The following is a 57,671-nucleotide window of genomic DNA, read 5'->3' as shown; positions in this document are numbered from 1 at the left end:
CCGTAATTGACATAAACACCTCATATAGCCCCCAGACACTTAAACCAAACACCTGACGGCAAGATAGAACATTTACAAAATTTTTATTTAAGAGATAGAAACTAAAACTTTAACTTAAAGACGGTTCTTTTGTTAACAAACAACTTGAACTAATAAAATCTAAAATTACATATTTCAGCCTATAACTTAATTAACAAATATAATTAATGTTTATTTAAAACATATTACAATTTATAAATAAGTTAAAGGTTATGTCAACTATTTGTCTAGATAAATAGAAATATTTATAGAAGCTTCTGCAAAATGGTGTAAAAGTCCCTTCTCCCAAAGGGAGAAGGGACTAAGAGTTGAACTTTACAACCTTTTGCAGAAGATTCTATACAACAACGTCATTCCGTACCTGATACGGAATCCAAGAAACAAAAAATTATGCAAAAAGTGTGTGTAGTAAATTGCTTGGATACTATGGTCAAGCCATAGTATGACGTTTATATTTATATAGCAAATACCGAAATTTGGGATTACTTTTGTGAAATAAGTATTTTTTTCACTCTTCTATCATCGGCTTCAATTACCTTAAAAAGATAACCGTCAGGGTGTTCTATTTCCTCACCTTTTTCAGGCACATGTCCGAGCATAAAGAAAACTAAGCCGCCAACGGTATCGTAATCCTCACTCTCATCAGGTTTTTTGAATGTTGAATTTATCGCACTATCGAGATCCTGAACCGAAACTCTGGCATTTACCTCATAAACGCCGGCAGATATTTTTTTTATCGCGTTTACCTCATCAATTTCGTCATGCTCGTCTTCTATCTCACCTACAATTTCTTCCATAAGGTCTTCCATTGTAACCAAGCCGTCAGTTCCGCCATACTCATCTAACACTAAAGCCATATGCACACGCTCCGAACGCATTTTCACCAGAAGGTCGACAACCTTCATAGATGGCGGGACATATAATATTTTTCTTATAACGCTTTTTATATCAAATTTTTTATCAGAACCGAAATGCGGTATCAAGTCTTTGATATGCATAAAGCCGGTCACATTATCAAGTGATTCGCTATATACCGGCATTCTTGTATGTTCTTTTTCTATAAGCACCTTTTTTATCTCATCAAGGCTTGCACTATCCTGAACCGCTACAATATCGGTTCTCGGTATCATCACATGATTGACTTTCTGCTCACTTATATTCAGTACATTCGTCAGGATACTTCTTTCTTCCTCACTAATCTGCACTCCCTCAGGGTCATGCTCTTCAATTAGTTCTACAACTTCTTTTTCAATTGTATTTGAGTTTTTTAGACTGAATACCTTGTTAAGACGGCTTCTGAACTTTTTTATAAGACCTGCACCGGACTCCTTTTTTTCGATTTTAGCACCCTCATCAGGGCGCTTTGTCGACTCTCCGGGTTCTTCGTCTTCTTTTAACAAGCCCGCTGACGGAGGCTTATCTTCTTGATTTATAGCTTGTTTCATAGTTATAATAATAGCAAAAAATTTTACAGGTTGCAAATATAAATATTATTTCAAATATATATTTAATAAAAAACTTACAAATGCTTTTGCGTATATAATCATAAATTTATAAAATTCAATAGCCCGACTAAAATATTTCGGAATTGTAAGTTTAATAGTTGAGTCGTTAGAATTATTTGTTTTTGTCATGCTGAATTTATTTCAGCATCTCTTTTGCTTTGAAAAGACCCTGAAACAAGTTCACCGGTGACACATCAACCGTTAAACGTACAATTCCGAAGTATTTACTTATATGGGTCGGCTACACCCATTTGCTGCAATATCTTTATCTCAATGCCTTCCATGATTTCTGCGGCATCATCTTCAATATGGTCATATCCCAAAAGATGCAATATCCCGTGTACCGCCAAATGCGTAAAATGGTCGTGAAATATTATTTTTTGCTCTTTTGCCTCATCGTCGATTACCTCATATCCGAATGCAAGATCGCCCAGCATCAGGTTCTTTTCAACTTCGGTATAATCACCCGCCGATAATATCTCGGCAGGAAATGAAAGTATATTGGTAGGCTTATCTTTATGCCTGTAATCATTATTCAATATTCTGATAGATTCGTTATCGGTGAGCAGTACGGATATTTCAGCACTTTGTAAAATGCTCGAAAGTCCTAATTCAGCGAATATCTTTAACGCCGCATCATTTATGATATCTTCAGCATTCCTTAAAAACCCGTTCCAAAGTTCACTGTCACAATTTATTTCTATATATAACTGCATTTAATGCTCACAAATAGCGTTTAAAAGATTACTGCACGGGCAACCTTACGGTAAAGGTACTACCTACACCAAGTTTACTTTCCACCACCAGATCTCCGCAGTGCCGGTATAATATATGCTTTGTTATCGCAAGACCAAGCCCCGTACCGCCTACTTTACGTGAGCGTAATTTATCTACCCTATAAAATCTTTCGGTAATTCTCGGCAAATGCTGTTCCGATATCCCCTCACCTTCGTCTTTTACGGATATCAATAACAGCTTCTTACAATTTTTAGGCATTTGGAAGGAGCGTGAAAAATCCGTAGCTATAATTTTAGATATCTCTATTTTACTCTTATCTTTTCCATACTTTATGGCATTACTTACTATGTTGGTAAAAACCTGTGATAGCTCATCATAGCTACCAAGCACGATAGGCGAATCTTGCAGGTTATCTATCTTTATTTTTATCTTCTTTTCATCGGCAAGGTGCTTAAGTCTGTTAACTACTTCCCTTACAACGCTTTCAACATTCACCGGTTCGGAAAGTGAATCGCCGGCATTCATCTCGGCCTTTGAAAGTGATAAAAGGTCGTTAAGCAGCTTCGCCATACGGTTTGTCTGCTCCGTCATGATTTCAAAGAATTTCTTACGGGTTTTCCGTCTTATTTCTACATTGTCCTCCTCTTCGTCAAGGGTTTTAAGATTTTCCAAAAAACCCATCACACTTGTCAGAGGAGTCCTGATTTCATGGCTTGCATTTGCAACGAAATCTTTTAATAACTGCTTACGTCTTTTTTCTTCGGTTATATCATGCATTATTATAACTGCCGATATTCCGGCAATTGACTGAACCGGGAATTTTTCAACCATAACCAGAAAATCATGTGCTTTATTGTTGGATTTCATAGTTATTTCAACAGTATCTCCATATCCCCTTTTCAACACTTCACCGACGCATTTTATAAGACACTCATCTTCCGTCATATCTTTGAGGTTAGTTACGATTACTCCTCTACGGAATGAATTTATAGCGGCATTGTTGGCTCTTAATATATTCAGATCCTTGTCTATCATCAACAGTACATCGGGAATAGTATCGAACAGGATACTGCTCTCTGCCAAAGCAGCTTCCAGCTCAATGGCTTTTTCCCCCCATTTTCTTTGCAGATTAAGTACCGACTTTGATAGCTGCTCAACGTTATTGATAAAGCTTAATTGTGGAGGTTTTGTAATCCTTCCGACAGTAAGATCATCCACATATGCAGTCAGTGACGAAAGATCATCAAGATACGGCTTGGCAAATAACATTGAGCTTAGAAAAACCAGTATCCCGCTTAATATACCTTCTAATAAAGAAAGCCTGTTATACAGAACTAACAGGCAAATGCCCATATTAGGCACTATGGAAATTATCAAAGAAGCTTTCAGAAGCTTATCATAATACGCTTCCATTACACGTCTTTTCTTTTCATGTACCTTTTTTAAAGTGGCTATTTTTGACTTTAGAAGATTCATCTCAGTCTTCGGATCTATTATTTCCTACGTTAGCATAAACTGCAAAATACAAATATCCAAGCAATATTAGAAAATATATCAAGTTCTGGTTTGGCAGTGCATCCGGTAATATTTTGCTTACTATAAGCACGGGCGTTATAGCGAAAGACGACACCCTAAGTGCGTTTTCATACTCGAAATCCTTTAACTTAAGAACTTTGCCGAATAGTAATGTAATTAATGATATAAGCAAAATAAATATCAAAGACAAAACAAACGAGAACATTGTATATAAAGGTAACACAACCAACGGAATGAACCAAAACAGGAAGTTCCGTACAGCATCTGAAAATTCAAGGATAAACGTATATATCATGTCTTCATTTATGTCGGATATAAAAACTTCTTTAACAACGTTCTCGTCCTGAGGAGTTGCAAAAGCATCTTTTATCAATATCCTGTCCTCGGTAATTAACAAAAAAGCTCCGTTATCTTCTATAGGTTCATAATCCCCGTCAGTATCTATGATAACAAGCGGCGAGCCTTCTTTGTCGACAATATTATACGGTACGTTTTCTTCAATGGAGGCAATACCGTTTGTTATAGTTATCTTAGGTATTTGCGACAAAATAGAGAACATTGCGTTTAAATCTTCCTCACTTCCCTGCTCTGCCGTCATTTCTGAAACATAATGAGCTTGTTCCGTACGGTTATTCTTTTTGGTAATTATTTTTGTTTTAGTAAAAAGCATTACCGCATCAGTCTTTTCTAAACCATTGTAATATCCGCTAGTATCAAAAATAACTATGTTTTTTCCCGAAACAGGATCAGTAATGTAATAGGGTTCCTGCTTATTTGTGGATAACTGTCCGTTTTCGAATGTTACCCTCGGTATTTGAGATATAACATCCAAAACCCTGTTAAGGTTATCCTCGAAAGTATGCTCGGAAGATGAAATTTTCGCAGCCAATCCATCAACAATCTTTTGACTATCAAAATCACGTACCTTCAACACAAATAACGAGACAACAATAAGTGATGCTATAAAACTAATAAAAAACAGGTACAAAAACCCCAACCCTTTGCGGTTTTGCAGTACATCACAATAAAAATCTTTCGAAAAAAAAGATAAGTATATAGCATTTAAAAATGAATATTTTCGCATAACGACTTGTTATTCCTTCAATAAATTATTACAATTACATAACAAATTGTATAAGAAAAAACTTAATAAATCATAAATAAAACAAGAAACGAGCATGCGTAAAAATAACACCCACGTTGAAAGAAGTGAAAAAATCAAACCCTATCCGATTGACTTGAGATAGTAAACACCGGTTTAAAAATACATTGAAAAAGCCGTATTTTTCCTTTATAAGCCACGTTAGAATTAATTTTTTACAGGGAAGATTGTATAAAATGCTGAATAAATCCGAAGAACAAAGCACTAAAAACTCCGACCGACAAATCATAAAAATGGCAAATGCAATCCGTGCTTTATCTATGGATGCGGTTCAAAAGGCAAATTCAGGACACCCCGGAATGCCGATGGGTATGGCAGATGTTGCTACCGTATTATTCAGCGATTTTTTAAAATTCAACCCTAAAAACCCTGATTGGGCTGACCGTGACCGTTTTATCCTATCCGCCGGACACGGCTCTATGCTTATATATTCCCTTTTATACCTGACCGGCTATGAAGATATGACAATTGAGGAAATAAAGAATTTCCGCCAATGGGGAGCAAAAACCGCAGGTCACCCCGAATATGGTCACGCAAAAGGTATTGAAACTACTACCGGTCCTCTTGGGCAGGGTATAGCTAACTCCGTAGGGTTCGCCATAGCCGAACAAATGCTGGCGGAGCGTTTCGGAAATGATATTGTAGACCACTATACTTATGTAATAGCCGGTGACGGCTGCCTTATGGAGGGAATATCTCAGGAAGCAATTTCTCTTGCAGGTCACTTAAAATTAAATAAACTAATCGTACTTTTTGACGATAACGGAATTACTATAGACGGCTCTACCGACCTTTCCACTTCCGATGACCAGAAAAAACGTTTTGAAGCAAGCGGCTGGGACGTGCAGGAAATTGACGGACACAACCCTTCTGCGATACGCACCGCTATAAAAAAAGCAAAACAAACCGATACTCCTTCAATGATAGCCTGCAAAACAACAATTGCATATGGTGCACCTACAAAAGCAGGCAAGAACTCATCGCACGGCTCACCTTTGGGTGATGACGAGATAAAAGGCACAAGAGAGGCTCTTGGCTGGGATTCACCTGCGTTTGAAGTACCTGAAGAAATACTTAATAACTGGCGAAAAATCGGCTCTCAAGGTCAAGAAAAAGAAAATGCGTGGAACGAAAAATTAAACTCGCTTTCATCTGATAAAAAAGCTGAATTTGAAAGACTTATATCAGGCAAACTACCTTCGGGCTTAAAAGAAGCCGTTGAAAATTTGAAAAAAGCTTATGCGGCAGAAAAGCCTTCGTGGGCGACTCGTAAGGCATCGGGTGAAGTGCTGAAAACACTTACCGACCTTGCTCCTGAGTTAATAGGCGGCAGTGCCGACCTTACAGGCTCTAACCTTACCAAAACCGACAGCTTAAAACCTATTTGTGCAGATGATTTTTCAGGACGCTATATATATTACGGTATCCGTGAACATGCTATGGCGGCAGCTATGAACGGTATCGCACTGCATGGCGGCTTCATACCTTTTGGCGGAACATTTCTGGTATTTACCGATTATTGCCGAGGCTCTATAAGGCTATCTGCTCTTATGCAGCAGCGTGTAGTGTATGTTATGACGCATGATTCCATAGGTCTGGGCGAAGACGGCCCTACCCACCAGCCCGTTGAGCATTTGGCGTCTTTACGTGCTATGCCTAACCTGAATGTTTACCGCCCGTGCGATGCGACAGAAACCGCAGAATGCTGGCAGTTAGCGTTAGAATCGGAAAACACACCTTCCATACTTGCTTTGACAAGACAAAATGTTCCTCAACAAAGAACCGAATTTACACCTGAAAATAAATGTGCAAAAGGTGCTTATATATTGGCAGAAGCAAAAGGAGATTTAAAAGCTACCATATTTGCTACCGGCTCTGAAGTGGAAATAGCCATAAATGCACGAGAAAAATTACAGGAACAGGGTATCGGAACAAGGGTTGTGTCCGTTCCGTGTGTTGAGCTTTTCGAACAGCAGGATAGCGATTATAAAGTAAGCCTGTTATGTAACGATAGCGTGAAAGTAGCGATAGAAGCCGCTATAAAACAAGGTTGGGAAAAATTCATCGGTCCTCACGGTATATTCATCGGTATGAACGGCTTCGGAGCATCAGCCCCGATAGAAGATTTATATAAGAATTTCGGCATTACATCTGAAAATGTTGTGAAAAAAGTTAACGAAAAAATAGCTAATAAAAGATAGAAAGGAAATATAATGACAAAAGCAAAACTAAACGACATACCGTTCATAGGTGAATTTTTAACAGGTCAACGTGAACGAAGCGGCGATAAAGTTCGTAACGCAGAAGGCAAAGAAATCGAACCGAAGGTAACTCCCGCTCAAATGGAGGCTGCTTTACAAATACAAAAAGAACAATCATCAGATGGAAAAGCACCTTTTATACTAAACGTCCTGTCGGAAAATGCCGAAGCATTAAGTAAGGTTGAAGGCGGCAAACAATTTGAGTCGGGTGACGTATGGCAATGGAAAAAAGATTTTCTACCTTTACAATCAAGCTTAAGGGCGAAGGCTGCTGAAGAAGATATTCAAAACCTTGACCAAATTGACCCTGAAAGCCTAAAAACACAGGACTGGATGTATAACGCCAGAACCGATCAACCTTCTGCTGCTAATTCGGCAAGTGCACTTGCAAATGTAAGTAACCTCGTAGTTAGACTTGCAAAAGAAGCTAAAGAAAGTGGCGAGGAGATACATCATTCGATAAAAACAGGTGTTAGTAATGCAAACAGGCTTACTCAGTCTTTAGTAAATAATGACACCGGCCAACTGATGAACCAAGACCCCAATAAATTACTGATGACAGTAAAGTCGGCATTAAGAGATGTAGCCGACTTAGCGTGAAAGAAAGACAAAATAGCGGGATTCAATGATGAATTCTATGCTAATATATCAGAAGGTATGAATTTTGAAAAAAGCAACCAAAGAGCGGTAAGTTAGTCAAATACCCGATGTAGCGAATAAAGTTAAACATCATCTTGTAGTTTAAACTATTTTAAATAAAGAAAGGAAAACCATGACTGTAAGGATTGCAATAAACGGACTGGGCAGAATCGGACGCTGTGTTTTAAGGGCGATAACCGAATATGAACGTGACGATGTTGAAGTTGTAGCGGTTAACGGACCTGCCGATATTGAACAACACCTGCATTTATTAAAATATGATTCGATACATGGAACATTTCCTCAGGTAAAAAGAATCGGTAACAATATCGACATGGGACGTGGTGAAATAAAGTTATTTCAGTTGCGTGACCCATTGCAACTTCCTTGGAAAGAGCTTGATATTGATATCGTTATGGAGTGTACGGGCGTATTTAACAAGCGTGATAAAGCAGCCATGCATTTGCAAGCCGGTGCTAAGAAGGTTATGATATCGGCTCCTGCCGATGATGCTGACGCTACTATCGTATATGGTGTTAATAATGATGTTTTAAAACCTGAGCATAAAGTTATATCTATCGGCTCATGCACAACCAATTGCCTTGCCCCTGTTGCAAAGGTATTAAATGACAATATAGGTATTGAGCGCGGATTCATGACCACCGTTCATGCCTTCACCAACGACCAGAACGTTCTAGACGGCTCGCATAAAGACCTGCAACGAGCAAGGACTGCCTCAATGTCGATGATACCTACATCAACAGGTGCGGCTAAAGCACTTGGTCTTGTCCTGCCCGAACTATCAGGCAAACTTGACGGCTGTGCGGTGCGTGTCCCTACCCCGAACGTTTCAATGGTTGATTTAACGTTTGATGCCGGAAAAAACACATCTGTAGATGAAGTTAATTCGCTGATTAAAACAGCGTCGGAAAATCAATTAAAAGGCGTTTTAGGATATAACGATGAACCTTTGGTTTCTATTGATTATAACCACAACCCTCACAGTTCGATATTTGACGCACGAGGGACAAAAGTAATTGATAAAAAATTCGTACGCATATCTTCATGGTATGATAATGAATGGGGTTTTTCCGTTAGAATGATTGACGTTGCTAAATTATTTGCAAACCTGTAAATTTAGTATTATAAAAAATGCACTAAGAATCTTATAATAATTTATACTCGGTATCATTTACTTAATAATAAATTGGAACGTCAACATGACAAAAACAATCATAATCACCTTCATCTTATCCGGTTTAGCATTTAACGCACAAGCTTATATAGGACCGGGAATAGGACTAGGCACTCTTGGAATAATAGGAGGATTGCTTTTATCCGTTGTACTGACGATTTTTGCTGTATTCTGGTATCCGATTAAAAAATTCATACGTAAAGTTAAGAAAAATTCCGAAAAAGAAAAAAGCCTTAATAAGGACAAAAAAGGTGATTTGTGGGACAAGCTAACAAATTTGAACATTATATTGTTATGTTCATTTATAGCGTATCAAGTAGGGGTTTTAAAACAAGCAGGTCAATTCGAGTCGATAAAATCCGTAATGACTGGTTATGCCGACATGCATTTTGTTGATGAGATAACTACATGGACCGATCAACCTGAAAAAGTACATAACGGTTACTATGTAACATGTCCGTCAATACCGCACAAAAATATTGCCATTGCATACCTCCTTAATAATAAGGGAGAAATAGCCCACGAGTGGAAATTTGATTTTAACACGCTTCGCAATACAAAAGAGTATGATGAATATTTAAAACTCAGAAACCATGACAAAGAAGAATCCTTTCGACCGGATTGTACCGATGCACATCTTATGCCGAATGGCGATTTAATAATGACCGTAAGAGAGAATCATTACACCTACGGTGTATTTGACTATGGTATAATCGTAAGGTTAGACAAAGATTCAAATATAAAGTGGCAACTGTTAGATCTGTTCCATCATGAATCGGAATTAAATGATGAAGGATTTCTAATCGCAACTTCAAGTAAGCTCAGAGACACATTTCCTTTAGTTGACAGAACCGACAAAAATAAAATCCAATTCATTGACATGATTGTAAATATAATAGACATAGATAAAGGTCTGGTACTTTCATCTCACTCTGTAACCGACGCATATTTTAATTCTCACTACCAAAATATGCTAACGACAAGCTATGCCAATAAAGGTCACATGCTTAATCGTATAAAAAACGGTTTAGATTATTATAACGGACTACATTTAAATGATGTTGTTTACGTTGAAGAACGCCATGCACAAAAATGGCCGCTTCTAAATGTAGGAGATATATTATTATCACATCGGGATATAAGTACTATATCGGTATTAAGACCTAGTGAAGATAAAATTATATATGCCAGAAGGGGGCCTTGGCGTAGTCAACACCACATAAAATTAACCGATGATGCAAAAATAACTATGTTTGATAACGAAGGAAGCGTAGCTATTTATGATGACAAAGAAAATAAAAAATCTCAGGTTATAAACACTTCAAGAGTTATGGAATATGACCCTCAGACCGATAAAAGTAGGATTATTTATAGCGGAAACTTAAAATCCGCTACCAGAGGTTCTTACACAATATTTGATGATGGCTCACTAACAGTTACATCTCGTGAACAAAGTACTATTCTTCAAGTGGATTCCGACGGTAACATAATATGGGAGCTAAGGGGTTTAAAAGAGAGAAATACCACAAATCCTTATTATAAGAAATTTATAACAACACGTTTTTATACAAAGGACTATGCCGATACTGCAAGTTGGTTAACAGAAACATCGACTAAAACCAAGTAAAAAGGTATAGTGTTTCGGGCTATAAATACTCAAGAATAGAAAGTAAGACTCTTTAAGCTCTCATATAGTTTAAAAGCTTTTTTTGTGCTGTTTTCATTCATAGTCGGTTCATCGTGTTTTATAACTTGGCGTACATCATTTTTTTGTAATAAGTCCTTATCAACTTCAATTATGCTATAAAGCTCCGTTAAGATGGTAGCGGGTTTTACACACAAATCTTCGTAACATATAAAATTATAGCTTTGAGAAAAATTATCTTTTAAATAGCTATACACATGAATCCAGTAATCCAGCCAATAATCTATTTTATCAGCTTGATACTCGCTAAATACCGTTTTATCAAATAAAAAAGGCTTATGACCGAGACCGAACTCGTAATGCCCAAGCCAGTTCATATAGCTTAGAGAAAACCTGTCATCACTTTGCATTCTTGAAAAAAGTTTGTGCTGTTTAAACATTGAAATCGCATGTTGCACCGGATCTCTAAACGGAATTATTATAACAGCATCTTCAAAACTATTCTTAATTGCGGGGAAACGTAATATATTATTATTATTCTTAGATAAATAACGTTTACCGGCACCGTCGGCAAGAACATTTGATACAAATTTCTTAAAATTATCTAAAATTTCATCGCTCGGCTCATGAAGACTCAATGCATTTCGGCTAATATAACTATTCTTATCAAAACAACGCCAGAAGACCTCCTCAAAGGCTTCCGCACTATCAAAATTAACCATTATACCGTCCCCATGAGCTCTTTGCTCTTTATCCTTATTCTTTGTAAACGGGGTTGAAAATTTAGTCCATACTTGCGGCATTAAAACAAAGGGCATATTTCTGTAGGTCAAAGAAATAAACTCACCTGTATTATAAAGATTATTCATTAACATTGTTGTGCCTGCTCTAGCTAGCCCCGCAACAAAAACCGGTTTTTTAGGCTCAGGTTTATTTTTATTAAAACTACACTCAACGTCAAAACAAACCTGCCCTATAAATGGTGATGACAACGCAATATAGTGCAATATTTTTGAACCGACGCTATAATCTGACATAACGTTTACGCAAAAAATAGTATAAGACTGCGACAATACATGAAAGTATCAGGGCATATGGCTTTGCGATTTCAACCCAAAAAGACGGCTCCGGTACCATTGCATACTCTAAAACAAAAACAGGCAACAAAGCTCCCGCAAAAACGCAAATTATCAAAATTGTTAATTTCAACGTAAGCATGAACACCTTGACGGCATATACGGGCATAACTTTTTCTTTCCAATGATCCGATATTTTCTTCGAGGAAATAACTTTTAATGACTTTTTAGAAACTTTTGAAAATTTTTTTACACAAGAGATTAACGGAAACCTTAAAAACAATTCAACAGCGATAATAGTTATAAAGCTAACTAATACGTAAACCATAAAAAAACTCAACAAATTACTTAATAATATGTATTATACTTTTTTCAACAAAACTATCAATAGTTTCGGGTAAAAAAAGCAAATAGGTAATCATGCTTAAAAACTTTTGTTAATTGTAGTAACCGTAGTAAATATTGTTTAAATAATTTTTAATAAAAAATCTCTTAGTTTATTATGAAATATAACAGACCGTTATTTGTTTTATGCGTTTCATTAGTATATTTTTTACTATATAGCACATCTGTCGTAATAAACAGGTTTCAAATCTTTAAAGAATATTATCCTGCGTTAAAAGACGAGCAGATAACATATTTAATATTACACATTATTGAATCTTACCAGATAGCTTTTGCCGTAATATTCCTTCTTACTATACACAGGTTAATATTCCTTATTTTTACGCCCTTATTATTCGTAATTAGTGCTATAGCCGCATATTTTATAAGTAAGTTTAAGGTTGTTATTTCAACAAGGTCAATATCTGTTTTATTTGAAGGCACACAAGACGAGATAGCTTCAGTTATATCTGTTAACCTTATTTTATGGACAATGCTTGCAGTATTCATAGGTGTTACTGTTGCAGTATTATTTTATAAGAACGACCATAAGGACAATCAAAAGAGTCGCAACCTCATGTTCTCGTTTTTTGCCGGTGTTTATGTCGTATCTACCTTTTCCACATACACAACCGATTTTAACCACCGGCCTTCACAAATGCCTTATAACTACATAAAAAGTACTATACAATACTTCTCACAAAAGAAGAATAAATTACCGAAAACCGATATATCCGATGTTCCCGCCTTCTATAAAGAAGAAGAGCCTTTAACGGTTGTTTTTATAATAGGTGAGTCCGCAAGGGGCGACCATTTCGGAATCAACGGCTATGAACGTGATACAACACCTAATTTAAGCAAGGTACAAAACCTGATAAATTTCGGGGAAGTAAACTCTTGTGATAATTTGACAGGTATTTCAGTTCCATGCATGTTGACCCGTTCTACCTCAAATAAAAAAGTACACGAAACAACACTTGTAAGTGTTTATAGGAAATTGGGATTTAAAACGATATGGCTGGATGTGCAGAATATTTCCGCATCATTTCATGAAACCGATATTCAGGATATCCTAAAAGAGGTAGAACTGGTTGAAGTCTTCGGCAATAACGCACCTGAAATAGATTCGGTTTCACTTCCGGCTATAGATAAAGTTCTGGATTCCCATAAAGGAAATCTTTTTTTAATAATACATTCAAGCGGTAATCACTGGAATTATGACCACAAATACGAAAATGGTTTTAAAAAGTGGTCTCCTACATGCAGTGACGGAGATACCGATTCCGATAACGACCTTCCTAAAAGAGCCTGCAAGCACATACCTTTTTTAAACGGATGTGAGAAAGTAAACGATATGTCGTCATGCGGTATTGAAAGGCTAACTAACTCATATGACAACTCTATATTACACACTGATTATTTTATCAGCGAAATAATCCGCAAGTTAAACGATAGACGATCTATAGTTTTATATAGCTCCGATCATGGCGAATCACTGGGTGAAGACGGCTATTTCTTCCACGGTCAGTACCGTAAAGAGGGTATAATTCGCCCCGAACAGTATAATGTTCCTATGTTAATGTGGTTTTCAGACTCACTAATTGAGGATAACCCCGAAAAATACCGCAATATCAGGACGGAAGTAGGCAAAGAACACGGTCATGATATAATATTCCATTCTCTTCTTGACTGCTCGGGGATAAAATCCGATTTAATAGACGGCTCACTTAGCGTTTGTAATAACTAGTTGCTTGTAAATTTTTATTTTTACATGTATATATCTTCGTAAAAATAAAGCACTTGTCAGGACATGAAATTAAAAACCCTAAAAGATCTCAACGTAAATAACAAAGTAGTACTCTGCCGTGTTGATTTTAATGTACCGATGAAAAACGGACGTGTTGAGGACAATACGAGAATATTAAGGATAGTCCCTACAATTAAATATCTTATACAACACAATGCAAAGGTTGTTATAATCTCGCATTTCGGTCGTCCTCAGGGTGAATTTGACAGGGAACTTTCTTTAGTACCTCTGGCAGATGCCCTAAGTAACGCCCTAGACGGAAAATTCGTAAAATTCGCAGTTGATTGTATAGGACACCATGCCAAGGAAGCGGTCGAATCAATGGAAAGCGGTGATGTGCTTCTTTTAGAGAACCTGCGTTTCCATAAAGGTGAAAAAGATAACGATGCTAAATTTGTCAAAGAACTTGCAAGCCTTGGTGATGTTTTTGTAAATGATACTTTTTCCTGTTCACACAGGTCGCACGCATCAATAGTCGGTATTACTAAAAAGCTTCCGTCCGCTGCCGGTCTGTTATTGCAAAGCGAGATAGAAAACCTTGAAAGCGTTTTCAAAGATAGTGAACACCCTATGGCGGCTATCGTAGGCGGCTCAAAAGTTTCTACCAAGCTTGACCTGCTGAACTCACTTATAAAAAAAGTTGACCTTTTGGTGATAGGAGGTGCTATGGCAAATACCTTCCTAAAAGCTAAAGGATATAAGATAGGCAAATCATTGCATGAAAAAGAACTTATTGAAGAAACAAAAAATATAATAGCAAAAGCTAAAGATAATAATTGCGAGATATATCTTCCGCAAGATGCCGTAGTGGCAAAAGAATTAAGGAACACACCCGATTGTAAAGTAGTATCTATAGATGAAGTTCCGTCTGACGAGATGATTCTGGACTTAGGTCCTAAAACTATCGCAAAACTTACCGAAAAACTAGAAAAATGTAAAATGGTCGTATGGAACGGCCCGTTAGGTGCATTTGAATACAGACCTTTCGATGTGGCAAGTATAACACTTGCTCAGAACCTTGCTTACCTTACTTCAACGGGGGTAATAAAATCGGTTGCCGGAGGCGGAGATGTAGTTGCCGCACTAGGTCTTTCAGGTCTGAACGACTCTTTTACCTATATATCCACAGGCGGCGGAGCGTTCTTAGAATGGCTTGAAGGCAAGGGTCTACCCGGAATTAACGTACTATACGAAGGTAATAAAAAGAATAATGTGGCTTAAAACCGATATCTGATAAAAGAGAGTATTCAATAAACATTTTTCATGATGTCATTCGACGGCTTGACCGGCGAATCTACGGGAATTATGCAATGGATTCGCCGATTAAATCGGCGAATGACAGTAAAAACTAACGGAATTGTACGTTTAATGGTTGATTTGTCACCCCGTTTTTATAACGGGGTCCGGTGCGGTGTTGCAAGCACTGCCAGACCCCGTCATACGACGGGGTGACAAGTGACATAATAAAAGTTGCATTTATCGAACTTTAATCGTCCCAAACCTTTCCCATATTATCTATCATCTCACCTAGGGTATCGCATATCAGACTGATATTCTCATCGGTAGAAAGCCTGTGGTCTCCACCTGCTATCAGGTTCACGCACATGTTATCAGTGGTTAGCTGCTGCCCCAAAGCTATTGATAAATAATTCGGCACATCTTCATCTTCCATACCGTGAAGAAGCCTTACGGGGCAATCAAGATTTATTTTTTTATCAAGAATAATATTCTTTCTTCCGTCTTCAATTAAACCTTTCGTAATAGGATAAGGCTCATCACCATAATCGGATTTTAGCATGAATATGCCTTTTTCTTTTAATTCGCTCTTTTCCTGCAAGCTCATTTTTTCCCATATCAACTCTTCGGTAAAATCAGGGGCGGAAGCAACCCCTACAAGCCCCACTACCCTCCCCTTCCTCTCAAGAGCCGCCAGAATCATAAGCCAGCCGCCCAAACTTGAGCCGACCAGAACCAACTCACCTTCCGTCAGATTATCCATTACCGCTAAAGCGTTATTTTTCCATATGGTTATAGTGCCGTCGGTAAATTCTCCACTTGATTGCCCGTGTCCTATATAATCGAACCTGACAAAACCATATTTTTTTTCCTTACAGAATTTTTCCAGTGCAAGTGCTTTTGTTCCCTGCATATCTGACATTAGCCCACCTAAAAATATAACTGTAGGTTTACTTTTATCGCCTTCACTTCTATGATAGGCGATTGATTGATTTTCATTCAATTTTAATATTTCAGGTGTCATAGTAAGGAGAACTCCGATAGTTAGTAGCACAAATAAGATTAGCCCTAATCAAACAAAAAATAAACCTGTAATTTTACAAGTTCTACCCGAATTACATTCAGGAGGTGTTGAGCGAGGCACAGTTGAGTTGTCAAAGGCATTGGTCAAGAACGGCTTTAAGTCTATAGTGGCATCTGCCGGGGGTCATATGGTCAACCAGATAGAAAATTCCGGCGGAATACATATACAGCTTCCCTTAGCTTCAAAAAATCCTTTTCAGATAAGGAAGAACAGCGATGCCTTAATAAGCATCATTGAGGATTATGAAGTTGATATTGTTCATGCACGTTCTCGCGCACCTGCATGGAGTGCATATTTTGCATGTAAAAAAACAGGCTGCCATTTTGTGACTACCGTACACGGTACATACTCGATAGGCAACCCTATTAAAAAGCGTTACAACTCTATAATGATGCGAGGTGAACAAGTAATAGCAGTATCGGGTTTTATAAAGGACTATATAATCAAAAACTACGATATAGATGAAAAAAAGATACACCTGATACATAGGGGCGTTGACCTGAACCATTTTGACAGGGACTTAGTCCCCGAAAGGAGGGTATTGCAAAAAGCAAAAGAGCTAAATGTTGACCTTGACCGTCAGGTTATACTATTACCCGGCAGGCTTACTAAATGGAAAGGACATGATTTCCTGATGGAAGCGTTGGTCGGAATAGATAAAAGCAAATATATATGTCTTTTTGTAGGAAGCATAAACAAGCACCCCGAATATCTGAAACGCCTTACTAACAGAATCGAAAAGTTAGGTTTAAACGGAAATATCCGCATAATAAATAATGTAGTGGATATGCCCGCTCTTTATACCGTTGTCGATATCGTAATTTCCGCTTCAACACGCCCAGAGGCATTCGGAAGAATAGCCGTAGAGGCACAGGCTATGGAAAAATTGCTAATTGCCACGAATCACGGCGGCACTTGTGAAACCGTCATAGACGGCAAAACCGGCTGGCTTGTAGAACCGGGAAATGTGGAAGAATTTAAAAACACTCTTGAAAAAGTTTTGGATATCAGTGATAAACAAAGAGAGGAGGTAACTAAAAGTGCCAAAAGGCATGTGCAAAGTAACTTTTCTCTTGACGGAATGACTTCTAAGACTATTCATATTTATGAAAATATTATACACAAATCCGCAAAGGGTAAAAAAATATGATGGTAAGTGATGCCAAATGGCTGGGTAAGGTATTACCCCAATTTTCCGATGAGGAACTTTCCCCTGTTTTAAATATAGGAAGTTCTACTAAAAAATTCCGTGAACAAGACCAGCCCCATATACATAAATACGTTTTTGCACCACTGGAAGAAAGAGGCATTAAGGTTGTGCATTGCGATTTAAAGCAAGCCGAAGGCGTTGATGTAAGTGCCGATATTTTTGATGATGAAGCATTAAAACAGCTTGCCTCCTATAATGCCAAGGCTATCATCTGTACGCATATGTTCGAGCATGTTGTAGATAAAGAGGATTTGGCAAAAAGGCTTTTGAGCCTGATACCGCAAAGCGGCTTGTTTTTCATTACCGTACCGAGCAGCTACCATCAACATGACGACCCTATAGATACTATGTACCGCCCTACCCCCGAAGAACTGGCACAGCTTTTCGAAGGTCAGGATATTATCCGAAAAGATATCTTAGTGGACGGCAATTACTGGGACAAAATAAAACAACGCCCCCTAACGTTATTCTTCAGGCATTTTACACGCTTTTTCATTCCTTTTATCAGCATCTCAAAATGGAAACGTTCAATGCGTAAGTTATATTGGTTATTTAATAATTATAAAGTTTCTGCCATAGTAGGAAGAAAGGTTGTATAAAACAGGAGGACTATCATTGCCAAGTATAAAATTTTCAGCACCTGCATGTATCGGATTTTATCCGATTACACCTTTTCCTTTTAGTTCTTATTTTCAGCCTTTTTCTTATTTTGAAAACTCCGATAATATTTTTTCTCCGTTATTTTCGCTTGAAAATTTTTATTCTAGCTTTTTCCCCGAAAATACCGCAATAGATGATAACCCTTTTTCTTTTACTAATCTTTTTCCTTTTGATAATTTTAATTCCGGCTATAACTATTTTAATATGCCCTCACCTAATCAATGTTTTATGTGGGAATTTAATTTCTGATTTTAAAAGAAGCCGATCATGAAAAAAACACCTAAGACCATAACCTGTCAGGAATTTTCTAAACAAAATAATATCGTCCACGCTTTTTTTACAAGGCATGGAGGAGTGAGCGAGGGTATATACTCGTCGCTTAATCTGGGAGCCGGTTCGAATGACCACCCCAAGAACATTGAAAAAAACAGGCTTCTTGCAATGGCTCATATAGGCTATGAAAAAGAGAACCTTCATACCCTATATCAAATACATTCCGATAGCGTGATAGTAGTTGAAGGTAATTTTAAAGAACGCAAAGAAGCCGATGCCATGGTAACAAAATCGAACGATACCGTTTTAGGCATCTTAACCGCCGACTGTACCCCCGTTATGTTCGCTGACAATGAGAACAAAGTTATAGGTGCGGCTCATGCAGGCTGGAAGGGAACTATTTCGGGTATTTTGCAAAATACCATAGAAAAAATGGAAGAACTGGGAGCAGACATAGAAAATATTCAGGCGGTAATAGGTCCTACTATCGGTCAAAAATCCTATGAAGTAGGCAAGGAATTTTATGACCGTTTTATTTCTAAATCACCTGAAAATACGGTGTTCTTCATGTCATCGGAAAAACCTCAACACTATATGTTCAACCTTTCGGCTTATGTAGAATATCAGTTGAAACATTCGGGCATAAAGTCCGTAACCAACGTTAATATGGACACATATACCGATGAAGATAATTTCTTTAGCTATCGCCGTTCATGCCATAGAAAAGAAAGTGATTACGGACGCAATTTGTCGGTAATCGCCTTAAAATCTTAGGCGTTGTTGAAATAATTTGACGCTACAATTACATCCTGCTAGATTAACACAGTAAGGGAAAATCTAATATCAGTCATGAAAAAAAAATATAACGCATTAACGCTTATTACTTTATTCGGTATATGTGTATTACATAGCCAACATTCTTTTGCACAAAAGCTTGAAAACACCTTTCGTGACTGGTCGGTATATACGGGAAGTAAGGACGGTTTTAAATTATGCTACATGGTCAGCTACCCTAAAAGTAAGACGGGAAATTACAGCAACCGTAGCGAACCGTATGTTATGGTCACTAACATTGGCGGACAGGCTATAGAAATTAGTGCCACAGGCGGATATCCCTATAAATCGGGAACCGAGCCACGCATGATAATAGACGGTGAAGAACACAGACTTAGCATGATTAGAGATGAAACGGCATGGTTTAAAACCGATGAGTATGACGCTACCGCCATAGAGAAAATGAAGAAGGGCTACAAACTGGTTTTAAGGGGAACGTCAAAAATAGGCACTTACTCTATAGATACTTACTCACTTAGCGGCTTCACCGATGCATATAATAAAATAACCGGTCTATGCAATTAAGCCGTTGAAACACTCTGTTTATATAATTTAAAAAATAAATGAACCATTATAGTTATTGAAATAATCGGTGCAAACAGGTTGAGTACCGGAGTATTGCTGATTAAGATTATTACAAACCCGCTTCCGACAATTACCAATCGGTTTCCCCTACGCATCTTTTTAGCTTCAATAGGGCTTAAATAGCACCCTGCCGCCATTTCAAAAAATTCACGGCTTATAAGGTATGAATTCAGTAAATAATAGACCGACAAACCAAACACCGGTATCAGATAAAACGGCAGGCATATAATATTCAATATCAACATAATAAACATGAAGTTTAAAGCCTCTTTTAATATTGTTGATAATTTATGGGGAGTTTTACTTAAAAGCCCCGGATAATCCCTTCTTTCTATCTCAGAAGCAACCTTATCCACAAAAAAGCTTGCAATTACAGGGGTTACTATCGGAAACAAAAACCATGCCATCAGTACTGCACCGGCATTTAATATGTAATCTATTACTTTTTCACCCCAACCCCATGAAGATATCTGCGTATTAGATGTAGCAAAATTAGCAGTTGCTATAAACAATCCCAATATAACCGCTGTTATAAGCAGGCATGTAACCGATGTTCTTATCAGTCCGGCTGAAGTAATTGATACAATTGATCTTTTAATTATGTCTATCATTGAATAACCTTTTGGGTAGTATCTTCGGCTTTATTTTCCTCTCCCTCACGCTCCTTATCTTTATCAGGCTTGTTTTTTAAAGCCTTTTCTAATTCCTGCACGACAGCCTCATTTATTTTAGAACCCGAATAGTTGTCTAACTTTTCAAGTTCTATATCATGTAACTTCCTATATTCTTCTTTTTCCGATTTGTCGTTTTCGCCAAGCGGAACTATTTTACCATCTGTTATATCTAATTTACTAATAATAAAAGATTTTTCAATTTCCGCATTTTGCAGGTCAACTATCTTGAAATCCGGTTTTACATACTCCTGAATTTCAGGCACTTCAACACTTGAAACCACATCTTCCTGTTTTTCCTTATTTACGGGATTCGCATTAAGTGCCTCACCGTCAAATATGATTTCCGGTTCAATCACTTTCACATAACGCAATATCAGCAGTTCGGAAAATAATGTTTTTTTATCAAAGCCTAAATCTATACGACTGATTTTTATATTTTTAACCGGACTTTTATCATCTTTTATTTTGATATTTATATCAAAAATTCCGACTGCCGGAGGATAAAAATTTAAATGTAAACGCCCTATAGTGGCATCGCCCTGAAATATCTTTGAAGTAAAAAGTTCGATATGTTCTTTACCGTACTTAGTTAAAAGAAAATTTATAATTGCAAATACAAATATGAAAAAAATTAATAAAAACGCAAATATGGTTTTAAGTTTTTCCTTCATCTTCTTTATCTTCCTCAATTATATTCTTTTGTAGAAACGGAATCTGAGTAATAACAAATATAAATGTAGCCCCCATAAGACCGAACACTTTAAAATTAACCCAGAATTCCTCGGTAAAATTACGCCATACCACTTCATTAGCAACGGCTAGTACGAGAAAAAAGACCGCCCATCTTAAAGAAAACGTTTTCCATGCCCTGTCGGGCATTTGCATTGCACTTTTGAACATATATTTTAAAAGCCCTTTGCCTTTCAATAATCCTGCAAACAATATCAATGCGAATACAACATTAACAACGGTAGGTTTTATTTTTATGAAAATCCCGTCTCCGCTTAGAACCGTCAATCCACCGAAAAACGCAACTATTGCGGCAGCTATAAGCGGCATCATCGGCACTTTTTTAAAAGCCATATACATAGCACCCACGCCTATCAGGGTAGCCACCACAAGCACTATCGTAGCTAATATAAGGTCATCGAAGCCTTTATATATTGCGAAAAACAATATTAAAGGAGCGTACTCGGCAGCAGGTTTAACAATTTTTTTCATTGAACAATTTTTTTTAATATCAAATATTGGAACATAGATAGCATATAATAATAAATTTGCAAACCCCAACAAAAAAAGGCAGAGGTAAATTCCCCTGCCTTTTCTTTAAATGTTTTTTTAACGTGTTATGCAACCTGCTCTAAAATAGATAGATTCGTCGCATATGTTTTGCCCTTGTTCGTCTCAAGATCATAAGCGATTTTTTGCCCTTCATCAAGACCGTTAAGACCGGCTTTTTCAATTGCACTGATATGCACGAACACATCATTTCCACCATCTGAAGGCTGAATGAAACCGAATCCTTTTGTTGCGTTAAACCATTTTACCGTACCTTTAGCCATGTAAAATTCCTCCTTAATGACTATATTATAAAATTGCTCAAAAGAGCGAGTAAGTCTTGTATTAACCTTTATAAGAACCAAGATTAAAGGACTGTTAAACCGCCCGCAACAAATAGTCTTAAAAATTAATTACTAAACAACTTCTTATGTACGATAAACATCTTATACGAAAAGTAAAGTTTTTTTATAAAAAATAGTATTTTGATAGAAAAAATATAAAAATTATTATATTATCACTTCCCCAAATCCCCTGTTTTTGCAAACATACCGCTTGCATAATGCGAATAGTTATGGTACAGTACGTTCAAGATTTTAGGAAGTTTGTAAGAATAAGGTGGGTCTAGCCCGCCTTTCTTTTTATGTAAAATACGGATTTTATAAATAAATGCAGGCAGAACTTACATTAGAAGGCAGGATTGCAAAAATTATAACACCGTCGTTGAACGATTTGGGTTATGATTTGGTAAAAGTTATTATGATAGGTGATGATAACCGCAAGATATTGCAGATCATGATAGAACGCCTTGACGGTGTTGCTATCGGTATTGACGATTGCGAAAAATCCAGCCGTCGGATATCGGCTATATTAGATGTGGAAGAATCCGAATTGGGTAAATATAATCTGGAAGTAAGCTCACCCGGAATAGACAGACCCTTGGTAAAGTTAAAAGATTTTGAAAAATATATAGGCTATGAAGTTAAATTTGAAGTTATTGACAAGATTGATGACAAGCGTAAATTCAGAGGCGACATTAAAAAAGTGGCAGGCGATATAATAACTATAGATACGAACATAGTGCCTATAAAAACACCTGAAGCACCTCATGAATTTGAGGTTGATTTTAATAATATAAAAAACGCAAAGCTGGTTTTAAACGACAAGTTGCTGGCTATGCATAAAAAAAGTAATATTTAAGCAGTTAAATTAGAGGAAAGGACTATGCTTACATCCAGCAATATAGGAAATACGGAAATTCTACAGGTTGCCGATGCGGTTGCCCGTGAGAAAAATATCGATAAAAACCTTGTATTAGATGCAATGGAAAATTCGGTGGCAATAGCCGCAAGGAAAAAATACGGTCATGACCGTACCATTAAATCCGAAATTGACCGCAAAACAGGTGAGATAAGGTTATTCCGTGAATCTGAAATAGTCGCTGACGATTACGAGCCTGAACTTCCCGAAGATATAGCCGAGGAAGATTTTGATAAAGAAGCTGCAATGGAAGGCAAAATGCGTCTTTCCATAGCTAAGGAAAAGGACGAAACTCTTGAAATAGGCTCTATATTAAGAGAGCCTTTGCCTCCGATTGATTTGGGTCGTGTTGCAGCACAGACCGCTAAACAGATAATCATGCAAAAGGTTCGTGATGCGGAAAGAGCAAGGCAGTATGAGGATTTCAAAGAAAGAGCCGGAGAAATAATAAACGGCACGGTAAAACGTGTCGAATCGGGCAATATAATTGTTGATTTAGGTAATGCCGAGGCGATTATCTTGCGTAATGCTTCAATAAGGGGAGAAACTTTCAGGGTAAATGAAAGAATAAGGGCTTATGTAGAGAAAGTTTCTCAGGAACGTAAAGGACCTCAAATATTCTTGTCACGTACCGCACCTGAATTCATGGCAAAACTATTCACTCAGGAAGTACCTGAAATATATGACGGCATAATCGAGATAAAAGGAGTTGCAAGGGAACCCGGTTCAAGGGCTAAGATTGCGGTCAGCTCCAATGAATCGTCAATTGATCCTGTAGGCTCATGCGTCGGTGTGCGTGGTGCTAGGGTTCAGGCAGTTATCAACGAGCTTCAGGGCGAGAAGATAGACATTATACAATGGTCTGCCGATCCTGCTACATTCTTGGTTAATGCCCTTGCTCCTGCCGAGGTTGCAAAAGTGGTAATTGACGAAGACAATAACCGCATTGAAGCCGTGGTGCCTGATGACCAGTTAAGCCTTGCTATAGGAAGACGCGGTCAGAACGTGCGTCTGGCATCTGAGTTAGTTGGCTGGAACATTGACATAATGACCGAGGACGATGAATCCACAAGAAGAACCGATGAGTTCAACAAACTTTCCGAGATGTTCGTAAACGCGCTTAACATTGATGAGATAATGGCACATCTGCTAGTTACCGAAGGCTTTGAAACCGTTGAAGAAGTTGCAATGGTAGCTGTTTCGGAGATATCGGCAATCGAAGGCTTTGATGACGATATAGCAGAGCAGCTTCAGGCACGTGCGCGTGAATATCTGGAACAAAAACAGGCTGATAGTAAAGACACCCTTAAAAAGCTAAAAGTTTCTAAAGAACTTCAGGCAATAGAAGGGTTGGGTAGTGAAGTCCTTATCAAACTCGGTGAAAACGGTATCAAATCACTTGATGATTTTGCAGACCTTTCACATGATGAGTTTATTGAGATAATCCCTGATTCGGAATTATCCGATGATACTATAAACAGTCTTATCATGACTGCCCGTGAAAAAGCCGGTTGGTTTGCAGAAGACGAAAAGACTAAGGAAGCTTAAAAATAACATTGAAATTTTATTTTAATATAATAGCGTATCACAATAATAATTAACGAAAAATTAGTGAAATAGTATTTATATTAATGAACAAAAATGATATAAATACTATAAACTTACAAGAAGTAATTTAAAAAATGACAGAAAAAACAGACAATACAAGTAAAAAATCAACCCTTACGCTTAGCTCATCGAAACTAAAGCTTGGGGACATAAAAGGCGGACACGTGTCGCAAAGCCTTTCGCACGGTCGTGCAAAAAGCGTACAGGTCGAAGTGCGTAAGAAGCGTCGCTTTGCGTCGACGCTGTCTAACGAAAACACTGTTAACACAGGCGGTAACAGTGACGTGCGTGGAAATGACGGTCTAACCGACAACGAAAGGGAAAAAAGGCTGAAAGTATTACAGCAGGCTTCCGACTATGAAAAAGAAAAAAACGAAAAAGAAGCCGAGCAGGCACGCATAGCTCAAGAACGTGCTGAAGAAAAAGCTAAAAAAGAGCAGGAAGAGGCTGAAGCCGCTGCAAAATTAGCCGAAGAAATGAAGCAAAAACGTGAAGAAAAGAAGCCGGTAGAAAACCGGTCATCAGAAAATAATACAACCTCGGATAATGATTCCGTAAAACCGATAAAAAGTAATGAAAAATTATCTTTAACTGTAAAGGATAAGTCTAAAAAAGACAGAGAAAGCGAGAAAGAAGAACGCAAGCCTTCCCGTGTGAGCGAGACAAAACGCCGCTCAGGAAAATTGACTATTGCACAGGCACTAAGCAATAACGGTGAAGAACGCATGCGAAGCCTTGCATCGGTAAGAAGAGCTCGTGAAAAAGCCAGAAAGGCAGCCGAAGATGACAACGGCTCTAAAGAAAAACAGACACGTGAAGTTACAATACCTGAAATTATCACCGTTCAGGAATTAGCAAACAGAATGGCGGAAAGAGCTGTTGACGTAACAAAATCGCTTATGAAAATGGGCATGATGGTAACCGCAAACCAGACTATTGATGCCGATACGGCGGAGCTGGTGGTTGAGGAATTCGGTCACAGAACCAAACGTGTTACCGATGCGGATGTAGAAGATATCCTGAAAGATGAGGGTGTAGACAATAATGACAACCTTATACACAAAGCACCTGTAGTAACGTTCATGGGTCACGTTGACCACGGTAAAACCTCACTTCTAGATAAGATAAGGGAAGCCAAAGTAGCCTCAGGTGAAGCAGGAGGCATAACCCAGCATATCGGAGCATATCAGGTTGAAGTCGATAAAGAACATAAGATAACCTTCCTTGATACACCGGGTCACGAAGCGTTTACGGCTATGCGTCAGCGCGGAGCTAACGCTACCGATATAGTGGTGCTTGTAGTGGCAGCCGATGACGGCATAATGGCACAGACGGTTGAGGCAATAAACCACGCTAAGGCGGCGGAAGTCCCTATAATCATAGCTATAAACAAGATTGACAAGCCCGAAGCCGATGCTAACAGGGTAAGGACATCTCTTTTAGAGCATGAGCTTGTTACAGAGGATATGGGCGGTGACGTTCTGGCAGTAGAAGTATCCGCAAAAACGGGGCAAAACCTTGACAAACTCCTTGAGACTATCCTTATTCAGGCTGAAATGCTGGAACTTACGGCTAACCCTAATAGAAAGGCATCGGGTATAGTGGTTGAGGCGAGAGTCGATAAGAACAAGGGTGTAGTATCTACTCTACTTGTTCAAAAAGGTACATTGAAAGTCGGTGACATCGTAATAGTCGGCGAAGCAGTCGGTAAGGTTCGTGCAATGAAGAGTGCCGAGGGACGTGTACTGAGCAAAGCACTACCATCTGTTCCGGTTGAGATAATGGGTCTTGACCAAGCTCCTGAAGCGGGCGTTGAGTTCCACGTAGTAGATAGCGAGAAACAAGCACGTGAGATTAAGGAATACAGACAAAAACTCAGCCGTGACCTTAAAGCTGCCACACAGAAAAAGAAAGGTACTCTGGAAGATTTGTTCTTGCAGGCAAAAGACGGCGGTAAAAAACAACTTCCCGTTATTATTAAGGGTGACGTACAAGGCTCGGTTGAAGCCATCTTGGGAAGCCTTGACAAACTTGAAACGAATGAAGTTGCGGTTAAAGCACTGCATACGGCAGCAGGGGCTATATCAACATCAGATATTGCTTTGGCAAAAGCATCACATGCCATAATATTAGCATTTAACGTGCGTGCTGACGGTGCAGCTAAGGAGCTTGCCCAAAAAGAAGGAGCCGACATACGTTATTACTCGATAATCTACGATCTGATAGATGATATCAAGGCGATATTGGGAGGTATGCTTGATCCGCATATTCGTGAGCAATATCTCGGTAATGCCGAAATACGTGAAGTATTTAATATGAGCAAGCACGGCAAGGTGGCAGGCTGTTATGTAACGGACGGTAATATAAAACGCGGATCCGGAGTAAGGCTACTACGTGATAACGTTGTAATCCATGAGGGTAAATTAAAAACCCTAAAACGATTCAAAGATGATGTGAAGGAAGTCGGTACTAACTTTGAGTGCGGAATGGCATTTGAAAATTATGAAGATTTGAAAGTCGGTGATGTCATTGAAGCATTTGAGCTTATAGAAGAACAGAGGACATTATAAAAATGATTAAAACGGATTTTAATAAGATGCCCAGTCAACGCCAGTTGAGGGTAGGTGAAGAGATAAGACATGCATTATCAAGCATATTTATGCAAGGTACTATTTACGAACCTGAATTGGTTGGAGTTTCTATAACCGTACCGGAGGTGCGGGTTAGCCCCGACCTTAGAAACGCTACGGCATTTGTTTTCCCTCTGGCAGGCAAAGCTCCCGAAGGTTTTATCGAAGCACTTAACCGCATATCACCGCAAATAACCCATCAGGTTCTAAAAAGGGCTAAACTTCGTTTTGCACCTAAGATATTTTTCAAAATCGATGACAGTTTTGAAAATGCAGATAATATAGAGAACATTATCTCCAAGGTAAAAAGTGAAGAAATTGTTTAGATTTTATTGCTTGTCATTCCTGCGAAGGCAGGAATCCATTGTAAAAATCACTATAAATATTCATAATGACAAAATTAAAATTAAGTAGGGCTGACTTATTTGTAAGAATAGGTGTTTCTTTAATTTCTATACCTTTAATGATATTTTTTATCGGTGGCTTTATAATGTTAACATTAGATAAAGGATTTGATTCTGGTAATTTCAAATTTTTTATTTTTGGAACTTTTTTTTCAACTTCAATCCTTGTAATAGGTTTTAAGTTTCGTTTGAACAAATTTGTTTCAAGCCCTTATATCAAGAGTTTTCAAACAAAAAACGATATAAATTTAAAACTCTTTGTTGTTGGAATGGTTGTATTGATATATAAATTACTTTCACAAATATTTTAATATGCAAAAAAAACAACGCAATAGCATCAATGGCTGGTTAAACATAAACAAACCTGCTGGGGTTACGTCCACAAAAGTAGTTGCCATATTAAAACGCTACTATAACGCAAAAAAAGTAGGTCACGCAGGCACGCTTGACCCCCTTGCCGAAGGTGTTTTGCCCATTGCTTTTGGCGAAGCCACGAAAACCATAAATTACATGATGGACGCAAAAAAAGAGTATGAATTCACCATAAAATGGGGCGAGGCAACATCTACGGGCGATGCGGAAGGAGAGATAATTCAAACGTCTAAAATTATCCCCGCCGAGCAGGAAATACAAACCGCCCTCCCCTTTTTTATAGGAGAAATAGAACAGACACCTCCTGCATTTTCAGCTATCAAAATTGACGGCAAGAGAGCTTACGATTTGGCACGTCAGGGCAAAGAAGTTACGATAAAATCACGCAAAGTCAGTATATATACGCTGGAATACCTAGGAGCCAATACCTTCCGCACGCAATGTTCAAAAGGCACTTATATCCGCTCTTTGGCAATTGATTTAGCCGCAAAGCTTGGCACGCAAGGTCATGTAACAATGTTAAAGCGTACCAAAGTCGGGAATTTTTGTATAAAAAGTGCGATTTTACTGGATATGTTCGATAATAAGGTGTATAAGGACGGCTCTGAGGAACTGCTTTTACCTGTAGAACAAGTGCTAGACGACATCCCTGTACTTGATATTACTAACGAAGAAGCAACGTCCCTGAGGCAAGGGAAAACTATTAGTTTTAAATCAGATGGGTTGACGCAAGGTGATATTACCGCAGTCAAATCAAACGGAAAGCTGATAGCCCTGTGTGAAGTTGGGAACGCAATTATAAAGCCTTCCCGTGTTTTTAATTTATAATTATTATTTTAGGAGTTTAAGATGTCGGTTACAGCTACACGTAAACAAGAGATTATTACAGAATTTGCCACAAAAGATGGTGATACCGGTTCAACTGAAATTCAGGTTGCGGTTTTAACCGAGCGTATCGCTAACTTGACTGAACACTTTAAAACTAACGCAAAAGATCATCACTCAAGAAGAGGTCTTTTAATACTGGTCGGTCGCAGAAGAAAGCTACTTGAGTATCTTAAAAAGAAAGACTTCAACCGCTACGAGCCTCTAATTAAAAAGCTAGGATTAAGAAAGTAGTAGCTTTTTTTACCCTATTGATTTAAGACTGTTTTTGTATAGTTTTTTCGTTTGAACTTGAGAGAACCTTTTTATCTATGTTTTCTCTAAGTTTTTTACGGGCATTCTATATTTAAGCCTACGGCATTTTTAATGTAAATAATCTGCCGTATAGTGTTTTTTGCTTTTATTAGTGTCTTTAAAATTAAAGGTTCAAAATCGAAGATAAAACACTAGAGAATGTATCTAGGGTAATAATTATGTATAAATAAGGATAGACATGTTTGATATAAAAAAGAAAGAAATAAGCTGGGGAGACAGAAAACTTCAGCTAGAAACGGGTGAAATAGCCCGACAGGCCGATGGAGCCGTTAAAATAACGTATGGAGAGACTGTTGTTCTATGTACGGCAGTTGCTCAAAAAAAAGCTAAAGAAGGTATAGATTTTTTCCCTCTTACAGTTAACTACCAACAAAAAGCATTCGCAGCCGGAAAAATTCCGGGTGGATTCTTCAAAAGAGAAGGCAGACCTTCCGAAAAAGAAACCCTTACATCACGTCTTATAGACAGACCTTTGCGTCCGCTATTTCCGGACGGTTTTTACAATGAAACTCAAGTTATAGCTACCGTATTATCTCATGATATGGAAAATGACCCTGATGTTGTGGCATTGATAGGCTGTTCTGCGGCATTGGCTATTTCAGGTATTCCTTTTGAAGAAGCAATTGCCGGAGCAAGGGTCGGTTATATTGACGGAAAATACGTCCTTAACCCTACCCCTGAACAGACGGCAGAGTCACAACTGGATTTAGTAGTTGCCGGAACTGAAAGCTCTGTTCTTATGGTTGAATCTGAAGCTAAAATACTTTCAGAAGAAATTATGCTTGGTGCGGTTGAGTTCGGACATAAGGAAATGCAGCCGATAATCAAACTTATAAACGAGTTTAAGGCTGAGGCAGGTAAGCCTGCTTGGAACTTTGAAAAACCCGATAATTCGGCTCTTGAAAAACGTGTAAGCGACCTTACGGAGAAAAAACTACGTGAAGCTTATGCCGAAACAGACAAGCAAAGCCGTGTTGAAAAACTTAACTGCATTAAAGACGAGGCTATAGCTACTTTAGAAGCAGAGCTTGGTGAAGAATTTGACGCAATTAAAGTTGGCGGAGCTTTCAAGAAAGTTGAGAAAAACATCGTACGTGGCGACATATTAAAGACTAAAAAACGTATTGACGGTCGTGGCGAATCTGACGTAAGGGGCATTCAGGCTACCGTATCTTTACTTCCGAGAGCTCACGGTTCTGCTTTATTTACCCGTGGTGAAACACAGGCTTTAGCGGTTTCTACGCTTGGTACGGGTCAGGATATGCAGATAGTTGACGAGCTTGAAGGTGAATATAAAGAACGCTTCATGCTACATTATAACTTCCCTCCATATTCTGTCGGTGAAGCAAGCTTCCTAAAGTCACCCGGTCGTCGTGAGATAGGACACGGAAAATTGGCGTGGAGAGCCGTTCGTGCCGTTCTTCCTGAGCCTGAGCAATTCCCTTACACGATACGTGTAGTTTCTGAAGTTACCGAATCTAACGGTTCTTCTTCAATGGCTACGGTGTGCGGCTCATCACTATCTATGATGGACGCAGGTGTTCCTTTATCTGCCCCTGTTGCCGGTATAGCCATGGGTCTTATTAAGGAAGGTAAAGATTTCTCGGTACTTTCGGATATCTTAGGCGATGAAGATCATTTAGGTGATATGGACTTTAAAGTTGCCGGAACATCAGAAGGTGTTACCGCACTTCAAATGGATATAAAAATAAACGGTATCACTACCGAAATTATGAAAGTCGCTCTTGCACAGGCAAAAGACGGACGTATCCATATTCTTGCCGAAATGAATAAGGCAATTGCCCAAAACCGTGAAGGTGTTAATGCTAATGCTCCTCAGATACGTTCAATAACCATACCTAAGGATAAGATAGGTGAGGTTATAGGACCTGCCGGTAAGAACATACGTGAGATATGCGAAACCACAGGTGCTAAGATTGACATTGAAGAAGACGGAACCGTAAAAGTTGCCGCAATCGGTCTTGAATCGGTTGAAAAGGCTATAAAACTTATTCAGGATACGGTTTCTGAAGTTGAGATAGGCAAAATATACAACGGTAAGGTTGTTAAGCTTCTGGACTTCGGTGCTTTGGTTAATTTCCTTGGTAAAACTGACGGTCTTGTTCACATTTCTGAAGTTAAGAACGAAAGGATAGAAAAAATATCCGACGAACTTTCCGAAGGTGACAAGGTTAAGGTTAAAGTATTAAGCGTTGAGCGTGGCAAGGTTCGCCTTAGCATAAAACGTGTTAATCAGGAAACCGGCGAGGATTTATCAGACCAGTTTGAAGATGACGGCACACGTCCTTCTTCTCGCGGCGGTCGTGATGGTGGTCGTGACAGCGGACGCGGCGGTAAAGGTCGTGACCGTGATAACCGCACTTCTTCACGTGATAATCGTGACAGGAATCGTGATGGTGATAGCAGCAATGTTGAGCAGCCAAAACCGTCTAACGACAGCCCGTCCGAACCAAAAGAAGACGAGCCTAAAAAGAAACGTCGTTTCTTTTAATGGTTAAAATTAAATCAATAATTTAAAAGGTCACATTTTTTGTGACCTTTTTTTTACATTCGCACTTGAAATCATTCATTAATTTTGGTACTATGAAATAAAAATTCATTTTAGGTAATTAATGGAAAAAAATCAGGAAACAGGTAGTGTACCTTTAGATATCAATACTTTAAACAATTTAACAAATAACATGAAGTCTATTGAAAAAGAAATTATAGATTTATTTTTCATGAACACGCATGAATGCCTGAAGTTAATGTCAAAACCTGTAAATGATAATATTTGGCTAAGTGCCTTAAAGGAAATAGACTCACTTGCAAAGTGTATAGGTGCGGCTCAAATTTGCAGAACATGCTCTATTGCAAGGACTATTTATATGGAATCCGAAGAGAACCGAATGAAAGTATGTTCCAATTTAAATTCAAACCTAGAAATTTTGAAGGTTTTTGTAAGAAATACTAGATATTAAAAAAAAACCTGATATAAGTACTTTCCTGTTTTTAAGAATAACAGATAAAAAGCTTTTAAAAGGCTTGCAATTCGGGGTGTAGCGCAGTCTGGTAGCGCATCTGGTTTGGGACCAGAGGGTCGGGAGTTCGAATCTCTCCACCCCGACCATTGTTCGAACACTTATTTCATTGTTTTATGGATAGCTTTTCTCTAAAATCATCGAAAAACAAGTGAATGGATTCTAACCATGGATTATATACAAATTTTATCAGCAGCAGGTATTGTTGGCAGTTTGCTAACTACACTCGTCCAAGCATGGATTACTAATAGACAGCATTTGAATAATCGTGCCTTTCAAGAAAAGAAAGAAGCCTATGTTGGCTTTTTTGGTTCTATCGCAAAAGTTAATTCAACCCCTGAGGAGGCCGTTTGTGCCGGGCTATGGGCTGCACGCGTAAATATTGTCGCTCCAGAAAAAATTAGAAAGATTATACTTTCATATCAAGGTGCTCCAAAGGATCAGCGTGGAAAGGTAGTTAAGAAGTTGGAAGAAGCTATACGACAAGATTTAGGTGTAGAAAATTGATTAGGATATTTCCTCCTAATCGTCAAAACAACTAACATCAACTCCTCATTGCTTCGAAATGCGTTCACTCGCTCCGACCACTTAAACATGATATATACCGAAGACATAGTGTACAGTTTTTTGTTGAATTGATTCGAAACCCATATTGACACTTTATTTTCCGGCAGTTTTTACAAAAATTTCCGGTAATTTAGAATGTTATTTAGAGAATCTAGAGAATAATGATTTAGGACATGTACTTTGAATTTTTATTTTTTCCAAGGAGGACAGTCACACATTCGTCAATAACAATGCTCCATAAGAGATTAATACGTGACTTTCTGTTATTATTTTGTAGTATAGGATTCTTATAATACGAAATAATTCTCTATTTTATGAAACTTGTTACAGATACGAACGAACTTAAAGAGCTATGTAAGGAACTTTCAAATAACGAATATATTACCGTTGATACCGAATTTTTAAGAGAAAGAACATATTACCCTAAGCTTTGTCTGGTACAGGTTGCATCTGATGATATCGATTTTGCCATAGACCCGTTATCTGAAAATATGGATCTTTCACCGTTATTCGAGATATTTTGTAACAAGAGCATTTTAAAGGTTTTTCACTCGGCGAGGCAGGATATTGAGATTATCCTGAACCTATCGGGGAAAATACCGGAGCCGCTATTTGATACGCAGGTAGCAGCTATGGTATGCGGATTCGGTGCATCGGTGAGTTATGCAACTTTAGTCAGCGAGCTTGCAAAAGCTAATACCGACAAAAGCTCACGTTTTACGGATTGGTCAAGGCGACCGCTTACGGACAAACAACTACAATACGCACTATCTGACGTTACTCACTTGCGAACTATCTATCAGAAATTAAAAATACAATTAGAAAGTTCCGGTCGGGCAAAATGGCTGGAAGAGGAAATGGAAACACTAACAAACCCTAACACTTACAGCACCAGTCCCGAATATGCTTGGAAAAAGTTAAAACCAAGGGGTACATCACGGCGTTTTTTAGGTGTATTGAAAGAACTTGCAGCTTGGCGTGAAATAAAAGCAATGGAACTGGATAAACCAAGAGGACATATAGTAAAAGACCAGTCACTGCTAGAAATAGCTGCGGTATGTCCGAAGGACACGGTTCAGCTTACTAAAATACGTTCTGTAGGTAATCTGAAAAAATCGCATGAAATGGAAATAATTGAGGCGATAGAACGTGGCAACAACATTCCCGAGGCTGACCTTCCTAAATTAAGTAAATTAAAAAGTTCTCAAAAGGCTGACGGTTCAACGATTGAACTTTTAAAAGTTCTGTTGAAGGCTCAGTGTGAGAAATTCCATGTAGCCGAAAAAATAGTTGCCACTACCGACGACTTAAAGGAAATAGCAACCGATAATGAATTACCGGCACTTTTATCAAAAGGCTGGCGTTATGAGGTATTTGGCAAATATGCACTTTCACTGAAAAACGGTGAGAGTTATTTAAACATCAAAGACGGAAAAATAAATGTCGGTTCTACTAAATAAAAACTATTTCCCGAATCCTTGATTGCCGGAGCGGGGCATTGTTATTTTTACATAATCATCGGTATTTTTTTCAACATCGGGCAAGTTTCTTTTTAATGCCTGTGCATAAGACATACGTCCGTTTTGTTTTGCAACTAACTGCCATTTTTCCTCAGGTGGAATAGCATCGTTTTCTTCAATTTTTTCCCAACTTTGCTCAAGTGCCAAATCGTTATCTATTGCATTCATTTTTTCTTCAAATTGTTTTCTGATATTATTACCTTTCTTTACAATGTTTCTGAAAAAGTTACCGGATACAGGGTTATGCTTCATTATACTACCTATTAGAAATATTATAAACATTAACAGATAATGAAAAAACTGCCGTTGAGCAATAATTAATTTTTCAACTAGTGCTTTTATGACTCTTTCACTTCTGAAAGTTCCAGCCAGCGTAATTCTGACTTTTCCAACTCCTCCTGTGCTTTGCCTACTCTCTTTGTGGCTTTATCGAACTTTTCAGGCTCACTCATATATAGCTTGGAGTCAGATAGCAGTTCGTGCAGTTCTTTTATCTCTTTTTCCAGATTGCTGATTTTTTCAGGCAGGTTATCTAATTCGAACTGTAATTTGTATGATAGTTTATTAGTTTGATTTTCCTGCTTTTTTGCAGGCTCTTTTTTCTTCTGTGGTGTTTTTTTCACATCATTGTTATTGGTTTCATTTCCCGATACCGCTTCTAAGTAATCACTATATCCGCCAATATAACCGTCAACTATCCCGTTGCCTTCAAAAGCCAATGTTTTCGTTACTGTTTGGTCGAGGAAATCCCTATCGTGGCTTACGATAAACAGCGTACCCTGATATTGCGATAATATCTCTTCAAGCATATCAAGCGTATCCATATCAAGGTCGTTTGTCGGCTCGTCCAGTATCATGAAGTTACCCGGATTTGCCAGCACTTTTGCCAGCATTAGCCTGTTTTTCTGCCCGCCCGATAATGTGCTTACTAGGTCGTGTGCGGATTTGGGATCAAACAGAAAGTCCTTTAAATATCCGCATACATGGCGTTGTTTTCCGCCTACATTTATATACTCGCCTCCGTCAGGACATAAATTATGCCACATACTGTGATTTAATTTCAGGTCTTCACGCTTTTGGTCAAAATATGATATTTCAACTGTTTTAGCCACTTTTACCGTGCCTCTGTCAGGCTTTAGGCTTTGTGTCAGTAATTTTAGGAAAGTGGTTTTGCCCGAGCCGTTCTTACCCAATATACCTATCCTATCACCTTTCATAACCCTGAAATTGAACTTATCCAGTATTACGGTTTTCCGCCCGTCCTCTTCAAAAGACTTACCGACATTATAAAACTCTGCCATCACTTTTGAAACCTGCGAGGCTTCTACCGGCTCCAGTTCGATTTTACGCATCGTTTTGTTGAACAGGCTTTTATCGGATTTCAACCTGTCTCTGGCTTTCTTCATTTCTTCCAGTCTGCGGACATTTCTTTTTCTGCGTGCCTTTATACCCTTGCTTGCCCATTCTACCTCCATATCGACAATTTTCTGGCGTTTGGCAAGCTCACGCTCCTCCTGCTCTACAAGCATTTGCGACCACTCGTCAAAATACCCGAAGCCTTTGGGGCATACCCTTACTCTTCCTCTATCAAGCCAGAATATCTTATCCGATATATTTGTAAGGAATGTCTTATCGTGGCTTACACATAACAAAGTTCCACGATATGATTTTAAAAACTCTTCAAGCCATTGTATTGCAACAAGGTCAAGGTGGTTTGTAGGCTCGTCAAGCAGTAATATCTCAGGCTCTTCCACCAAAGCCCTTGCCAGTGCCGCACGCCTCATTTGTCCGCCTGACAAAGTTGCTATCCTGTCGTCCGGGTGCAGGTCGAACGGCTCTACCACCATCTGCACCATATATTCATATTCTGATGTTTGTTTTTCTTCTTTCAATCCCGAAAAAATATAGTCATGCACTGTTTGGGTTGTTGATTCGGGCATAGCGTCCTGTTGCAGGTATCCGATATTTATTCCCGGCTCTACCCATCTTTTCCCTGCATATATTTCCCTTGTGCCGGTAATTATCTGCATAAGGGTAGTTTTGCCTGCGCCGTTCTTACCGACAAGGCTTATTTTATCACCGCTATGCATATTAAAAGACAAATCTTCAAATAGCGGCTTTGTACCGAATGTTACATATGCGTCATGTACCGAAAGTACCAAAGGTGCTGCCATTTAAAAAAATATCCCCGCAAAATTAGAATCCTGCGGGGACTAATAGCAAATTTACCGATAACAATAAAGTTTTATCTGTCCTGATTATTGTTTTGGCGATTATTTTGTCTGTTATTCCTGTTTTCCTTACGATCTTCTATCCTATCGGTTATGTTTTCCTTACGGTCTTCTATTCTGTCCTGCCTGTTTTCCTGACGATCTTCTATCCTATCGGTTATATTTTCCTGACGATCCTCTCTTCTGTCCTGTCTGCTTTCCTGACGGTCTTTCATTCTATCGGTTATGTTTTCCTTACGGTCTTCTCTTCTGTCCTGTCTGTTTTCCTGACGGTCTTCCATTCTATCGGTTATGTTTTCCTTACGGTCTTCTATTCTGTCCCGCCTGTTTTCCTGACGGTCTTCTTTTATTTCTTCTTTAGTTTCTTGCCAATCCTCTTTTTTATCCTGTTTGTATTCCAGCCATTTTTCACGACGTTCCTGCCTTTTGTCGAGCTGCTCCTCCACCGAGTAACCTTTTTTGTTATTATCATTTGCAACATCGCTATCATTATCCTGAGCAACAGCCGGAAGGTTAAATGATAAAGATAATGCCGTACCTGCTATAAGTACTTTCAAATTTGAAGAAAATTCTGACATATTTACTCTCTTATTTAAAAATTAATCTATGATACAGATATCAGTTGAATTTATTTTATTCAAGCCTAAGTTTGTATATTGACAGTATTCACTAAATATAAAAAGAACTTTTTTAATATATGAACCATGAACAGCAAAAAAGATATTCAAGGAACATAACTCTTCCCCTGATAGGCTATAAGGGGCAGGAAAAATTATTATCCTCGAAGGTTCTAGTTGTCGGGGCAGGAGGTCTGGGCTGTCCGGCATTATTATATCTTACTGCCTCCGGTATAGGCACGCTAGGCATAATCGACAGTGACAGGGTAGAGTTATCTAACCTGCAAAGGCAGATTTTATATGAAAGCTCCGACATTGGCGAGTATAAGTGTGAAAGTGCCAAAGAGGCACTGCACGACCTGAACCCGGATATAAATATAGAGTGTTACAACATAAGGCTGGATAAGAGCAATATTGATGAAATAACATCAGGGTATGATTTAATAATTGACGGCACGGATAATATCGAAACCAGATTGTTACTGAACAATACTTGTTATAAAAATAGGCTAACTTTAGTATCTGCGGCAATACACGGTTTTACCGGTCACTTATATGTATTTAAGGCATTTTTAGGAAAGGATTATCCCTGTTACAGATGTATATTCCCTGCCATTGAAGGGCAACAGATACCTGATTGCTCCGAGTCGGGAGTTATAGGCAGTGTTGCCGGAGTTATGGGTTCAATGCTGGCAACCGAGGCTATAAAGGAACTATTGGACATAGAACATTCACCTTCAAGGAATATGGTTATATATGATGCCTTAAACACAGATTTCCGCAAAGTAACCGTAAAGCGTAACAAAGGTTGTATTTGTTGCGGTTAGGGTAGAACTTCCTTATAGCCTTGCCTCAACCTCATCAAGGAATATCGGTAAATTCACCAATTTTTCCCTATCAGGGTCGGTTGTTTTGCCTTTTATATCGCCTGTAATAATGCCGTCATCTACGGTAGCAATAAGTGCATTTTTTAGCTTTTCAGAATACTCCAGTAAATTTTTATTATCCTCACGCTCGGCAATAACTTCCAAAGCATTAGCTACGGCATAAAGCAATGCCGAAGGGTTGAACAACACTTCTTTTCCGTTGCTTTTTATGTACTTAACATATAAATCCGGAGCAGTACCGTGCGGAGCTTCAAACAGCATAGTTCCTTGTTTACTGGCAATGATTGAGCTTGCCGTGGCAAGGCTTCCGCCTAGAGCTGCGGTTATATCGGAAAATATGTCGCCATCTAGGTTTAGTGCTGCGTAACGAGCATTGCGAGGAGGATCGCAAACCATTTTATTAAGCTGTTTAGACGGTGTCATCATCATAAGCGGAGGAGGTGTTTTGCCGCCTTCGGCTAATTCGTCACGCACTTCGTTTATTATATCGCTAAATAAATTATCATATTCCATATATTCACGCTTCAAGCCGAAATAAATCTCCTGATCCTTTTTTGCAGCATCTGCAAAAGACTGCCCCACCCAATCTTTAATGGCTTTAGGGTCATTGCTCATAAGCATTATAGGGTCACCTACCATAACATCACGTGAGTGTAATGTGCGAGTGCCTATAGATATGTTTAAGATTCCGTTATCCGGAGCAGGGGTATTAAAACTGCCGTACTGATCGCCGCCTCCTGCACTCATACGTGAAATAGCAACTCGGTGTTTTCGTGCCGGTACGCCATATTCTTTCAACTCATTAACTAACTTATACATTTTGCGACCCGATGTGTTATCGGGTATTCCCCATAATGCACTATCCGGAGGATTAACAACCATTGAAGCTGCCTGTGCGTCAATTAGACCATATTCATATTTAAGCCCTTTTTGCTTAAATTTATCGGCAAATTTCTGTTTAAACACTTCTTCGACCGCATCTTTCATAACACCGTCATAACCGGGCATTACGGTATCTTTAAGACCTACATATACATCACGACCTTCTTTTATTGCACGGCTAAATAAATCTTTTGCCCACTCTTTTACCTGTTGAATATCGTTAGTAGCTAAAAGATACGGATCGCCTTTTTCAATAGGACGGCTATGCAGCAGATGTTTTTTACCTTTACTATCGGTGAATTCTAAACGCAACATACCGCCAAACTGCGATACCTGATTGAAGCTGTCTATAAGACCGCCTGTCTCCATAGTTAAAACATCAATTTTTTTACCATACCACTGTGGAATAATCTGTTTTAAGTTATTAAAAGGTATATCCTCACGGGTTATATTGCCGTGTATTCCTTTGCGGATAGTGCCGTTAGGGGATTTTGTGGCAAGCTTATCAAGGCTTTTTTTATCAATTTTATGACCTTCCGCTAAAAGCTCGGCTATTAAATCATCTAACTGTTTTTTATTTACCGTAATTCCGGCATTTTTAATGCCTACTCCGCATTCAAGAAGCCTTTCTACAGAATCGGTAACAATTTTACCGTTGGTTTTAAGGCGATTTTTTGCAGATAAATCCATTTCATGTAGGGGGATTTTTAAATATTTCTTAACAAATCGCTCGATAATCATATCAAAAGCAACCTGTGCCATTTCATCACCATGCAAGATAACTAAAGGACTTTTTACCTCAATTTTTTTCATAAACACTTTACCTAACTGTTTTTGGATATAGTAACTTTGAATTTAATTTACGCACCCTGTCAATCAAATTCAAAGTTACTATACTTGTCAAATTGCAAATTAGCATCTTTAATTTTTCATGTCACTCAAAGGAATATGTTTTTATGAAAATAATTATACACACGCTATTATTTGTTACCTTTACTCTAATTAGACGGGTATCAGCCTAGCCATAACCGAGTTTATCTAAACAACAGCACCGGAATATCCGATTTGCGAATAATAGATGTGGTTGTACTACCAAGTATCAGGCTGCGTATTTTTGAATGACCGTATGCACCGATAACCAATAGGTTAATATCATTAGCGGCAGCATAATCCGCCACAAAATTCTCTACCTGCTTGCCTTTTTGAATATGCGTATGAACATTAAAGCTTGCTGCTTTAAGTTTATCTTCTGCCTCTTTTATAATAGCTTGCGTTTGGGCATTATCATCACCTGCTTTTAATAAATGACAGTCCGCCCCTTTAAGTAGAGGTGTGTTTGTGATGTAATCTAACGCTTTTTTTACGGACGGGCTGCCGTCATAAGCAATAATGAAACGCTTAATGTCTTTGGGATTATCCGTAGCTATTAATAACGGCTTATGTATAGAACGTGCAACACGCTCTAGGTTTGAACCTAAGTGATTCGATGCATTGTTATGATTTTCACCACGTTTGCCCATAATAATTATTTCTACATCAGCTTCTAACTCACCGATTATTTCTACTAGCGATCCACGGCGATGTAATATTTCAGGAGTTGAAATGCCGAGATTTTCAAGTTCTTCTTTGGCGTGATCAAGCATAAGACGACCTTTTTTTAACTCCAGCCTGCCATGCTCCTCATCTATTTTTGTCAATTCTTCCAGTAGCTCACTTTTAGCACCAAGACCGATAGAACCGCTTAAGTTGCCTTTAGCTTCCATTTCGGTGTGAGGTGCTACAACATGAAGAAGGGATATTTTAAAACCACTCTGACCGGATACCCATGAACTTAAAGTACACACGCTATCGGCGTGTGTTGAGCCGTCTATACATGCTATAATCTTGCCCATAGCCACCCCTTTTTAGTGTTTTATCATTAATTCCATAGCATCCGGTTTATCATGGATTGCCAGTTTTTCTACCATAGTAGCACTTGCTTCGTTTAATCCAAGCACTTTTACATCCGTACCTTCACGGCGGAATTTCAGCACTATCTTATCAAGTGCACCGACACCTGTTAAATCCCAAAAATGTGCCTGCGTCATATCAATTGTTACACGCTCAACCACTTCTTTAAAGTCGAACCGTGCAGAAAAATTATCGGCAGAGGCAAAAAACACCTGACCATAAACACGGTAAATGCGGTGTTTTCCTTCATCGGTAAGTTCCGATTCTACAAGAAGTAGGTGTGATACTTTTTTGGCAAAGAATAATGCACTCATCAATACGCCGATAAACACACCAAGTGCCAGATTATGAGTAGCTACAACAACCACAACAGTTGTCACCATCACAAGGCTTGACGATTTCGGATGCGTTTTTAGGTTTTTTACCGATGCCCAGCTAAACGTACCGATTGACACCATAATCATTACCGCGACCAGTGCCGCCATAGGGATTTGCTTTACCCAATCACCCAGCACCAGAATCAGGAACAGTAAAAAGGCTCCGGCAAAAAAAGTTGATAGCCTGCCCCTACCGCCTGACTTAACGTTAATCACCGACTGACCTATCATTGCACAGCCTGCCATACCGCCGAAGAATCCCGCAACAATATTGGCAATACCCTGCCCTGCACATTCACGGTTTTTCTGACTCGGCGTATCGGTTAAATCATCTACGATTACCGCCGTCATCAATGATTCGAGTAAGCCGACCGCTGCCAGCGTGACCGAATAAGGCAGAATAATCATGAGCGTTTCCAAATTAAGCGGAATATTCGGAATCATAAATAAAGGAAAAGTATCAGGCAACTGCCCCATATGACCTACGGTACGAATATCCAATCCCATAAAAATACTAAATGCAGTCAGAACTACAATCGCCACTAGCGGAGAAGGCACTGCTTTTGTTATATAAGGAAAACCATAAATAATTCCTAAACCCGCCGCCACCATTGCATACATCTGCCAACTAGCACCGCTAAATTCCGGCAACTGTGCCATAAAAATAAGGATTGCCAACGCATTGACAAAACCTGTTACTACCGATTTGGAAACAAACCGCAAGAGCGAACCGAGCTTTAAAAAACCCGCTATAATCTGGATAATACCTGTAAGCACCGTAGCTGCCAGCAGATATTCAAGCCCGTGTTCTTTAACTAAAGTGACCATCACCAGAGCCATAGCACCGGTTGCAGCCGAAATCATTCCCGGTCTGCCTCCGACAAATGCAATAACTACGGCAATACAAAAAGAGGCATAAAGCCCGACTTTCGGGTCAACACCTGCAATAATGGAAAAAGCTATAGCTTCAGGGATAAGTGCAAGTGCCACTACCGTGCCTGCAAGTAAATCACCACGAATATTGCCGAACCACTCGGCACGAAGTCGAGAAAGAACCATCTAAAAACCTTGTATTTTATTTTCACAAAAGTGCCGGAATTACATCGTGTTTTGCGAAAACAAGGCACATTTCTATAGATTGCGTATTTTTATACAGACTAAACTGCCAAAGTCAAACAATTATAGGCTTGTTATCACTACAATTCATAATCTAAAGCACGGTGTAATCTACTACGGTTCCTATAAATATCTAGTCCTGCCAGAAATAAGACGAGAACAGCACAAGTATGGTAAATATTTCCAACCTTCCAAGTAGCATGGCAAACGACAACACCCACTTTGCAAGAACAGGTACGTCAGCATAATTTCCCGCAGGACCGATAACATCGCCAAGACCCGGTCCCACATTTGCAAGAGTGGCTGCCGCACCGCTCATACTTGAAATATAATCAAGACCGCATAATGAAAGTATAAGTGCTACCACTAAAAATGAGAACGCAAACAATATTATGTAGCTCATAACTGAACTTGTGATAGCTTCGGAAAGAGGTTTGCCGTTAAAACGAGGGCGTATGACGGCATGAGGCTGTATGAGGTGGTTTATCTGTGCTTTAGCAGTCTGGTATAAAACCTGATACCTGAATACTTTTATCCCCCCCGTAGTTGAACCGGTACACCCTCCGACAACGGATAACATAAATATTAACGTTACCGGAAATCCGCCCCAAAGAGAATAATCCGCAGATGAAAAACCCGATGTAGTTGCAATGGACACAATATTAAATGACGAAACTCTCAATGCGTAAGGCAAGTCCATACCGTTATTAAGCGTTAGCCATATGGCACAAACAAGAATGCTAAGAGCAACTATCGTAAGAAACCACCTAACCTGAGAATCTTTGTGGAATGCACTTATATTCCCTTGTAACAAATGAATATATAGAACAAACGGTATTCCGCCTGCCAACATGAAAAAACTTAATACATACTCTATTTTGCTGCTGTTGAAATACGCTATGGATTGATCATGCGTTGAAAATCCTGCCGTAGCAACTGTTGTCATAGCATGGTTTACGGCATCAAAATGACTCATTCCCACCCATATCAACATAATACCGCAAATAACGGTAAGTAGAAGATACACACTTCCTATAGCAATTGATATTTGAGCTGTTCGTGGCATTATTTTTTCCGATTTATCTGATGACTCCGTCCTGAATAACTGCATACCTCCGATATTTAACATAGGCAAGACCGCCAAAGCTACCACGATTATTCCGATACCGCCTATCCATTGCAGCAAAGAACGCCATAGCAATATACCGGGAGGAAGTCCGTCCAGACCGGTAAGCACGGTTGCTCCGGTAGTTGTTAGTCCTGACATGGATTCAAAAAATGAATCGGTAACAGAAAGCCCGACCGCTGAAAATTTGAAAGGTAACGCCGCAAAGGTTACCAGTGCCAACCAGCTAAATGTAGTTAAGACAAATGCCTGCCTGATATTAAGTGGGGCAGTTTTTCCCTTATTGGTAAGTGCAAAACTAAGCCCGACAAAGAAGGTTATGAATGATGATAACAAGAACCCTACCCATTCCTGATCTTGTGACATATAGTCAAATATAGCAGGTATTAACATGAATACGGCTAGCGTAGTCAGCAAAATACCTATTGCGTATAATACCGGTCTGAAATTATGCATATAATTATATAGTTATTTTTTACAACACTAGTTACTAGCAATTTTAATAACGCTATTCAACTATATAATTTCCTGCACAAGTAACAAATTAAATATTTATCTCTGTACGAGTAGGTGAAGTTACAAGCTGTATGAATTCCTGCCTTGTTCTTTCGTCTTTCCTGAAAAGACCGAGCATATGACTGGTTTTCATTACAACGCCCGATTTATGCACGCCACGTGTACTCATACATTGGTGAGTAGCTTCAATTACAACCGCAACCCCTTTAGGCTGCAAGACATCATTAATACTATTTGCAATCTGTGCCGTAAGTTTTTCCTGTATCTGAAGGCGTTTAGCATATGCTTCCGCTATCCTTGCAAGTTTGCTGATACCCACCACCCTTTTATTAGGTATGTATGCAATATGTGCTTTACCGATAATAGGCAGCATGTGGTGTTCACAATGCGATTCGATACGTATATCTTTTAGCATTATCATTTCATCGTATCCTTCTGTTTCGGAGAAAGTACGCTTCAATATCTCTTCGGGGTCTACATCATATCCGCCGAAAAACTCACTAAAACTTTTCACCACCCTTTTAGGAGTGTCTAAAAGCCCTTCCCTGTCCGAATCCTCCCCTATCCAGTCAAGTATGGTTTTAACCGCAGCTTCCGCCTGTTCTTTTGTCGGTTTAGTCATAACATTTACTTTTTATAATTTACAGTTCATGCTTGTACTAATATTCCGACCGCCATGCAAGTTAAATTCTTGTAATTACAATCCTGCACTACTAAAAACCTCTATAACATAAACGCTACCAAAGTTAGCCGGGGAAATTATTTTAAAAACATATTTTATGTGATATACTTAACATAATGATAACCAAGGAGTAGCAAGTGACCTATATATTTCATTCTTTTTTCGTAATAAGTTTAGCTGTGTTTTCGTTTTCTGCGTTTGCCGAATATGAAACTCACCGCATGAATGAGATTGACCTGCCTGATATAGCTCAAGAGCGTAAGGATATTTCAACCAGATCGGGTACGAATGCTACAACCGATTATAAGCCTTATAATTCATCGTCTGATTATAAAGAACTGTCTGAAACACATGAAACAAAAAGAAAGCAAAAAAACCACATGTTCAATCCTGCCGCTGCAATGAAAGAAGTTTCTTCGAACACCAAGGGCAAACCCGACCATGATTTTTATGATGAATCTGCCGAATATAAGATACTTGCTAGGGAGTATGAGGAAAAAGGCATGGGCATTATCGCACAGGATTATGAGCGTCTGTCGGTAATAAAATTTCAGGCGGCAAAACTTGCCGATGAAGGAAAACGGGATAATATATCATGGGAAGAATTCAATAAGATTCAAGAAAGAATTAATTTAAATTTACGTTCTAATAAAAAGTAGTAGTTTCAATTCCACCGTTACTTCGGACAAAATAGTTGTCATGCTGAATTTATTTCAGCATCTTTCATGTTTCATAATAGAACCTGAAACAAGTTCAGGTTGACAAAAAAATATAAAAAACCAATTAACGGAGTATTCCGATTATTTAACATCCTGACTGCCGTTAAAAGATATATTGACAACAACCTTCTACTGCCTTTAATTTGGTTAATCTTTAACATTTTCAATTTTTATTTGCAGACCATTAAGATAAGGAGTCACTTTTAAGCATGACGGTAGGAAAGATAATCAGTTCAACGAAAAAAAGAAGCTTCACAGATATTTTAGGCAATAATGACAACTTGCCGACACTAAAACCGCTTAGGGAATACGGGATTGGAGAGCCGGGCAGTCGTGACCCCGGTTTTGTTTATTTACCGTTTGACGGTGATGCAGGAAAGAATGAAAAATGGGATAATCTTGCAAAAAATATGCCGCAGCTTTTAAAAAAGCGCGGAGCATTTGCCGATGCCTTAAACAGTAAAGACCTTCCTGAATTTGTTTTTGAAGAAGAACGTTATTCAAAAAGCAAAGACGGTAAATTTGACACTGAAGATTCTAATTTACGTGCAGACTTGCAAATGTTAACCGCCATTGCATCGGGATATGTTAATTATACCGACCACGAAACAGGCAAATCCGCCGAACTTCGTAAAAAACTCGGTATTCAAAGCAACGCTGCCGTTGTTCCTGAAAAACTTGCCAAGCCGTTAAAACAGCTTGCAGATATGGCACAAGTGCCTCCTATGCTAAACTATGCACACTACGCTATAGATAACAGAAAAGGAGAAATACCTTATACAAAAGATGGTGAGGTTGATGTTGACAAGGTACTGACACAAAACGGTCAATATGAATGGGAAAGGGTAAGGTATGAAAGGGTTGATTCGAACAAGCCCGCTTTGAAAAGAGTGCCGGTCGGAAAGTTCGGCAACCGTGAAAATAGCGAGAACCCTAAAGACATCACAGCACCAAGAACCCCTAAGGAAACCGAGATTTTCATTAAGGCAAAAGATGGCAACAGCCCTGACGGTCAATATGTAAAAAGCAAACTTGGAGAAGATAGGGATATTATCGGAAAAGTAGATAAGATAAGCGATATAGGTGAGCTAAAATTCAGATATCCTTTTGTCGGACCTAATGCTAAAGGCGAAGATGATGAACTTGGCTTTGTACAGGTACATACGGTAATTGAGGCAATAGCGGCTAAGGCGTTATACCAAATGCCCAAAATAATTGATGCCGCTAAAAATGAAGATGTAAAAGGTGTGCAGGAAGGATTGCAGACCGTAGCGTCAACATACCGGAAAATGGTAGAAATATTCCACTTATCACCCGCTTATTCAAGAACAAGCGAATATGAAAAAGAAGAAGGCGGACTGCGACCTTATATTAAAGGATTTGACGGTAAAACACGTCCCGATGGTGTTATATATGAAGGGCAGTATAATAATGAACCGCAATATTTTAGGGGCGAATCAGGGGCTATGAGTTCTGTTATACCGGCACTGGACGAGCTATTAGGATACAAGCCGCCAACAAAATTTTATGAGGGCTACAGGGAGTATATGCCTACTAAACACCGTGAATTTTTAAGCGACCTTGGTGAAGCGACAAAAGACCTTGATTTAAGGAAACTGGGTGGAGACGCTTTTAAACAAGCCGTTGTAGCAGGAGCTGATTTCCGTTTGGCACATGCCGATAATGCCGTAGAATATATACAAAACCCCAATGGCGATGCAATCGGCACAGGCGGTTCTATATTTGCCATATATCTGAGGAAAAACGCCGAGCATATGAGGCAGTTTGCCGAAGCCCCACAAGAAGCGCAAAAGGCAAATATTCCGCCTCAGCAACAAAGCCATACAGCCTCTTTAAACACAAGAAGACAACAGCAAGCCGAAGCAGGTTGTTGTACTATAATATAGAAGCCTCATAAGGATACCGTATTGCCATATAAAAATTATTGAGTAAGATAGGCTATATGGAATCTATAAGTAAATTACTAAAAAGTTATAATAAGTGGCTTCGGTCAATGCAGACCGTTGATATACCGTTTCATGTAATTTTCTTACGCACGGTGTTACAGATAATAAGTGCAATCATACGTGACTTAAAAAACGGGCAGTTAAGCCTTAGGGCGATGAGCCTTGTTTACACCACCATTATTTCCATAGTTCCGCTAATTGCCATAAGTTTTTCAGTCCTTAAAGGACTAGGCGCTCATAATCAGATAAAGCCTTTTTTGCTTAACACGCTAGACCCCCTTGGCGAGAAAAAGATTGAGGTTACGGATAAGATAATCGGATTTGTAGATAATATACAAGTAGGTGTATTGGGTGCGGTAGGTATAGCGGTGTTGTTATATACCGTTATAGGATTGATGCAGAAAATAGAAAATGCCTTTAACTTTGTATGGGGTGTTGAAAGGTCACGTAACTTAACGAAGCGTTTTAACGACTATTTAAGTATATTGTTCGTAGGACCGGTATTAATATTCCTGTCTACCGCCATGACCACCTCGCTAACCGGCGGCTATCTGGTGGAAAGAATCAATGAAGTGGAAAGGCTGCAATTTATTATTCCTTTATTCGGAATAATAGTACCCTACTTTATCCTTTCTGTTGCTTTTACGTTTATGTACAGCTTTATCCCAAATACAAAAGTTAATGTAAAGGCAGCTTTCATAGGCGGTCTTATGACCGCATTCTTATGGAAATTGATGGGCTGGGGGTTTACCAATTTTGTAGCAGGCTCATCAAGCCACACTCTTATATATTCTGCATTTGCGACGGTCATCGTGTTCATGGTATGGATATATCTGGTGTGGCTGGTACTGCTTATAGGCTCAAGTATAAGTTTTTATATCCAGAACCCGCAATATCGCCTCAACAAAAACAAGTTCCTGTCACTATCACCTTCTAACAAAGAAGCGGTCGCTTTAGAAGTAATGATGCAGATAGCACAAAACTACTTTGCCGATAAACCGGTATCATCGATAAATGAGCTTGCCAAAATCTGTAAGTTCCCGTTACAGGCGGTAGATGAAATAATTTACTACCTAATCCGGTCGGAACTCATATCCGTTGAAGAGGGAACAGGCTCGATAGTCCCCAAGCGTCCGCTTGAACACATAACATATTTTGACATTATCAACTCGGTACGCATACGTACAAGGTCAGATGAGGATACAAAATTAAGTAACAACGACACCGAAACCTTCAAAAAAGAGATTGATGAGGTTCTACATAAATCTTTCGGAAAAAGAACGTTAAAGAATATGATACAAAAATAAGATTCGAGCCACCCCTTTCGCCTCAATTAAGATACAACAACCGTTTTGATATTCACAAATTCACGTATCCCGAATTCAGCAAGCTCCCTGCCATAACCGCTATATTTCACTCCACCGAAAGGAAGTTTGGGGTCGGACTTGACATAATCATTTACGGCAACATTACCGGTATCCATCTGTCTTGCGATATTTTCAGCAGTTTTTATATCATTACTGAAAACAGCTCCGCCCAGACCGAAATTCGAATCGTTGGCTATACGTATAGCCTCCCCCACATCGCTGAATTTTATTACGGAGGCTACAGGACCGAATATCTCGTCGTCATAGGCGGGCATATCAGGTTTTACATTGATTAAAATAGTCGGCGGATAGAAAGCACCGTTTTTGTCTTCTATAAATCCCCCAAGAATACACTTAGCACCCTTTTCAACCGACTGTTTTACCTGTTCATGAATAATATCCCTTTGCTTTTTAGATACCATAGGTCCAAGATTAGTCCTTTTATCCATCGGGTCACCTGCAACATAGCCTTGCATTTGCGTTTTCATTTTCTCAACAAACTTATCATGTATGGATTGATGAACAATAAAACGCTTGGCGGCAATACAGCTTTGTCCGCCATTTATCATTCTGCTTTTAACACAAAGTTCGGCAGCTTTATCAATGTCGGCATTGCTAAGTACTATATAAGCATCGCTGCCCCCTAGTTCCAGAACGCTTTTTTTGGAAAACTCACCGGCTCTTTTAGCTATGGCCTTTCCTGCCTCAACACTGCCAGTAACGGTAACAGCCCTTATATAGCTGTGTGCTATAACGCTATCTGACTGATTATGGTCTATCAACAAGGTTCGGAATATATTTTCGGGGAATCCTGCTTTTGTAAAGATATCATCTATTACCAAAGCACAGCCTGAAACATTGCTTGCGTGTTTTAACAATCCCGCATTACCTGCCATTAATGTGGGTACGGCAAATCTAAATACCTGCCAGAAAGGGAAGTTCCAAGGCATCACCGCAAATATAATACCTATAGGGTCAAACCTGACATAGCTTTTTACATAATCTGTCTTAATTTCCCGCGGTTCTAAAAAAATTGCTGCGTTTTCCTGATAGTAATCACATAACAAGGAACATTTTTCTATTTCAGCTACAGATTCATTTATCGGCTTTCCCATCTCGCAGGTTATTAGTTCTGCGTACTCATCTTTATGTTTTCTTAAAATATCGGCAGCCTGCCGCATTAATATACTTTTTTCGTAAAAGGTATAATTCTTCCATTTTAAAAAAGAGCTGTGCATAGACTCTATGATTGACAAAACTTCACTGTCTTTCATTTTGCCATAAGAACTTATAATTTTATTACTATATGGATTTATGCTTTTCATATTACCCACTCTTTCAGTTTTTTATCATATAACAAATACCTTAAAAAATATATTTATATAATAGCCTTTTCGTTATTCGTCATTGAAAATTATAATAGCTCCTCTCATGAAGGCGTGGATTACATTATACTTGCTTATTTCAAAAGGATAAGCAAGTATAGTATTTCTGCTTATTATTGATGTTGAAAGGTAATATATGGTTCATTTAATTGGCGGTCTGATAAGTATTATACTTGTCATAACTACAACCCTAATCTACTATGAGATAATGCGTCTTACATGGGCGTTGTTGCCAAAGCTGAGCCTTGCTCCCCGTAAAAAAGTCATCATAGTAGTTCTTTCAATTTTTGCGGGTCATACTATTGCGGTATGGATTTACGGTTTTACGTTCTGGATTATGTCAAAAACCGGTCTTGGAGGCATTGGTGGTGAACATGAGGATATATTCCTTACATATCTGTATTTTTCAGCGGAGACGTATTCCTCTTTGGGTTTAGGGGATGTATTTCCCCAAAAGGGACTGCATCTACTTGTAGGGGTTGAGGCACTGAACGGTCTGGTATTGATAGGGTGGTCGGTAGCATTTACATTTATTGCGATGCAGGAATTTTGGGATTTACATGGAAAGACGATAACAAAGAACAGTGATAATTAGCGAGGCAGTATGAACGGCTATATAGAAAACAAGACATTCGATGAAATCGAAATTGGGGACACAGCCTCAATAGAACATACGCTGACCCGAAAGGATATCGACCTTTTCGCTATCATGTCGGGTGATGTAAATCCCGCCCATGTTGATGAAGAATACGCACAAAGCGATATGTTCCATAAAATCATAGCACACGGCATGTGGAGCGGTTCTTTCATCTCTACGGTTTTAGGTACTCAACTCCCCGGTCCCGGCACTATATATTTAAACCAGACATTTCAATTTTTAAAGCCGGTAGCCATCGGTGATACCATAACGGCAAGGGTAATTGTAAAATCAAAGAAAAAAACGAAGAATATAGTTACATTGGATTGTTTATGCGTTAACCAAAACGGTAAGGAAGTTATCAAAGGAGAAGCGGTAGTTATAGCTCCTACAGAAAAAGTCAGCCGTAAGAGAATAAGGCTGCCTGATATCAAACTTTCAAATAGCAGGGAAGAATGCCCTAATTACCATCGCATTATTTGTATGGCAGCAGGTCATTCACCGATAAAAACGGCAGTAGTTCACCCTGTTGATGCTAACTCTTTAAAAGGGGCAATAGCCTCTGCCGAAGAAGGTCTTATAGAACCTATATTGGTAGGACCGGAAGCAAAAATAAGGGATATTGCAAAAAAAGAGAAGCTGGATATTTCAAAATACCGACTTGTCCCGACCGAGCATAGCCATGCCGCTGCCGAGATAGCCGTTTTGCTGGCAAGGCGTGGTGAGGTGGAAGCCCTGATGAAAGGCAAAATACACACTGACGAGCTTCTATTGGAGGTTATTAAAAAAGATACAGGTCTACGCACAGGCAGAAGAGTAAGCCATGTGGTTATGGCAGATATACCGGCATACCCTAAGCCTTTATTCATTACCGATGCGGCAATAAATATTAAACCTACGCTTTCGGATAAAAAAGATATCGTACAAAATGCGATAGACCTTTTCCACTCGCTTGATTTTGGAACTCCGCGTGTAGCTATCATATCTGCTATAGAAACGGTTAATGAAAAAATACCGTCCACACTGGACGCTACGGCTTTATGTAAAATGGCGGAGCGTGGGCAGATAACCGGAGCTTTACTTGACGGCCCTCTTGCATTTGATAATGCCGTTTCCGTTGAGGCGGCTAAAGTAAAGAATATCCGTTCTCAGGTTGCAGGAAAGGCAGATATACTGGTAGTCCCAGACCTTGAATCAGGCAATATATTATTGAAACAGCTTACATTATTTTCAGGTGCATCGGTAGCCGGCGTAGTAATGGGCGCAAAGGTTCCTATAATATTGACCAGCCGTTCAAGCGGAGAACTTGCAAGAAAAGCCTCAAGTGCATTGGCACTACTTTATATACACGGCAATAATATCAAAAAGCTAAAAGCTAACGATATAAACTAATGCTTTATTAAAAAATTAATAAATACTTTCAAGTTTTGTAATATTCTGCTATATTGCCGTGACAAAAAAGAACGGCACAACAATATTGGGAGTTATATTATGACAAAAGAGCATCAGGATAGTAAACAAGAGGCTTATTCAATTGATAAGTTTGATAGTATAAATATTGACTGGATAGAAAATGATACTCAACTTGGTCCTTTAGAGCAGTATCAAAACCAACAAAAAGCCGTAACCGCACAACCTGCTCGAAGCAATCAACCTTTATCAAATAATGCCGGTTCGGCATTTTCAGTATATACTAGAAGACCGGTAACGTCCTCAATAGATGAGCATAACCCGATTTTGTGGGATGATGTGGACGGTGTTATGATAGGTCAAAAACCGATGGCAGATACATCTGTTGCATCGGTACCGGCTATAGATTCATCACAAACTTATGATACTTTTGTTAATAGTAAGGTGCGATACAATGCAACGGCAAAAATAAAAAACGCACTTGATGATGCGGGAATAGTCGGCTTATATGGTATTAATACAAGAGAATGGTCAAGCAAATCTAAATTCTCACCTGAATTTACCCAACAATATAATGACGTTATAAATCGTGAAGCATCAAGAACGAGAGCGGCTCCTGATGAGTTAAGACAACAATACGAAATTTCAAGAAGATATGTCCGCCAAATATACAGGCTAGCTCAAAAAATTACTTCCTCAAAAAGTGATTACGAGATACAAGAGCAAGCACGAAACGATACGAACCGGGTTGCCGAAAGACAGAACGACCCTAACATCTCACCTGTCTTAATAGTTGCTGCAAACGAATTAATTGATCGTATGGTCGTAAAAAACCAATCCGCATCACAAACAAATACACAACCGGCAGCATATGTAGCCACCGCCACGGAAATTGATGATGATGCCACAATAAAAACCGACAATACGCAAAATAGAAAACCACTTGACGCAGCACAGCAACAGGTAACCATGAATTTCTATGGCGATAATAATAACATATACGTTCAAAACTCGGCAGCTACTACAAAAAGAGATAGGGGAACTTCGACAGAAGAAAAACCTGCTATAAACAAAAACGACATGAGGGTGTCTAGCCTTCCAGTATTACAAAAACCTCAAACTTCAGGCGAAAAAGATGATTCTCAGTATGTTCTATTTGGTCGTGGGGGAAGAGTAAACGACAATCCGGCTAATGTACGTTTTCGTGACAGTCTGGATAAATACGCAGAAAAATATTTAACCGCCAAAAAATCACCCAAAAGAACGGTATTATACCAAGCATTACAGGAAATGTTAGATGGCGGTCAGATAGCAGGGTTTAAAAAAGAAACAACCCTAGGCAATAAAGAATGGAAAGAGTTAAATTTAACAGATAAAAAAGACCTGAGCTTAATATATAATAAAGCCGGACAATTCTTGAGAGACAAATATCCTGCTTCCGGAAAAAGAAAAACAACAATTGACACTTTCCATGTTGAGCAAGCTACCCAACAACGTACAGATAGTACCGAAACTTCCCGAAAACGTGAAAGAGAGGAGCAAAAACCGACTGCTTCTTTTGCTCAACAGGTTCGGCAAAGTGCCAATTCTAAAGCATCTGCCAAAAATGAAAGCGGTAGCGAATACGCACCGAGCGATGACTCCGGCTCTCATTCATCTGAAGAATCATTTGCACAAAAATACTCTAATAAAAAAGGTAGAACTAGGTTTTAATAGCCGAAAAGAGCTTACTTTATTATGTTTTATAAGTAAGCTCTTCTAATATTTTCTGCCAGTTTTTAGGAGTATCGGCAATGATATCCGTAATTTTGGTTATCGTTTCCTTGTTAATACCGTTCTTTATGCATTCTTGAGATACCGCACTACGCAAGAACAATGAGGAAGCGGCATGATGCCCTACTATTTCATTTAATATGTCCAGCCACCTGACGGAATGTATCCCTATCGACAGGTGCATCGAAGGCGAACTACCGGACTCGGCAGAATGTACTTGTCCCCTCGGTAAATACATAACTTCACCGGTTTTAAGGATTACTTGACTCTTTTTAGCCGCAAGGTCTTTTTTTAAATTAATATCTTCAATATCATAACGCTGACTTTTCAAAGGAAGTTTAGTTCTTGATTTATAAAGATACCATTTTTTTTCACCTGATATCTGCACCACAAAGATGTCATGCGTATCATAGTGTGCAGGGAATGCAACAGCATTAGACGGAGTATAGTATAAATTAGCTTCCACCTTAAAACCAAATTGTTCGGAGAGTTTGTTCGTAAATTCAACTATCGGCTCCCACCTTCTATGCAGCTCCGGAACTATCAACGAGTAACCTTCTGCCCATAACCTGTATATCTCATACATATCGGCACTGCCGTCCTCAAGCGATACCACCACTCCGTGATATTCGCCATCAACCATTTTTCCCATGGTTATATTGGCTTTTATCTCGGGTCTTGGCACGCAGAGCATTTGTCCCAGATGCCCGATATCGAACAGCTTGGCAAAATCAAAGGACTTATTAACCGTCTTATATTTTTTTTCCCAGATATCAGAAAAGAAGTCCGCCTCGTTCATGTTACCGATAAGGCTTTTTAGAGGAGTTACCTCTTCTAAAGCTACATCTGCATTGTTAGTCTTTTCACCCTCTCTTTCATCGGGGAACAACATATAATTATCGTCATTCAGAGACTGTTTCACTTCTTGGTCTTTCATGTGACAATACATCCTTTTCAATATGTCCTATGCCGTTTACCATCATAACAGGCTCAACTAAACGGTCTAGCCCCAGATATTCCTCGAATATCTCATCTCTTGTAGCACATGTGGTAAAGCTGCCAAGCCCTAACCATTTTGCACTAAGATGCAGCGTCTGGCTTGTATGCCCGACATCTGCCATAACGACCCTGAAAGCCCTTGAAAAATCATATTTCCATGCCATTCTGGGTAAAAAAGCCGTTGTCAGGAAAGAAACCGGACATTCGGCTATCCATTCCTGTCCGCCACATGCCGTACCCATCCATTCTTTAGGATTACATGCTATAATCTGCTCAAGACCATGCCTTTTAACCGAATAATGATAGCAGCCGGGTGGAAGCCCCTCAACATTGCTGATAACCGGATAAACCTCTATAGGGTGTAACGAACCGCCACTTGGCGATACCTTCCTTACAAAGTGGTCGCCAAGCGGATTATTCATCAACGCCGTCGCTCCCCAGCTTAAATATAGTATCGTTCCAAGTTCCTCTAATGAAACAGGTTTGTCAGAATAACGCCTTGTTGAACGCCGCCCGAACAAAACAGACATAAAATTATTTTTATTTTGTTCGGCATATTTATCTAAAATAGGAATAGGGTTCGGTAACTCGAAGAACGGAAGGTCGCCCCTGTCATAAAAACACGAAGGTTGCCTTCCTCTCATCAGGTCACGGACATGTAAATGAGCCAGTTCCTCTTGTGTAAGATACCTTGCCTGACTTCCTGTGCGAGTTGCCTGAATAAAATTACAGGCATCATACCACCCTTCAGGCAACTGCTTTGGAACGGGTCCCGGACCTGATTCCCTTGAAGATGCAACAAGTGCGTCCATCTCTATCAAATCCTTGACAGCTGCGTATAATTTTAGCAGATAGTCTTCTCCTGTTTCCTCACTATCACAATGTGACAATACCGAATCCAACGGTTTAGGAACTAAAAAATATTCGATAAGCTTTGCTATATCGGCATCAAACTCAATTCTTTCTCCGCTAATAAGATTTACAACGGTAACTTTATCCTCACCTATTTTTGCACCTATGTGGCTACCGATAACATAATTTTCCTTTATGCTATCGGCATTTGTATTTTCATAGAGAAAAAAGGTTTTCTGTTCCGGCTGTTCTTGCGTTACTTCCTGCTTTTTTTCGGTTTTTCTTTTTTTAGCCATATTTATATTTTACCTTCATATTCTTTTACTGCTCATGACAATAAAAAACTATTATTTCACTATAGATAGAACGGGAGTTTGGTAAAGAGCGTTTATTTCATCAACCAGATGGTTATACAGACTTCTTCCATATTCGGTCATACCCGGAACATAGGCAAGGTCTCTTGCTGCCACCATTAATCCGCGATGGATAAGCTCACGCTTTCTTTCAAGATATGCGGTTTCATCACCTGCTGTTTTAGCCCTGTGGTCAAAATATTTTACCAGTTGCAAATAAATAAAGAAAGCATGGTAATAGCCGAATAAATTACGTTTTGAGCCTGACCACGGCAGCTCATACACCGCCTCTTTTTCAGCGTCTTCGCCTGTAATCGGGTGCAACTCTGCTATTTTATATAATAGCTGGTGGGCAGCTTCATGTACGATAGATTCTTCCAAATCTATTAAAGAGTTTTCTACACCGCATAAATATACCACCCCCTGATAACGTGATGCCGAACAGCTACGGAAAGTAGCATCGGGAGTGTACCCTATAATCTGAATTAAAGATTGCACTAGTTCGAATAATTTAGGGTCACATTTTTTAATTTCTTTGAAAGCAAGACCAATATTATCGTTAAACTGCTCCATAGTCGGTAACACCGTACTTGAAGGAGAATAGGCTTTTTCAAGCATTTCAAAATCATAAGTCGGAGGAGTTGCCTCTTTTATAATCGGGTCGAGGTCAAGTCTTTGAACCAAGATAGAAGTACCTTTAATATACGTAAAGCCGTTTTTATTTCGGCGTTTTTCTATACGCTCCATTAATCCGTCGAGTTTATTTGCCAGCTCCTGAACATAGAATAATGATTCCGGAGAGTTCTTAACCGCCATTGTCAGACAATCAAGCCACCTTACAAAAGCAGGGTCGTCCAAAAAGAACTTTCGCTGCTCCCCGTCCATATCCATAACCTGATGGAAAGCCTCTTTTATCTTCGCAAGCTCATTTTTATTATCACTTATGGCAGCACAAATAACCGCAAAACGTGAAAGACGCTGTGCGTGTAACTGCTCTTGTAAATTATCGTAATCAAATTCAAAATCTTTGGTAAATTCTGCCTCAGCTAACCTAACTTTCATATCAACCCTCTTTATTATAAAATATATTTTTTATCGCTACCTAAGCCGTTGCTCTAACAAACCGAATTCATACCTTGAATTTTTTGTCATTCGCCGGAATAACACCGGCGAACGACAATTTTTTAAAATCGATTACTGATTTCTAACACCCAAACGAGCCTCTAATGCGGCAAGTCTAGCACCTGTTTGTTGTTGCTGTTGTTCTTGGTCAAATAAAGCAGCCTCACCACCGGGACGAGTAATATTAACGGCAGGTTGAAGACCTAAACGAGCCTCAAGTGCGGCAAGTCTTGCACCTGTTTGTTGTTGCTGTTGTTCTTGGTCGAATAAAGCAGCCTCA

Annotated in this window: 52 protein-coding genes, 1 tRNA gene and 1 pseudogene (1 of these 54 running past the window's edge); 29 read left to right on the top strand and 25 right to left on the bottom strand. The window is 39.0% G+C overall.

Annotated features, from left to right (window positions below; genetic code table 11):
- The 5 genes from O2942_07920 to O2942_07900 all read right to left on the bottom strand — a co-directional run.
- On the bottom strand, window positions 1–13 hold the 5' end (the start) of the coding sequence (locus O2942_07920) for a hypothetical protein (protein MDA0782174.1). 326 nt of this gene lie to the left of the window's left edge; only the first 13 of its 339 coding nucleotides appear in the window; its start codon is at window positions 11–13; the stop codon falls past the left edge of the window.
- A 508-nt stretch (window positions 14–521) separates the two neighbouring features.
- Complete coding sequence (locus O2942_07915; protein MDA0782173.1) at window positions 522–1,484, bottom strand: hemolysin family protein; 963 nt, start codon at window positions 1,482–1,484, stop codon at window positions 522–524.
- A 284-nt stretch (window positions 1,485–1,768) separates the two neighbouring features.
- The gene (gene ybeY / locus O2942_07910; protein MDA0782172.1) at window positions 1,769–2,260 is read right to left on the bottom strand and encodes an rRNA maturation RNase YbeY; all 492 of its coding nucleotides are present in this window, start codon (window positions 2,258–2,260) and stop codon (window positions 1,769–1,771) included.
- A 28-nt stretch (window positions 2,261–2,288) separates the two neighbouring features.
- Window positions 2,289–3,758 carry an ATP-binding protein gene (locus O2942_07905; GenBank protein MDA0782171.1) on the bottom strand — a complete coding sequence of 490 codons (1,470 nt, stop codon included), beginning with the start codon at window positions 3,756–3,758 and terminating at the stop codon, window positions 2,289–2,291.
- Between the two features lies 1 nt (window position 3,759).
- The gene (locus tag O2942_07900) at window positions 3,760–4,902 is read right to left on the bottom strand and encodes a DUF1189 family protein (GenBank protein MDA0782170.1); all 1,143 of its coding nucleotides are present in this window, start codon (window positions 4,900–4,902) and stop codon (window positions 3,760–3,762) included.
- Window positions 4,903–5,156: 254 nt separating this feature from the next.
- Between O2942_07900 and tkt the strand changes: the two genes are divergently transcribed.
- The 4 genes from tkt to O2942_07880 all read left to right on the top strand — a co-directional run bounded on the left by tkt (window position 5,157) and on the right by O2942_07880 (window position 10,702).
- Window positions 5,157–7,181 (top strand): transketolase, encoded by a 2,025-nt coding sequence (tkt, locus tag O2942_07895; protein ID MDA0782169.1) that lies wholly within the window; start codon window positions 5,157–5,159, stop codon window positions 7,179–7,181.
- 12 nt (window positions 7,182–7,193) lie between these two features.
- Window positions 7,194–7,841, top strand: a complete 648-nt coding sequence (locus O2942_07890; protein ID MDA0782168.1) for a hypothetical protein — start codon at window positions 7,194–7,196, stop codon at window positions 7,839–7,841.
- A gap of 172 nt (window positions 7,842–8,013) precedes the next feature.
- Window positions 8,014–9,015, top strand: a complete 1,002-nt coding sequence (gene gap, locus O2942_07885; protein MDA0782167.1) for a type I glyceraldehyde-3-phosphate dehydrogenase — start codon at window positions 8,014–8,016, stop codon at window positions 9,013–9,015.
- A gap of 85 nt (window positions 9,016–9,100) precedes the next feature.
- A complete protein-coding gene (locus O2942_07880; GenBank protein ID MDA0782166.1) occupies window positions 9,101–10,702 on the top strand; it encodes a hypothetical protein in 1,602 nt (533 codons plus the stop codon).
- Between the two features lie 29 nt (window positions 10,703–10,731).
- Here the strand turns inward: O2942_07880 and O2942_07875 are convergent, their stop codons facing one another.
- Together O2942_07875 and O2942_07870 are read right to left on the bottom strand one after the other, a co-directional pair.
- Complete coding sequence (locus tag O2942_07875) at window positions 10,732–11,757, bottom strand: sulfotransferase (GenBank protein ID MDA0782165.1); 1,026 nt, start codon at window positions 11,755–11,757, stop codon at window positions 10,732–10,734.
- Window positions 11,744–12,124: a hypothetical protein gene (locus O2942_07870; protein MDA0782164.1), complete on the bottom strand. Its 381-nt coding sequence runs from the start codon at window positions 12,122–12,124 to the stop codon at window positions 11,744–11,746. Before O2942_07870 ends, O2942_07875 begins: the two co-directional genes overlap by 14 nt.
- A gap of 174 nt (window positions 12,125–12,298) precedes the next feature.
- Here O2942_07870 and O2942_07865 point away from each other — a divergent pair, with 174 nt between their 5' ends.
- A complete protein-coding gene (locus tag O2942_07865; GenBank protein ID MDA0782163.1) occupies window positions 12,299–13,927 on the top strand; it encodes a sulfatase-like hydrolase/transferase in 1,629 nt (542 codons plus the stop codon).
- A 63-nt stretch (window positions 13,928–13,990) separates the two neighbouring features.
- Complete coding sequence (locus O2942_07860; protein MDA0782162.1) at window positions 13,991–15,208, top strand: phosphoglycerate kinase; 1,218 nt, start codon at window positions 13,991–13,993, stop codon at window positions 15,206–15,208.
- Window positions 15,209–15,473: 265 nt separating this feature from the next.
- On the opposite strand, the gene O2942_07855 is transcribed toward O2942_07860, so the two are convergent.
- A complete protein-coding gene (locus O2942_07855) occupies window positions 15,474–16,247 on the bottom strand; it encodes an alpha/beta hydrolase (GenBank protein MDA0782161.1) in 774 nt (257 codons plus the stop codon).
- Between the two features lie 70 nt (window positions 16,248–16,317).
- On the opposite strand from O2942_07855, the gene O2942_07850 reads away from it, so the two are divergent.
- The 4 genes from O2942_07850 (at window position 16,318) to O2942_07835 (ending at window position 19,809) form a co-directional block, all read left to right on the top strand.
- Complete coding sequence (locus O2942_07850) at window positions 16,318–17,457, top strand: glycosyltransferase family 4 protein (GenBank protein MDA0782160.1); 1,140 nt, start codon at window positions 16,318–16,320, stop codon at window positions 17,455–17,457.
- Window positions 17,454–18,116 carry a hypothetical protein gene (locus O2942_07845; GenBank protein MDA0782159.1) on the top strand — a complete coding sequence of 221 codons (663 nt, stop codon included), beginning with the start codon at window positions 17,454–17,456 and terminating at the stop codon, window positions 18,114–18,116. Before O2942_07850 ends, O2942_07845 begins: the two co-directional genes overlap by 4 nt.
- 328 nt (window positions 18,117–18,444) lie before the next feature.
- Window positions 18,445–19,224: a peptidoglycan editing factor PgeF gene (gene pgeF / locus O2942_07840; GenBank protein MDA0782158.1), complete on the top strand. Its 780-nt coding sequence runs from the start codon at window positions 18,445–18,447 to the stop codon at window positions 19,222–19,224.
- 75 nt (window positions 19,225–19,299) lie between these two features.
- Window positions 19,300–19,809 carry an invasion associated locus B family protein gene (locus tag O2942_07835; protein MDA0782157.1) on the top strand — a complete coding sequence of 170 codons (510 nt, stop codon included), beginning with the start codon at window positions 19,300–19,302 and terminating at the stop codon, window positions 19,807–19,809.
- Here O2942_07835 and O2942_07830 read toward each other — a convergent pair.
- The 4 genes from O2942_07830 to O2942_07815 all read right to left on the bottom strand — a co-directional run bounded on the left by O2942_07830 (window position 19,806) and on the right by O2942_07815 (window position 22,105).
- Complete coding sequence (locus tag O2942_07830; GenBank protein ID MDA0782156.1) at window positions 19,806–20,480, bottom strand: EI24 domain-containing protein; 675 nt, start codon at window positions 20,478–20,480, stop codon at window positions 19,806–19,808. The genes O2942_07835 and O2942_07830 overlap by 4 nt on opposite strands.
- On the bottom strand, window positions 20,477–21,214 hold the full coding sequence (locus O2942_07825; protein MDA0782155.1) for a hypothetical protein: 738 nt from the start codon (window positions 21,212–21,214) through the stop codon (window positions 20,477–20,479). The genes O2942_07830 and O2942_07825 overlap by 4 nt, the downstream gene beginning before the upstream one ends.
- Window positions 21,198–21,764, bottom strand: a complete 567-nt coding sequence (locus O2942_07820) for a septation protein A (GenBank protein ID MDA0782154.1) — start codon at window positions 21,762–21,764, stop codon at window positions 21,198–21,200. The genes O2942_07825 and O2942_07820 overlap by 17 nt, the downstream gene beginning before the upstream one ends.
- 125 nt (window positions 21,765–21,889) lie before the next feature.
- The gene (locus tag O2942_07815; protein ID MDA0782153.1) at window positions 21,890–22,105 is read right to left on the bottom strand and encodes a cold-shock protein; all 216 of its coding nucleotides are present in this window, start codon (window positions 22,103–22,105) and stop codon (window positions 21,890–21,892) included.
- Between the two features lie 385 nt (window positions 22,106–22,490).
- On the opposite strand from O2942_07815, the gene O2942_07810 reads away from it, so the two are divergent.
- The 12 genes and pseudogenes from O2942_07810 to rnd all read left to right on the top strand — a co-directional run bounded on the left by O2942_07810 (window position 22,491) and on the right by rnd (window position 34,363).
- Entirely contained in the window at window positions 22,491–23,021 is a 531-nt protein-coding gene (locus O2942_07810; protein ID MDA0782152.1) for a ribosome maturation factor RimP, read from the top strand.
- 24 nt (window positions 23,022–23,045) lie between these two features.
- Window positions 23,046–24,629 (top strand): transcription termination factor NusA, encoded by a 1,584-nt coding sequence (gene nusA / locus O2942_07805; protein ID MDA0782151.1) that lies wholly within the window; start codon window positions 23,046–23,048, stop codon window positions 24,627–24,629.
- A gap of 134 nt (window positions 24,630–24,763) precedes the next feature.
- Window positions 24,764–27,259: a translation initiation factor IF-2 gene (gene infB, locus O2942_07800; protein ID MDA0782150.1), complete on the top strand. Its 2,496-nt coding sequence runs from the start codon at window positions 24,764–24,766 to the stop codon at window positions 27,257–27,259.
- Window positions 27,260–27,261: 2 nt separating this feature from the next.
- Window positions 27,262–27,645 carry a 30S ribosome-binding factor RbfA gene (rbfA, locus tag O2942_07795; GenBank protein ID MDA0782149.1) on the top strand — a complete coding sequence of 128 codons (384 nt, stop codon included), beginning with the start codon at window positions 27,262–27,264 and terminating at the stop codon, window positions 27,643–27,645.
- A 65-nt stretch (window positions 27,646–27,710) separates the two neighbouring features.
- Window positions 27,711–28,034, top strand: a complete 324-nt coding sequence (locus O2942_07790) for a hypothetical protein (protein MDA0782148.1) — start codon at window positions 27,711–27,713, stop codon at window positions 28,032–28,034.
- A 1-nt stretch (window position 28,035) separates the two neighbouring features.
- Window positions 28,036–28,923, top strand: coding sequence for a tRNA pseudouridine(55) synthase TruB (gene truB, locus O2942_07785; protein ID MDA0782147.1), 888 nt, complete (start codon window positions 28,036–28,038; stop codon window positions 28,921–28,923).
- A gap of 21 nt (window positions 28,924–28,944) precedes the next feature.
- The gene (rpsO, locus tag O2942_07780; GenBank protein ID MDA0782146.1) at window positions 28,945–29,214 is read left to right on the top strand and encodes a 30S ribosomal protein S15; all 270 of its coding nucleotides are present in this window, start codon (window positions 28,945–28,947) and stop codon (window positions 29,212–29,214) included.
- Window positions 29,215–29,467: 253 nt separating this feature from the next.
- Window positions 29,468–31,591 (top strand): annotated as a pseudogene (gene pnp, locus O2942_07775) (polyribonucleotide nucleotidyltransferase).
- Between the two features lie 337 nt (window positions 31,592–31,928).
- Complete coding sequence (locus tag O2942_07770) at window positions 31,929–32,276, top strand: hypothetical protein (protein ID MDA0782145.1); 348 nt, start codon at window positions 31,929–31,931, stop codon at window positions 32,274–32,276.
- Between the two features lie 72 nt (window positions 32,277–32,348).
- Window positions 32,349–32,425 (top strand) — tRNA-Pro (locus tag O2942_07765).
- Between the two features lie 79 nt (window positions 32,426–32,504).
- On the top strand, window positions 32,505–32,843 hold the full coding sequence (locus O2942_07760; protein ID MDA0782144.1) for a hypothetical protein: 339 nt from the start codon (window positions 32,505–32,507) through the stop codon (window positions 32,841–32,843).
- A 374-nt stretch (window positions 32,844–33,217) separates the two neighbouring features.
- Window positions 33,218–34,363: a ribonuclease D gene (gene rnd, locus O2942_07755; GenBank protein ID MDA0782143.1), complete on the top strand. Its 1,146-nt coding sequence runs from the start codon at window positions 33,218–33,220 to the stop codon at window positions 34,361–34,363.
- A 3-nt stretch (window positions 34,364–34,366) separates the two neighbouring features.
- Here rnd and O2942_07750 read toward each other — a convergent pair whose 3' ends face one another.
- The 3 genes from O2942_07750 to O2942_07740 form a co-directional block, all read right to left on the bottom strand.
- Window positions 34,367–34,675 (bottom strand): hypothetical protein, encoded by a 309-nt coding sequence (locus O2942_07750; protein ID MDA0782142.1) that lies wholly within the window; start codon window positions 34,673–34,675, stop codon window positions 34,367–34,369.
- Window positions 34,676–34,761: 86 nt separating this feature from the next.
- Entirely contained in the window at window positions 34,762–36,597 is a 1,836-nt protein-coding gene (locus tag O2942_07745; protein ID MDA0782141.1) for an ATP-binding cassette domain-containing protein, read from the bottom strand.
- A 71-nt stretch (window positions 36,598–36,668) separates the two neighbouring features.
- A complete protein-coding gene (locus O2942_07740; GenBank protein ID MDA0782140.1) occupies window positions 36,669–37,232 on the bottom strand; it encodes a hypothetical protein in 564 nt (187 codons plus the stop codon).
- Between the two features lie 119 nt (window positions 37,233–37,351).
- Here O2942_07740 and O2942_07735 point away from each other — a divergent pair, with 119 nt between their 5' ends.
- Complete coding sequence (locus O2942_07735) at window positions 37,352–38,098, top strand: HesA/MoeB/ThiF family protein (protein MDA0782139.1); 747 nt, start codon at window positions 37,352–37,354, stop codon at window positions 38,096–38,098.
- A gap of 12 nt (window positions 38,099–38,110) precedes the next feature.
- Here O2942_07735 and O2942_07730 read toward each other — a convergent pair whose 3' ends face one another.
- The 5 genes from O2942_07730 to folE all read right to left on the bottom strand — a co-directional run bounded on the left by O2942_07730 (window position 38,111) and on the right by folE (window position 44,747).
- The gene (locus O2942_07730; GenBank protein MDA0782138.1) at window positions 38,111–39,853 is read right to left on the bottom strand and encodes an isocitrate/isopropylmalate family dehydrogenase; all 1,743 of its coding nucleotides are present in this window, start codon (window positions 39,851–39,853) and stop codon (window positions 38,111–38,113) included.
- 221 nt (window positions 39,854–40,074) lie between these two features.
- Window positions 40,075–40,932 (bottom strand): universal stress protein, encoded by an 858-nt coding sequence (locus O2942_07725; GenBank protein ID MDA0782137.1) that lies wholly within the window; start codon window positions 40,930–40,932, stop codon window positions 40,075–40,077.
- A 12-nt stretch (window positions 40,933–40,944) separates the two neighbouring features.
- Entirely contained in the window at window positions 40,945–42,426 is a 1,482-nt protein-coding gene (locus O2942_07720; protein ID MDA0782136.1) for a SulP family inorganic anion transporter, read from the bottom strand.
- Window positions 42,427–42,616: 190 nt separating this feature from the next.
- Entirely contained in the window at window positions 42,617–44,065 is a 1,449-nt protein-coding gene (locus O2942_07715; protein MDA0782135.1) for a TrkH family potassium uptake protein, read from the bottom strand.
- An 88-nt stretch (window positions 44,066–44,153) separates the two neighbouring features.
- Window positions 44,154–44,747 (bottom strand): GTP cyclohydrolase I FolE, encoded by a 594-nt coding sequence (gene folE, locus O2942_07710; protein MDA0782134.1) that lies wholly within the window; start codon window positions 44,745–44,747, stop codon window positions 44,154–44,156.
- A 197-nt stretch (window positions 44,748–44,944) separates the two neighbouring features.
- Between folE and O2942_07705 the strand changes: the two genes are divergently transcribed.
- The 3 genes from O2942_07705 to O2942_07695 all read left to right on the top strand — a co-directional run bounded on the left by O2942_07705 (window position 44,945) and on the right by O2942_07695 (window position 48,800).
- Window positions 44,945–45,466, top strand: a complete 522-nt coding sequence (locus O2942_07705; GenBank protein MDA0782133.1) for a hypothetical protein — start codon at window positions 44,945–44,947, stop codon at window positions 45,464–45,466.
- Window positions 45,467–45,735: 269 nt separating this feature from the next.
- Window positions 45,736–47,433: a hypothetical protein gene (locus tag O2942_07700; protein MDA0782132.1), complete on the top strand. Its 1,698-nt coding sequence runs from the start codon at window positions 45,736–45,738 to the stop codon at window positions 47,431–47,433.
- A 56-nt stretch (window positions 47,434–47,489) separates the two neighbouring features.
- Window positions 47,490–48,800, top strand: coding sequence for a YihY/virulence factor BrkB family protein (locus O2942_07695; GenBank protein MDA0782131.1), 1,311 nt, complete (start codon window positions 47,490–47,492; stop codon window positions 48,798–48,800).
- 26 nt (window positions 48,801–48,826) lie between these two features.
- On the opposite strand, the gene O2942_07690 is transcribed toward O2942_07695, so the two are convergent.
- Window positions 48,827–50,185, bottom strand: coding sequence for an NAD-dependent succinate-semialdehyde dehydrogenase (locus O2942_07690; protein ID MDA0782130.1), 1,359 nt, complete (start codon window positions 50,183–50,185; stop codon window positions 48,827–48,829).
- A 196-nt stretch (window positions 50,186–50,381) separates the two neighbouring features.
- On the opposite strand from O2942_07690, the gene O2942_07685 reads away from it, so the two are divergent.
- The 3 genes from O2942_07685 (at window position 50,382) to O2942_07675 (ending at window position 54,005) form a co-directional block, all read left to right on the top strand.
- Complete coding sequence (locus O2942_07685; GenBank protein MDA0782129.1) at window positions 50,382–50,840, top strand: ion channel; 459 nt, start codon at window positions 50,382–50,384, stop codon at window positions 50,838–50,840.
- Between the two features lie 9 nt (window positions 50,841–50,849).
- Complete coding sequence (locus tag O2942_07680; GenBank protein MDA0782128.1) at window positions 50,850–52,274, top strand: bifunctional enoyl-CoA hydratase/phosphate acetyltransferase; 1,425 nt, start codon at window positions 50,850–50,852, stop codon at window positions 52,272–52,274.
- Window positions 52,275–52,373: 99 nt separating this feature from the next.
- Complete coding sequence (locus O2942_07675; protein MDA0782127.1) at window positions 52,374–54,005, top strand: hypothetical protein; 1,632 nt, start codon at window positions 52,374–52,376, stop codon at window positions 54,003–54,005.
- Between the two features lie 22 nt (window positions 54,006–54,027).
- Here O2942_07675 and O2942_07670 read toward each other — a convergent pair whose 3' ends face one another.
- The 4 genes from O2942_07670 to O2942_07655 all read right to left on the bottom strand — a co-directional run.
- Window positions 54,028–55,002, bottom strand: a complete 975-nt coding sequence (locus O2942_07670; GenBank protein ID MDA0782126.1) for a cupin domain-containing protein — start codon at window positions 55,000–55,002, stop codon at window positions 54,028–54,030.
- A complete protein-coding gene (locus tag O2942_07665; protein MDA0782125.1) occupies window positions 54,968–56,212 on the bottom strand; it encodes a SagB/ThcOx family dehydrogenase in 1,245 nt (414 codons plus the stop codon). Before O2942_07665 ends, O2942_07670 begins: the two co-directional genes overlap by 35 nt.
- Before the next feature lie 51 nt (window positions 56,213–56,263).
- Window positions 56,264–57,331 (bottom strand): HEXXH motif-containing putative peptide modification protein, encoded by a 1,068-nt coding sequence (locus O2942_07660; protein MDA0782124.1) that lies wholly within the window; start codon window positions 57,329–57,331, stop codon window positions 56,264–56,266.
- A 132-nt stretch (window positions 57,332–57,463) separates the two neighbouring features.
- Window positions 57,464–57,671, bottom strand: a 208-nt coding sequence (locus tag O2942_07655) for a hypothetical protein (GenBank protein MDA0782123.1), incomplete at its 5' end; no start/stop codon positions are given.

It is taken from the genome of Pseudomonadota bacterium (assembly GCA_027620075.1).
GTDB lineage: Bacteria > Pseudomonadota > Alphaproteobacteria > Rickettsiales > UBA6187 > 1-14-0-20-39-49.
The sequence above is the reverse complement of the archived record's forward strand: the minus strand, read 5'-3'. Positions and strand labels throughout refer to the sequence as shown.

Coding starts and splice junctions, on each gene's coding strand:
- O2942_07900 (MDA0782170.1), bottom strand. CDS start 4,902: ATGCGAAAATATTCATTTTTAAATGCTATATACTTATCTTTTTTTTCG.
- O2942_07720 (MDA0782136.1), bottom strand. CDS start 42,426: ATGGTTCTTTCTCGACTTCGTGCCGAGTGGTTCGGCAATATTCGTGGT.
- rpsO (MDA0782146.1), top strand. CDS start 28,945: ATGTCGGTTACAGCTACACGTAAACAAGAGATTATTACAGAATTTGCC.
- O2942_07860 (MDA0782162.1), top strand. CDS start 13,991: ATGAAATTAAAAACCCTAAAAGATCTCAACGTAAATAACAAAGTAGTA.
- truB (MDA0782147.1), top strand. CDS start 28,036: ATGCAAAAAAAACAACGCAATAGCATCAATGGCTGGTTAAACATAAAC.
- O2942_07770 (MDA0782145.1), top strand. CDS start 31,929: ATGGAAAAAAATCAGGAAACAGGTAGTGTACCTTTAGATATCAATACT.
- O2942_07660 (MDA0782124.1), bottom strand. CDS start 57,331: ATGAAAGTTAGGTTAGCTGAGGCAGAATTTACCAAAGATTTTGAATTT.
- O2942_07810 (MDA0782152.1), top strand. CDS start 22,491: ATGCAGGCAGAACTTACATTAGAAGGCAGGATTGCAAAAATTATAACA.
- O2942_07695 (MDA0782131.1), top strand. CDS start 47,490: ATGGAATCTATAAGTAAATTACTAAAAAGTTATAATAAGTGGCTTCGG.
- rbfA (MDA0782149.1), top strand. CDS start 27,262: ATGATTAAAACGGATTTTAATAAGATGCCCAGTCAACGCCAGTTGAGG.
- O2942_07855 (MDA0782161.1), bottom strand. CDS start 16,247: ATGACACCTGAAATATTAAAATTGAATGAAAATCAATCAATCGCCTAT.
- O2942_07725 (MDA0782137.1), bottom strand. CDS start 40,932: ATGGGCAAGATTATAGCATGTATAGACGGCTCAACACACGCCGATAGC.
- O2942_07735 (MDA0782139.1), top strand. CDS start 37,352: ATGAACCATGAACAGCAAAAAAGATATTCAAGGAACATAACTCTTCCC.
- O2942_07870 (MDA0782164.1), bottom strand. CDS start 12,124: ATGGTTTACGTATTAGTTAGCTTTATAACTATTATCGCTGTTGAATTG.
- O2942_07905 (MDA0782171.1), bottom strand. CDS start 3,758: ATGAATCTTCTAAAGTCAAAAATAGCCACTTTAAAAAAGGTACATGAA.
- O2942_07740 (MDA0782140.1), bottom strand. CDS start 37,232: ATGTCAGAATTTTCTTCAAATTTGAAAGTACTTATAGCAGGTACGGCA.
- nusA (MDA0782151.1), top strand. CDS start 23,046: ATGCTTACATCCAGCAATATAGGAAATACGGAAATTCTACAGGTTGCC.
- O2942_07675 (MDA0782127.1), top strand. CDS start 52,374: ATGACAAAAGAGCATCAGGATAGTAAACAAGAGGCTTATTCAATTGAT.
- O2942_07685 (MDA0782129.1), top strand. CDS start 50,382: ATGGTTCATTTAATTGGCGGTCTGATAAGTATTATACTTGTCATAACT.
- infB (MDA0782150.1), top strand. CDS start 24,764: ATGACAGAAAAAACAGACAATACAAGTAAAAAATCAACCCTTACGCTT.
- O2942_07825 (MDA0782155.1), bottom strand. CDS start 21,214: ATGAAGGAAAAACTTAAAACCATATTTGCGTTTTTATTAATTTTTTTC.
- tkt (MDA0782169.1), top strand. CDS start 5,157: ATGCTGAATAAATCCGAAGAACAAAGCACTAAAAACTCCGACCGACAA.
- O2942_07835 (MDA0782157.1), top strand. CDS start 19,300: ATGAAAAAAAAATATAACGCATTAACGCTTATTACTTTATTCGGTATA.
- O2942_07875 (MDA0782165.1), bottom strand. CDS start 11,757: ATGTCAGATTATAGCGTCGGTTCAAAAATATTGCACTATATTGCGTTG.
- gap (MDA0782167.1), top strand. CDS start 8,014: ATGACTGTAAGGATTGCAATAAACGGACTGGGCAGAATCGGACGCTGT.
- O2942_07915 (MDA0782173.1), bottom strand. CDS start 1,484: ATGAAACAAGCTATAAATCAAGAAGATAAGCCTCCGTCAGCGGGCTTG.
- O2942_07890 (MDA0782168.1), top strand. CDS start 7,194: ATGACAAAAGCAAAACTAAACGACATACCGTTCATAGGTGAATTTTTA.
- O2942_07865 (MDA0782163.1), top strand. CDS start 12,299: ATGAAATATAACAGACCGTTATTTGTTTTATGCGTTTCATTAGTATAT.
- O2942_07830 (MDA0782156.1), bottom strand. CDS start 20,480: ATGATAGACATAATTAAAAGATCAATTGTATCAATTACTTCAGCCGGA.
- O2942_07880 (MDA0782166.1), top strand. CDS start 9,101: ATGACAAAAACAATCATAATCACCTTCATCTTATCCGGTTTAGCATTT.
- O2942_07790 (MDA0782148.1), top strand. CDS start 27,711: ATGACAAAATTAAAATTAAGTAGGGCTGACTTATTTGTAAGAATAGGT.
- O2942_07730 (MDA0782138.1), bottom strand. CDS start 39,853: ATGAAAAAAATTGAGGTAAAAAGTCCTTTAGTTATCTTGCATGGTGAT.
- O2942_07815 (MDA0782153.1), bottom strand. CDS start 22,105: ATGGCTAAAGGTACGGTAAAATGGTTTAACGCAACAAAAGGATTCGGT.
- O2942_07665 (MDA0782125.1), bottom strand. CDS start 56,212: ATGGCTAAAAAAAGAAAAACCGAAAAAAAGCAGGAAGTAACGCAAGAA.
- O2942_07680 (MDA0782128.1), top strand. CDS start 50,850: ATGAACGGCTATATAGAAAACAAGACATTCGATGAAATCGAAATTGGG.
- O2942_07670 (MDA0782126.1), bottom strand. CDS start 55,002: ATGAAAGACCAAGAAGTGAAACAGTCTCTGAATGACGATAATTATATG.
- ybeY (MDA0782172.1), bottom strand. CDS start 2,260: ATGCAGTTATATATAGAAATAAATTGTGACAGTGAACTTTGGAACGGG.
- pgeF (MDA0782158.1), top strand. CDS start 18,445: ATGAAAAAAACACCTAAGACCATAACCTGTCAGGAATTTTCTAAACAA.
- O2942_07715 (MDA0782135.1), bottom strand. CDS start 44,065: ATGCATAATTTCAGACCGGTATTATACGCAATAGGTATTTTGCTGACT.
- O2942_07820 (MDA0782154.1), bottom strand. CDS start 21,764: ATGAAAAAAATTGTTAAACCTGCTGCCGAGTACGCTCCTTTAATATTG.
- O2942_07760 (MDA0782144.1), top strand. CDS start 32,505: ATGGATTATATACAAATTTTATCAGCAGCAGGTATTGTTGGCAGTTTG.
- O2942_07750 (MDA0782142.1), bottom strand. CDS start 34,675: ATGAAGCATAACCCTGTATCCGGTAACTTTTTCAGAAACATTGTAAAG.
- O2942_07700 (MDA0782132.1), top strand. CDS start 45,736: ATGACGGTAGGAAAGATAATCAGTTCAACGAAAAAAAGAAGCTTCACA.
- O2942_07845 (MDA0782159.1), top strand. CDS start 17,454: ATGATGGTAAGTGATGCCAAATGGCTGGGTAAGGTATTACCCCAATTT.
- rnd (MDA0782143.1), top strand. CDS start 33,218: ATGAAACTTGTTACAGATACGAACGAACTTAAAGAGCTATGTAAGGAA.
- O2942_07745 (MDA0782141.1), bottom strand. CDS start 36,597: ATGGCAGCACCTTTGGTACTTTCGGTACATGACGCATATGTAACATTC.
- O2942_07690 (MDA0782130.1), bottom strand. CDS start 50,185: ATGAAAAGCATAAATCCATATAGTAATAAAATTATAAGTTCTTATGGC.
- folE (MDA0782134.1), bottom strand. CDS start 44,747: ATGACTAAACCGACAAAAGAACAGGCGGAAGCTGCGGTTAAAACCATA.